The organism is Hymenobacter endophyticus, assembly GCF_032464715.1.
GTDB classification, from domain to species: domain Bacteria; phylum Bacteroidota; class Bacteroidia; order Cytophagales; family Hymenobacteraceae; genus Hymenobacter; species Hymenobacter endophyticus.
The window spans coordinates 171,439-229,109 of sequence record NZ_JAWDJT010000006.1; the positions used below are offsets into that span (position 1 = coordinate 171,439).

51 protein-coding genes (2 of these 51 only partly in view) are annotated in these 57,671 nt (G+C 57.8%); 18 read left to right on the forward strand and 33 right to left on the reverse strand.

The genetic code is table 11. The features are described from left to right. Positions 1-576: the 3' portion of a T9SS type A sorting domain-containing protein gene (locus ROI90_RS11200; protein ID WP_315998431.1), read on the forward strand. The gene continues 1,458 nt to the left of window position 1, outside the view; 576 of the gene's 2,034 nt are visible here — the last part of the coding sequence; the start codon falls outside the window, past its left edge; its stop codon occupies positions 574-576. Positions 577-764: 188 nt separating this feature from the next. Here ROI90_RS11200 and sdaAA read toward each other — a convergent pair whose 3' ends face one another. The 3 genes from sdaAA to ROI90_RS11215 all read right to left on the reverse strand — a co-directional run bounded on the left by sdaAA (position 765) and on the right by ROI90_RS11215 (position 3,166). Beyond that, complete coding sequence (sdaAA, locus tag ROI90_RS11205) at positions 765-1,670, reverse strand: L-serine ammonia-lyase, iron-sulfur-dependent, subunit alpha (protein ID WP_315998432.1); 906 nt, start codon at positions 1,668-1,670, stop codon at positions 765-767. A gap of 173 nt (positions 1,671-1,843) precedes the next feature. Next, the gene (msrB, locus tag ROI90_RS11210; protein WP_315998433.1) at positions 1,844-2,302 is read right to left on the reverse strand and encodes a peptide-methionine (R)-S-oxide reductase MsrB; all 459 of its coding nucleotides are present in this window, start codon (positions 2,300-2,302) and stop codon (positions 1,844-1,846) included. Between the two features lie 75 nt (positions 2,303-2,377). Continuing rightward, positions 2,378-3,166, reverse strand: coding sequence for a M949_RS01915 family surface polysaccharide biosynthesis protein (locus ROI90_RS11215; RefSeq protein WP_315998434.1), 789 nt, complete (start codon positions 3,164-3,166; stop codon positions 2,378-2,380). A gap of 39 nt (positions 3,167-3,205) precedes the next feature. On the opposite strand from ROI90_RS11215, the gene ROI90_RS11220 reads away from it, so the two are divergent. Further along, on the forward strand, positions 3,206-4,735 hold the full coding sequence (locus tag ROI90_RS11220) for an NAD(P)H-hydrate dehydratase (RefSeq protein ID WP_315998435.1): 1,530 nt from the start codon (positions 3,206-3,208) through the stop codon (positions 4,733-4,735). A gap of 43 nt (positions 4,736-4,778) precedes the next feature. Here the strand turns inward: ROI90_RS11220 and ROI90_RS11225 are convergent, their stop codons facing one another. The 4 genes from ROI90_RS11225 to pafA all read right to left on the reverse strand — a co-directional run bounded on the left by ROI90_RS11225 (position 4,779) and on the right by pafA (position 10,585). After that, entirely contained in the window at positions 4,779-7,064 is a 2,286-nt protein-coding gene (locus ROI90_RS11225) for a GH92 family glycosyl hydrolase (protein ID WP_315998436.1), read from the reverse strand. 76 nt (positions 7,065-7,140) lie between these two features. Next, entirely contained in the window at positions 7,141-8,028 is an 888-nt protein-coding gene (locus tag ROI90_RS11230; protein ID WP_315998437.1) for a UbiA family prenyltransferase, read from the reverse strand. 136 nt (positions 8,029-8,164) lie between these two features. Then, positions 8,165-8,746, reverse strand: coding sequence for an inorganic diphosphatase (locus tag ROI90_RS11235; RefSeq protein WP_315998438.1), 582 nt, complete (start codon positions 8,744-8,746; stop codon positions 8,165-8,167). 126 nt (positions 8,747-8,872) lie between these two features. Next, positions 8,873-10,585 carry an alkaline phosphatase PafA gene (gene pafA / locus ROI90_RS11240; protein ID WP_315998439.1) on the reverse strand — a complete coding sequence of 571 codons (1,713 nt, stop codon included), beginning with the start codon at positions 10,583-10,585 and terminating at the stop codon, positions 8,873-8,875. Between the two features lie 122 nt (positions 10,586-10,707). On the opposite strand from pafA, the gene ROI90_RS11245 reads away from it, so the two are divergent. Beyond that, complete coding sequence (locus tag ROI90_RS11245; protein WP_315998440.1) at positions 10,708-11,433, forward strand: HAD family hydrolase; 726 nt, start codon at positions 10,708-10,710, stop codon at positions 11,431-11,433. Between the two features lie 71 nt (positions 11,434-11,504). Here ROI90_RS11245 and atpG read toward each other — a convergent pair whose 3' ends face one another. The 9 genes from atpG to ROI90_RS11290 all read right to left on the reverse strand — a co-directional run bounded on the left by atpG (position 11,505) and on the right by ROI90_RS11290 (position 17,791). Further along, entirely contained in the window at positions 11,505-12,395 is an 891-nt protein-coding gene (atpG, locus tag ROI90_RS11250; protein WP_315998441.1) for an ATP synthase F1 subunit gamma, read from the reverse strand. A gap of 105 nt (positions 12,396-12,500) precedes the next feature. Continuing rightward, positions 12,501-14,084 (reverse strand): F0F1 ATP synthase subunit alpha, encoded by a 1,584-nt coding sequence (gene atpA / locus ROI90_RS11255; RefSeq protein WP_315998442.1) that lies wholly within the window; start codon positions 14,082-14,084, stop codon positions 12,501-12,503. 6 nt (positions 14,085-14,090) lie between these two features. Beyond that, entirely contained in the window at positions 14,091-14,651 is a 561-nt protein-coding gene (gene atpH / locus ROI90_RS11260; RefSeq protein WP_315998443.1) for an ATP synthase F1 subunit delta, read from the reverse strand. A 102-nt stretch (positions 14,652-14,753) separates the two neighbouring features. Continuing rightward, positions 14,754-15,248 carry a F0F1 ATP synthase subunit B gene (locus tag ROI90_RS11265; RefSeq protein WP_125432153.1) on the reverse strand — a complete coding sequence of 165 codons (495 nt, stop codon included), beginning with the start codon at positions 15,246-15,248 and terminating at the stop codon, positions 14,754-14,756. Between the two features lie 171 nt (positions 15,249-15,419). Further along, the gene (gene atpE, locus ROI90_RS11270; protein ID WP_125432155.1) at positions 15,420-15,677 is read right to left on the reverse strand and encodes an ATP synthase F0 subunit C; all 258 of its coding nucleotides are present in this window, start codon (positions 15,675-15,677) and stop codon (positions 15,420-15,422) included. Positions 15,678-15,732: 55 nt separating this feature from the next. Then, positions 15,733-16,797, reverse strand: a complete 1,065-nt coding sequence (gene atpB / locus ROI90_RS11275; protein WP_315998444.1) for a F0F1 ATP synthase subunit A — start codon at positions 16,795-16,797, stop codon at positions 15,733-15,735. 33 nt (positions 16,798-16,830) lie between these two features. Next, complete coding sequence (locus tag ROI90_RS11280; protein WP_315998445.1) at positions 16,831-17,238, reverse strand: hypothetical protein; 408 nt, start codon at positions 17,236-17,238, stop codon at positions 16,831-16,833. Then, positions 17,235-17,546, reverse strand: coding sequence for a hypothetical protein (locus ROI90_RS11285; protein WP_315998446.1), 312 nt, complete (start codon positions 17,544-17,546; stop codon positions 17,235-17,237). Before ROI90_RS11285 ends, ROI90_RS11280 begins: the two co-directional genes overlap by 4 nt. Further along, the gene (locus tag ROI90_RS11290) at positions 17,543-17,791 is read right to left on the reverse strand and encodes an AtpZ/AtpI family protein (RefSeq protein WP_315998447.1); all 249 of its coding nucleotides are present in this window, start codon (positions 17,789-17,791) and stop codon (positions 17,543-17,545) included. Before ROI90_RS11290 ends, ROI90_RS11285 begins: the two co-directional genes overlap by 4 nt. Before the next feature lie 210 nt (positions 17,792-18,001). On the opposite strand from ROI90_RS11290, the gene porW reads away from it, so the two are divergent. The 3 genes from porW (at position 18,002) to uvrC (ending at position 25,716) form a co-directional block, all read left to right on the forward strand. Further along, a complete protein-coding gene (porW, locus tag ROI90_RS11295) occupies positions 18,002-21,196 on the forward strand; it encodes a type IX secretion system periplasmic lipoprotein PorW/SprE (protein ID WP_315998448.1) in 3,195 nt (1,064 codons plus the stop codon). 74 nt (positions 21,197-21,270) lie between these two features. Next, positions 21,271-23,610, forward strand: a complete 2,340-nt coding sequence (locus ROI90_RS11300; protein ID WP_315998449.1) for a transglycosylase domain-containing protein — start codon at positions 21,271-21,273, stop codon at positions 23,608-23,610. A 297-nt stretch (positions 23,611-23,907) separates the two neighbouring features. Continuing rightward, positions 23,908-25,716, forward strand: a complete 1,809-nt coding sequence (gene uvrC, locus ROI90_RS11305) for an excinuclease ABC subunit UvrC (protein ID WP_315998450.1) — start codon at positions 23,908-23,910, stop codon at positions 25,714-25,716. Positions 25,717-25,797: 81 nt separating this feature from the next. Here uvrC and porN read toward each other — a convergent pair whose 3' ends face one another. The 10 genes from porN to lipB form a co-directional block, all read right to left on the reverse strand. Further along, positions 25,798-26,673, reverse strand: a complete 876-nt coding sequence (gene porN, locus ROI90_RS11310; protein WP_315998451.1) for a type IX secretion system ring subunit PorN/GldN — start codon at positions 26,671-26,673, stop codon at positions 25,798-25,800. Between the two features lie 48 nt (positions 26,674-26,721). Then, the gene (gene porM / locus ROI90_RS11315; protein WP_315998452.1) at positions 26,722-28,311 is read right to left on the reverse strand and encodes a type IX secretion system motor protein PorM/GldM; all 1,590 of its coding nucleotides are present in this window, start codon (positions 28,309-28,311) and stop codon (positions 26,722-26,724) included. 62 nt (positions 28,312-28,373) lie between these two features. Continuing rightward, the gene (porL, locus tag ROI90_RS11320; RefSeq protein ID WP_315998453.1) at positions 28,374-29,141 is read right to left on the reverse strand and encodes a type IX secretion system motor protein PorL/GldL; all 768 of its coding nucleotides are present in this window, start codon (positions 29,139-29,141) and stop codon (positions 28,374-28,376) included. Between the two features lie 139 nt (positions 29,142-29,280). After that, on the reverse strand, positions 29,281-30,300 hold the full coding sequence (gene porK, locus ROI90_RS11325) for a T9SS ring complex lipoprotein PorK/GldK (RefSeq protein ID WP_315998454.1): 1,020 nt from the start codon (positions 30,298-30,300) through the stop codon (positions 29,281-29,283). A gap of 236 nt (positions 30,301-30,536) precedes the next feature. Then, the gene (locus ROI90_RS11330) at positions 30,537-31,526 is read right to left on the reverse strand and encodes a PorP/SprF family type IX secretion system membrane protein (protein ID WP_315998455.1); all 990 of its coding nucleotides are present in this window, start codon (positions 31,524-31,526) and stop codon (positions 30,537-30,539) included. Positions 31,527-31,673: 147 nt separating this feature from the next. Continuing rightward, the gene (locus ROI90_RS11335; protein WP_315998456.1) at positions 31,674-32,489 is read right to left on the reverse strand and encodes a uroporphyrinogen-III synthase; all 816 of its coding nucleotides are present in this window, start codon (positions 32,487-32,489) and stop codon (positions 31,674-31,676) included. A gap of 72 nt (positions 32,490-32,561) precedes the next feature. Further along, complete coding sequence (locus ROI90_RS11340; protein ID WP_315998457.1) at positions 32,562-33,749, reverse strand: DUF4271 domain-containing protein; 1,188 nt, start codon at positions 33,747-33,749, stop codon at positions 32,562-32,564. Between the two features lie 18 nt (positions 33,750-33,767). Continuing rightward, complete coding sequence (locus tag ROI90_RS11345) at positions 33,768-34,838, reverse strand: MraY family glycosyltransferase (protein ID WP_315998458.1); 1,071 nt, start codon at positions 34,836-34,838, stop codon at positions 33,768-33,770. A 69-nt stretch (positions 34,839-34,907) separates the two neighbouring features. Beyond that, positions 34,908-35,327 carry a hypothetical protein gene (locus ROI90_RS11350; RefSeq protein WP_315998459.1) on the reverse strand — a complete coding sequence of 140 codons (420 nt, stop codon included), beginning with the start codon at positions 35,325-35,327 and terminating at the stop codon, positions 34,908-34,910. Between the two features lie 13 nt (positions 35,328-35,340). After that, positions 35,341-36,135: a lipoyl(octanoyl) transferase LipB gene (gene lipB / locus ROI90_RS11355; RefSeq protein ID WP_315998460.1), complete on the reverse strand. Its 795-nt coding sequence runs from the start codon at positions 36,133-36,135 to the stop codon at positions 35,341-35,343. 107 nt (positions 36,136-36,242) lie between these two features. Between lipB and ROI90_RS11360 the strand changes: the two genes are divergently transcribed. Further along, the gene (locus ROI90_RS11360) at positions 36,243-36,599 is read left to right on the forward strand and encodes a YraN family protein (RefSeq protein ID WP_315998461.1); all 357 of its coding nucleotides are present in this window, start codon (positions 36,243-36,245) and stop codon (positions 36,597-36,599) included. Positions 36,600-36,687: 88 nt separating this feature from the next. Here ROI90_RS11360 and ROI90_RS11365 read toward each other — a convergent pair whose 3' ends face one another. The 4 genes from ROI90_RS11365 to ROI90_RS11380 all read right to left on the reverse strand — a co-directional run bounded on the left by ROI90_RS11365 (position 36,688) and on the right by ROI90_RS11380 (position 40,641). Beyond that, entirely contained in the window at positions 36,688-37,641 is a 954-nt protein-coding gene (locus ROI90_RS11365) for a toxin-antitoxin system YwqK family antitoxin (protein WP_315998462.1), read from the reverse strand. 254 nt (positions 37,642-37,895) lie between these two features. Continuing rightward, on the reverse strand, positions 37,896-39,728 hold the full coding sequence (htpG, locus tag ROI90_RS11370; RefSeq protein ID WP_315998463.1) for a molecular chaperone HtpG: 1,833 nt from the start codon (positions 39,726-39,728) through the stop codon (positions 37,896-37,898). Between the two features lie 175 nt (positions 39,729-39,903). Further along, positions 39,904-40,371: a hypothetical protein gene (locus ROI90_RS11375; RefSeq protein ID WP_315998464.1), complete on the reverse strand. Its 468-nt coding sequence runs from the start codon at positions 40,369-40,371 to the stop codon at positions 39,904-39,906. A gap of 126 nt (positions 40,372-40,497) precedes the next feature. Further along, entirely contained in the window at positions 40,498-40,641 is a 144-nt protein-coding gene (locus ROI90_RS11380) for a hypothetical protein (protein ID WP_315998465.1), read from the reverse strand. Between the two features lie 260 nt (positions 40,642-40,901). Here ROI90_RS11380 and ROI90_RS11385 point away from each other — a divergent pair, with 260 nt between their 5' ends. From ROI90_RS11385 to ROI90_RS11430, 10 genes are all read left to right on the forward strand, one after another. After that, the gene (locus ROI90_RS11385; protein WP_315998466.1) at positions 40,902-41,246 is read left to right on the forward strand and encodes a hypothetical protein; all 345 of its coding nucleotides are present in this window, start codon (positions 40,902-40,904) and stop codon (positions 41,244-41,246) included. 164 nt (positions 41,247-41,410) lie between these two features. Further along, entirely contained in the window at positions 41,411-43,813 is a 2,403-nt protein-coding gene (locus tag ROI90_RS11390; protein WP_315998467.1) for a TonB-dependent receptor, read from the forward strand. Positions 43,814-43,841: 28 nt separating this feature from the next. Next, on the forward strand, positions 43,842-45,062 hold the full coding sequence (locus tag ROI90_RS11395; protein ID WP_315998468.1) for a hypothetical protein: 1,221 nt from the start codon (positions 43,842-43,844) through the stop codon (positions 45,060-45,062). 36 nt (positions 45,063-45,098) lie between these two features. After that, positions 45,099-45,656, forward strand: a complete 558-nt coding sequence (locus ROI90_RS11400) for a hypothetical protein (protein ID WP_315998469.1) — start codon at positions 45,099-45,101, stop codon at positions 45,654-45,656. Positions 45,657-46,019: 363 nt separating this feature from the next. Next, positions 46,020-48,482 (forward strand): TonB-dependent receptor, encoded by a 2,463-nt coding sequence (locus ROI90_RS11405; RefSeq protein WP_315998470.1) that lies wholly within the window; start codon positions 46,020-46,022, stop codon positions 48,480-48,482. A gap of 108 nt (positions 48,483-48,590) precedes the next feature. Beyond that, positions 48,591-49,523, forward strand: a complete 933-nt coding sequence (locus tag ROI90_RS11410) for a cation diffusion facilitator family transporter (RefSeq protein ID WP_315998471.1) — start codon at positions 48,591-48,593, stop codon at positions 49,521-49,523. A 185-nt stretch (positions 49,524-49,708) separates the two neighbouring features. Then, complete coding sequence (locus ROI90_RS11415) at positions 49,709-50,974, forward strand: MFS transporter (protein ID WP_315998472.1); 1,266 nt, start codon at positions 49,709-49,711, stop codon at positions 50,972-50,974. 76 nt (positions 50,975-51,050) lie between these two features. Further along, entirely contained in the window at positions 51,051-51,428 is a 378-nt protein-coding gene (locus ROI90_RS11420; protein ID WP_315998473.1) for a hypothetical protein, read from the forward strand. Between the two features lie 93 nt (positions 51,429-51,521). After that, the gene (locus ROI90_RS11425; RefSeq protein WP_315998474.1) at positions 51,522-51,971 is read left to right on the forward strand and encodes a DUF6526 family protein; all 450 of its coding nucleotides are present in this window, start codon (positions 51,522-51,524) and stop codon (positions 51,969-51,971) included. 116 nt (positions 51,972-52,087) lie between these two features. Then, positions 52,088-52,390, forward strand: a complete 303-nt coding sequence (locus ROI90_RS11430; protein ID WP_315998475.1) for a DUF4286 family protein — start codon at positions 52,088-52,090, stop codon at positions 52,388-52,390. A gap of 124 nt (positions 52,391-52,514) precedes the next feature. Here ROI90_RS11430 and ROI90_RS11435 read toward each other — a convergent pair whose 3' ends face one another. From ROI90_RS11435 to ROI90_RS11445, 3 genes are all read right to left on the reverse strand, one after another. Continuing rightward, positions 52,515-53,015: a GNAT family N-acetyltransferase gene (locus ROI90_RS11435; protein WP_315998476.1), complete on the reverse strand. Its 501-nt coding sequence runs from the start codon at positions 53,013-53,015 to the stop codon at positions 52,515-52,517. A gap of 138 nt (positions 53,016-53,153) precedes the next feature. Further along, positions 53,154-53,384 carry a hypothetical protein gene (locus ROI90_RS11440; RefSeq protein WP_315998477.1) on the reverse strand — a complete coding sequence of 77 codons (231 nt, stop codon included), beginning with the start codon at positions 53,382-53,384 and terminating at the stop codon, positions 53,154-53,156. Positions 53,385-53,515: 131 nt separating this feature from the next. Continuing rightward, entirely contained in the window at positions 53,516-55,693 is a 2,178-nt protein-coding gene (locus ROI90_RS11445) for a prolyl oligopeptidase family serine peptidase (protein ID WP_315998478.1), read from the reverse strand. A 196-nt stretch (positions 55,694-55,889) separates the two neighbouring features. Here ROI90_RS11445 and ROI90_RS11450 point away from each other — a divergent pair, with 196 nt between their 5' ends. Then, positions 55,890-57,671 carry the 5' portion of a TonB-dependent receptor gene (locus ROI90_RS11450; protein WP_315998479.1) on the forward strand. Its footprint extends 681 nt past the window's final position, so only the first 1,782 of its 2,463 coding nucleotides appear in the window; the start codon lies at positions 55,890-55,892; the stop codon falls past the right edge of the window.

Here is a 57,671-nt window from a genome sequence, read left to right on the forward strand (position 1 = left end):
CTGGGCGACCGAAATAATCCTTTGCCCGTTACGCTCACCAGCTTTGAAGCGCAACGCCAGGGTTCCGATGCGCTGCTGCGCTGGGCTACCGCCCAGGAACTTAATAATGCCGGCTTTGAGGTGCAGGTATCTACTAACGGCCAGGTGTTTCGCACGCTGGCAACCGTACCCGCTGCTTCGGCCAACTCTCAGCAAGCCCGCACCTACCAGTACACCGACCGGGAATCCGGCAAGAGTGGCCTGCGCTACTACCGCCTACGCCAGCTCGACCTCAATGGCCAAGCCACTACATATGGGCCGCGCACGGTAGCTTTTGGCGTGGCCGCACGCACTGTATACCCCAATCCGTTCAGCTACAGCCTCCGGGCTCCGATACAGTCGGCTGTGGCGGGAACCGTAACCACCAGCCTGCTTGATGGCCTTGGTCGGGAAGTGTACCGCGCTAGTACCCAAGTGCAAGTTGGAGCCGCCGAAATTGCACTGGATGCCCTGGACCGACTGCCTGCCGGAGCCTATTTCCTCCACCTTACCCTGCCCGATGGCTCCCAGCAGCGTGAGAAACTGCTAAAGCGTTAATCAATATTTTCATTCAGGCTCCAACAAGAAAAGCCCCACCAAATTCTGATTCGGTGGGGCTTTTCTTGTTGAAGAAGCTATGCGCGGAACTGCTTCCCGGCTTTATGTTTGGGAAAATGCCGGAACGCTAGGCTGAGTGCAGCCAAAGCGGGAGGTTTCTTCCGGTTGGCTCAACCACGGTGGCTACCTCATTGCGTTTCCTCATCAGGCAGAATCTGGACGTCCTGCACCAGCACCATTTTTTCGATTTCACGGCCCCGGGTGGTGTTGGCCAGGCCGCCGAGGGCGGTTTCCTTGTAGCGGGTTTCCATGCTCTGGCCCACTTCGCCGAGGGCGGCCACGCACTGGTCCACGGGAATTACGGGGTCGACGCCGGCAATGGCAATCTGGGCGGAGCTGAAGGCAATGGCCGAGGCGGAGGCGTTGCGCACCACGCAGGGCACTTCCACCAGACCCGCCACCGGGTCGCAAACGAGGCCCAGCATGCATTGGATGGTAATGGCTACGGCCGCGAAGGTTTCGTCTACTGAACCGCCCAAGCAGTACACAATGGCGCCGGCCCCCATGGCCGCTGCCGAGCCGGTTTCGGCCTGGCAGCCGCCCACAGCACCTGCCAGGGAGGCGTTCTGCTCGATAATGAGGGCTACGCCCGCTGCCACCAGCAACCCTTCCAGAATGGCGCGGTCTTCCAGCTTGTGCAAATCCTGGAGCGTAACCAGCACGCCCGGCAGAATGCCCGAGGCCCCGGCCGTGGGTGCGGCCACCACCCGGCCCATGCAGGAGTTCACCTCCTTGGCTCCCAACGCCCGCGTAATCAGGTTTTTGAACTCGGGCGAAAGCACCGTAACGGGCGAGGCGGCAATTTTCTTGGCCCCGTTGTTCACCATACCCGAGCGGGACGTCATATTCTGCGTCAGGCCGGTGTGCACGGCGTCGCGCATCACATCGTAGGCCCGCTGCAGGCCCGTCCAGATTTCTTCCTCCGTGCGGCCTTTCTGCTCGATTTCGTAGGCGAGTACGGGCTGATAAAGCGGTTCGCCAGTAGTGGCGCAATGGGCCTGCCAACTGGCAAAATCAGTGAAAAGCAACGACATGGGTGGGGTGGAAAATGGGTGGGAAAGCAGCTATAACACGGGCCGTTTCCAGCAAGTTGCGGAAGCGGGCTACGAAAGTCGGCAGAAATTTGGCAGTTCCGCTAGTGCCAGCAAAAACAAGGACCCCAGTACAATGCACAGGGGTCCTTGCTTCATGGCAAAACAAGTTACTGCTAGACTTCCTGCTTTTCGCTTACCAGCTTAACAGCGGCCGAGTTGATGCACAGGCGCAAGCCGGAGGGTGGCGGGCCGTCGGGGAAAACGTGGCCCTGGTGGGCGTCGCACACGTTGCAGAGCACTTCCACGCGGGTCATGCCGTAGCTGGTGTCCTTCTTGTAACGGATGGCGTTTTCCTGCACCGGTTGGGTGAAACTGGGCCAGCCGGTGCCGCTTTCGAACTTGGTGCGCGAGTCGTAGAGCGGAGTGCCGCAGCACACGCAGGCGTAGAGGCCGGCCTCGTGGGCCTCGCAATACTCACCGGTAAAGGCCCGCTCGGTGCCGTGTTCCCGTGTAACGTGGTACTGTTCAGGAGTAAGTTGGGCGCGCCACTCGGCGTCGGTTTTTTCTACGCGTTTATCGGGGGCCGGGCCGCCGTGGTTGGCCAGCCGGATTACATCATTCCAGGTTTGCATGGTTGCGGAGGATATGGTCAGAAACTCAACTGGTATGCAAACGCGGGGGCTGGGCCGGAAGTTTTCAGCTGCTGGTTAAAGCTCCTCGCTGGTGGACTTTGAAGAGAAACGTTGCCACTGCCGCCGGGCAAACGGCAGAAAAGCGGGCGGGGCATTTCGGAACTCCTTTTCGGTTTCGTAGCGGCCCGCCAGCAGCTCGTAGTGTTCCTCCAGCCGCGCCGCGCTAATAGTATCGAGGCAGCAGGGGTTGGCGGGCACGCGCTGGGCAGCGGGCACCGAATCGTACTGCACTACGGTGTACCCGCGCAGGGCATATTTGGCGGCTCCTTCGCGCATAATCAGCTTAAAGGTGGCCGGGCTTACATCACTGGTGCAGGTGAGGGAGTAGAGCAGAGTCGTTTCCGTCTGCCCGTCGTGGTCCAGGTCGGTTACCGTTGTGGCCCCGGGTACCGGGCCAATCCACAAATCAAAAGGACAGTGGCTGACTCCATCCTGCAGATGCCATAGCTCCTGCCATGTACCGGCCCGCTGCACGTATTGGCGGGCGTACATTTCTATGTGGCGGGCGTCGTCGGCCTCATCGGGGCTGGCGGGCTCGTCCTGCTCCGGGGTTCGGGTTATCACCAACAGGTTCAGTCCGTTGGCATCCGTCCATTGCTTTAGCTCCAGCACCTTGCCGGGTTGGCGGGGCACTCCAGCCGGCAGCTGGTTGGCAGGCAACGACTGCACCGTTACAGCATCCGTAGTTTCCGGGGCAGCAGTTGCCGTTGGAGTATCCGGCGCAGAAGAGCCAGCGGCCTTATCAGCCTGGGGTTCAGAGCAGCCCAGCACCCCCAGGGCCAGTAGAAAAAGAGAATAGCGCATGGTGTATCCGATAAATCCGGTTTCAAGTATAGGTATTGTATGAAAATCCTCTCCGCCGCCCAGACCCGCATCCTCGACGAAGGCACCATCAAGGCCCAAGGCATTACCTCCCTGGAGCTGATGGAGCGCGCGGCCACGGCCCTGCTCAACTGGCTGCTCGATGCGCTGCACCCCGCGGCCGATACGCCGTTCCATATCCTCTGCGGCCCCGGCAACAACGGCGGCGACGGGCTGGCCCTGGCCCGGCTACTCCACCAGTCCGGCTACCAGCCCCAGGTGTGGCTGCTGCCCACCGAAAAATCCTCTGCTGACTATGCTGCCAACCTGCAGCGCCTGCCTACGGCCGTACCCCGCCACGAGCTACACGCCCGGCGGCTACCCACTTTCCCGGCGGGAGCAGTGATGCTGGACGCCCTGTTTGGCACCGGACTCAGCCGGCCGCTGACAGGACTGGCGGCGCAGGTGGTTGCGCACTTGAATGAGTCTCAGGCTCTGTGCATTGCCGTAGATATGCCCTCTGGGCTACTGGCCGACGCGCCGCAACCAGCCGACAGCGCCGTGGTGCAAGCGCACTACACGCTCAGCTTCGAGCTACCTAAATTGGCGTTCTTCCTGCCCCAAAATGCGGAGTTTGTGGGCGAGTGGGAATTGTTGTCAATCGGATTGGAAGCCACAGTTATCCACAAATTGGCTGTGGATAATTGCTTTATTGAGGAAAACTTTCTGGTAGGCCGTTACCCCAAGCGCCCGAAGTTCAGTCACAAAGGCACGTTTGGTCACGCGTTGCTGCTGGCGGGAAGTCGGGGCAAGATTGGCGCGGCGGTGTTAGCTTCCCAAGCTTGTCTGCGCGGGGGGACCGGGCTGCTGACCACGTGCATCCCGCAAGTGGGCTACGATATTCTGCAAGCCACCGCGCCCGAGGCCATGTGCCTGCCTGACCCGGCCCTTGGCCATCTTTCCGAACTCCCCGACTTGCAGCCTTACGCCGCCGTAGGTATAGGCCCGGGCCTGGGCCAGGAGGAGGCCAGCCGGGAGGTACTGCGGCAACTGCTCGAAGCGGCTAAGGTTCCTCTGGTTATCGACGCTGATGCCCTGAATCTGTTGGGGGCGAACCAAGAGTTGCTGGACTTGCTACCACCTGATACGCTGCTCACCCCCCACCCCAAGGAATTTGAGCGCCTAACCGGAGAGCCCGCCCGCGACGATTACCACCGCCTGGAGCAGCTCCGCCAGTTTGCGCGGCAGCGCCGGTGCTTCTGTGTGCTAAAAGGCGCGTACACAGCCCTGGCTACTCCCGATGGTCAGATCTATTTCAATAGCACCGGCAACCCCGGTATGGCCACCGGCGGCAGCGGCGACGTGCTAACGGGTTTGCTGCTGGCCTTGCGCGCCGATAAGCGCCTGTCTGCCTGCAACGCCGCCCTTATCGGCCTCTATGCCCACGGCCGCGCCGGCGACTTAGCAGTTCAGCAAACCGGTGAAGCCGGCCTTGTGGCGGGTGACATTGTGCGCTTCATCGGCCCCGCCCTCCAGGAACTAGCCGATTCACTGACCCACATCGTAGAGTAAGGCCGGCTTGCTCCTGTAGAAGCAAGTCCTTCTAACTCTGTACTTATTTCGCTTTCGATACCGAGAATGGCGCGGCCTGCAGGGTATTACCCCGGCTGCGGTTGGGGTCCGCCGTCATATCAAAATTGAGCGTGGCGCCCTGCATTAGCGCCTCGTGGCTGAGCCAGTTCTGGTTGTAGGGCTGGCCGTTCAGGGTGAGGGTATTGATGTAGCGGTTGGCGGCGCTATTGTTGGGCGCGTTCAGCACTACCTGCTTGCCGTTTTCCAGCGTCAGCGTCACTTTAGGGAAGAGGGGGGCGCCCAGCACGTACTGGTTGGTGGCGGGACACACCGGGTAGAAGCCCAGGGCCGAAAACACGTACCAGGCCGAGGTCTGGCCGTTGTCCTCGTCGCCGCAGTAGCCGTCGGGGGTGGGCTGGTAGAGGCGGTTGAGGGTTTCGCGCACCCAGTACTGCGTTTTCCAGGGCTGCCCGGCGTAGTTGTACAGGTAGGTCATGTGCTGGATGGGCTGGTTGCCGTGGGCGTAGTTGCCCATGCCCGCAATCTGCATTTCCCGGATTTCGTGGATAACCGAGCCGTAGTAAGAGGCATCGAACACCGGAGCCAAGGTAAACACGGTGTCCAGCGCCGCCACGAAGGGACGGGGGCCGCCCATCAGGTTCATCAGGCCCTGCACATCATGGAACACCGACCAGGTGTAGTGCCAGCTGTTGCCCTCGGTGAAGGTGTCGCCCCACTTAAAGGGGTTGAAGGGCGACTGGAACGTGCCGTTTTGGTTTTTACCCCGCATCAGCCCGGTTTGCTTGTCGAACAGGTTGCGGTAGTTCTGGCTACGCTTTTCGTAGAGCTGCACTTCCTTCTTGGGCCGCCCCAGGGCTTTACCCAGTTGGGCAATGGCGAAGTCATCGTAGGCATATTCCAGCGTACGAGCCGCGCTTTCGTTGATTTTGACGTCGTAAGGCACGTAGCCGAGCTTGGTGTAGTAGCCCGCGCCGGCCCGGCCCACGGCTTCCATTGGGCCCTGGTTATTAGCGCCCTTCAAAGCCGCTTCGTACAGGGTATTGATGTCGTAGCCCCGCACGCCTTTCAGGTAGGCATCGGCCACGATGGAGGCCGAGTTGTTGCCCACCATGATGTTGCGGTAGCCGGGGCTGGCCCACTCCGGCAGCCAGCCGCCTTCCTTGTAGGTATTTACCAGGCCCTCCTGAATCTGGCTGTTTACGCCGGGGTACAGCAGGTTCAGGAAGGGGAACAAGGCCCGAAACGTGTCCCAAAAGCCCGTATCGGTGTACATATAACCGGGCAGCACCTGCCCGTTGTAGGGCGAGTAGTGCACTGGCTTACCCGCGGCATCCAGCTCGTAAAACTTGCGCGGAAACAGCAGGCTGCGGTACAGGCAGGAATAGAACGTGCGCTGCTGGGTTTCCGAGCCCCCTTCTACCTTGATGCGGCCTAGCTGCTCCTGCCAGACCGCGTGGCCTTTCTGCTTCACGGCCTCAAAGTCAGCGGCCCCTATTTCCTGTTCCAGGTTGCGCAGGGCCTGCTCGGGGCTGATAAACGACGACGCTACCCGTACCTGCACCTGCTCGCCCTTGCGGGTTTTGAAGCCCACTACCGCGCCAGTGTGGCCTGCGGTGGCTTCCAGCAGCTTGCCATCCAGCATCTTGTCCTGGTAGATGGTGGTGCTGCTGAACGCGTGGTCGAACTCCAGCACGAAGTAGTTCTTGAAATTGGCTGGCACGCCGCCGCTGTTGCGGGTGGTGTACCCGATGATGCGGCGCTGCTCGGGCAGAATCTGCACGTGGGAGCCTTTATCGAGGGCATCCAGCACCACGTAGGCACTATCGGTTTGGGGAAAAGTGAAGCGGAAGCGGGCGGCCCGCTCGGTGGGGGCCAGCTCGGCGGTTACGTCGTGGTCGGCCAGGTACACCTTATAGTAGTGGGGCTGGGCCACCTCGGCCTTGTGCGAAAACCAGCTGGCCCGCTCCTCTTCCTCAAACCGCAGCTTGCCGGTGATGGGCATCAGAGCAAACTGCCCGTAGTCGTTCATCCAGGGCGAGGGCTGGTGGGTTTGCTTGAAGCCTTTGAGCTTGTCGGCCGAGTACTGATAGGCCCAGCCGCTGCCCATTTTGCCGGTTTGGGGCAGCCAGAAGTTCATGCCCCAGGGCAGCGCTATGGCCGGGTAGGTGTTGCCATTGGAGAGGCTGGGCTTGGAATCAGTGCCCATCAGCGGATTCACCAGGTCCACGGGGTCAAGCGTTTGGCCCTGGGCCATTCCCGTCAGCAAGCAACTCACCAGAGCCAGTCCGGCCCGTACTCGTTTCAGCATAGCACCACAGTATCAAGTGCCTGCACTGCACAGGCAGGGCAAGAATAGCCGATTTTCTGCAGGAACCCGCACACTGTCAGGAGAAACTCACCGCCTGCCCCCGCGTTATCCACCACACCACCGCAAACTGCAGAACCATCACCCCGTCGGTGAGGAGGGCAAAGTAGTAATCGGGCCGGTTTTCCTCGGCAAACCAGATAACGGCCGCCGCCGCCAGCAACGGCAGCAGCAGCGGTAGGTGCTGACCAGCCGGCGTACCGGACGGCACCAGCCCGGCCGCCAGCAGCAAAGCCGCCAGAGCAATAAATTTGGTGGCTTTAACGCCGACCAGCCCCGGAAATGTGCGGGTACCGGTGGCCTGGTCCTTGGTATAGTCGCGGATATCAAACACGAAGGCCAGGGCCAGAATGAATAGGAAGCGCCGCAGAAACAGCAGCCACACCACCGGCTCCATCAATGCCCGGCCCAAGTACAGCGCCGGTATCCACACCGTTACGCCGGCCCAGACGTAGGCAATCAGAAATACCTTCAGCAACGGTAAATCCCGCAAAGCCCACCAGCGGCCCCGCCGCTTGAGTAAGGGCATGGAGTAGAGTACTGAAATCAGGCCCAGATGCAGCAGAAACGGCGTGAGGCGCAGCAGCCGCGCATCCAGCAGAAACAGCCCCCCCGCCACCAGCCCGGCTACCAGCGCCACCACCAGCAACGTGCGCCGGTGCCGCTGCATCCACTGCTTGCGCTTGGACAGGCCGGGGTGTTGGCCTTGCTTGTAGGGCAGCACGCTGTCGAGGTTGTAGAGGAAGAGCGTGGCCGCGAAAATCAGTCCGCCCAGCCGCGCCGGAATGTGTACCTGCCAGAACAGAAACGTGGCCCACATCAGCCCCAGCGCCGCTCCCGATAGCCACACGCTGCTGTACAGCACGGCATCCAGGCAGCGGCGGAGTAGGAAAAGAAAAGCAGGCACAGGCAGGGCAAAAGTAGCGGGGCAAGATACCACCGAAACCGACGCGCCGATTGTCATCCGCTTGCCAACGCAACAGCCCCCGGCGTCAGGAATGACGACCGGGGGCTGCATGGTGTGTAGAAGGAAGTAGGGTGGATTAGCTCAGGGCCTCCTTTACGTCCTCTTCATCTTTGGGGTTGCCCTTGGGGAAAGTTTTTTCGTAGAGCTGAATACTGTCTTCGATGATGCGGTAAGCATCTTCCCGGCCCATGAAACGCTCTACAGTTACCTGCTTGTGCTCCAGGGCTTTGTAGTCCTCGAAGAAGCGCTGCATTTCCAGCAGGGTGTGCGGGGGCAGGTCGGCAATGTCGTTGTAGTGGTTCACCGACACGTCGTTGGCGGCCACGGCAATGATTTTGTCGTCTTCCTCGTCCTGGTCAATCATCTGCATCACCCCAATTACCTTGGCATCTACCAGGCACATGGGCACAATGTCCACGGAGCACAGCACCAGAATATCCAGCGGGTCCTTGTCGTCGCAGTAGGTTTTCGGGATGAACCCGTAGGCAGCCGGGTAGTGCACGGCCGAGAACAGCACGCGGTCCAGCTTCAGCAGGCCGCTGTCTTTGTCCAGCTCGTATTTGCCCTTCGAGCCTTTGGGAATTTCAATGATACCGTTAACAACTTTGGGAGCGTCTTCGCCACGCTCTACGTCGTGCCAGGGGTTAAAATGGGCCATGTGAGAGAAATAGGAGGGCCAACCAATTTGGCCCCGTCAGGAGGTATGTAAGGTTCGAGTTTGGAGCGTGTTTAACGTAGCTGAATTGCGTAGGATACTGCCCTGTACTCAGCCGCGCCATTAAGTTTACCAGCCCAGCACTTCCGGTAACGGTTGGCCGGTGCAGCCGTCGGGCTCCTGAATGTGGAGCCAGCGGGCCAATGTGGGTGCAATATCGGTAATCTTTGCCGGAGCTGATGATTGTCCGTGCTTTACGTGCCAACCCCAGAACACTACTGGTACGTGGGTGTCATAATTGCCCGAGGAGCCGTGGGTAGTACCCTTGTTGATGGGAAACTGGTACGACTCCAGCCAGCCCGGCTCCAGCACTACCAGCACATCACCGCTGCGCTTGGGGAAGTAGCCGTTTTCCAGGTACATCAGCATCCCACTTTCCCAGTGGGACTTCTGCACATCCTCGGCGGCCAGAGCCCGCGTTACGCCCGCAAAGCTGAGCACAATACCGGCCACCTCCCGCTGCATCTGGTAGAGGTCCAGCTTCTTTTCCGCAATGAGGGGGCGGTTCAGGTACACCTGCTGGTTTTCGTAGCTGAGCACCCATTTGCCGGGGCCGTGCAAGTTCACCAGCTTCCGCTGCACCGAGTCGCGCATGAGGCCGGGCCCCACTGAGCCAGCCGGAATTTTCTTGTCAATCAGGAAATTGGGCGAGTGGGCCGCGCCGTGGTCAGCACTCAGGAATACCAGCGCCTGCTTTTTACCCACAGCCTTATCCAAGTAGGCAAACAGCCGCTCCAGCTCCTTATCCAAACGCAAATACGTATCCTCGGCCTCAATGGAGTTGGGCCCGAACTGGTGGCCGACATAGTCGGTGCTGCTGAAGCTGAGGGCCAGAAAATCGGTTTGGCCCCGCTGGCCCAGCTGTTCAGCCCGCATGGCTTCCAAAGCAAAATCTAAGGTAAGCGAGTTGCCGAAGGGCGTGGAGCGAATCAGGTCGAGGTTGCGGGCAGTGGCCACGGGTGCTTTTTCGCCGGCGGCCTCCATGTTGCCTTTCACGGCCCGGCTGGGCGCGGCGCTCAGGGTGGGCAAATCGTGGGGAAATACGGGGCGAGCCTCTCCCTTAAACGTACCCTCCCAAGCCACGTCATCGGGGGAGCTTTCGGTGTACTGTGCTATGGGCAACAGTGTGTTCCAGGTCTGATCCAAGTACTTGGCGGCCCGGTTTTCGGCGTTGAACTTCGTAGCCCACTCGGGCAGCTGCTGGGCGTAAAAGGTGCTGGTGATAAAGGCCCCGTTGGCCCCGTCGTACCAATACGCGGCATTGGCCGCGTGCCCGGCCGGCAAAATAGAGCCCCGGTCTTTGATGCACACCCCAATTACCTTGCTCTGGAAGTTGGTAGCCAGCCGCAGTTCGTCAGTGATGGTGGTGGTGAGCATGTGGCGCGGCGACTGTTGACCGGCGGCGGCTGTGCCACCTACGGCCTGCACGGTATTGTCCTCGGTTACGTAGGTGCCCCGGCCCTGCTCCCGCTCCAGCCAGTTGTTGCCGATAATGCCGTGCACCGAGGGCGTGGTGCCGGTATAAATGCTGGCGTGGCCCGGCCCGGTGTAGGTGGGCACGTAATTGTAGTGGGCATTTTCGTAGCTGAATCCCTCGCCCAGCAGGCGGCGGAAGCCCCCACTGCCGTATTTGTTCCAGTAGCGGTAGAGGTAATCGTAGCGCATCTGGTCTACCACAATACCCACCACCAGTTTGGGGCGTTCCAGGGGTTTGCCAGCTTTTTGCGCGAAGGCCGGAACCGCCAGGGTAGCGGCCAGCAACAGGCTCAAGGGTGTTTTCAAAGCGAAAAGAAGAATGAAGCAGCGCCTTCAGACCCTGCTGGGTTCGGAGCTGCAAAGATAGCCCTGCCTCGCCGGAGTTGCGTACTACGCTGGGAGCTTCTGCCACGTTACCCCCCGCTTATATGCCTACTATCCAGCCCTACGCCCTCATTTTTGACATGGATGGCGTCCTCATCGACAACACCCCCGAGCAAGCCAAAGCGTTCCAACTGCTGTTCCGTGACCTGGGCCTGACCACTAACGCCCGCAAACTGTTGCGCCGCCTCAATGGTATGCCGGCCACCAACATTCTCAAGGCTGTTTTCACCAACCCCGTTCCCGAAAAACAGCTTAAAGAGTACGCCGCCCAACGGGAGTTTCTGTACCGGGTGCTGTACTGGAACAAGCGGCGGGAAGTGGCCGGCCTCACCCGGTTTCTACAAGCAGCCCGCGCCGCTGGCTTCAAAATTGGCCTGGGCACCGGCTCCGCTACCGATACCATTGAGTACATCATCGACCATCTGGACCTGCGCCGGTATTTCGACGTGATAGTGGGCAAGGATGACGTAGATAAAGGCAAGCCCCACGGCGAAACCTATACCGTTACCGCCCGCCAGTTAGGCGTACTACCCGAGCGGTGCGTGGTACTGGAAGATGCCATTCTGGGTGAGCAAGCGGCTTACCGCGCCGGCATGCACTGCATCGGGGTTACCACCAACCTCAAAGCCACCGATTTTCAGGCCCCACTCCTCACCATCCCCGATTTCGCCCAACTCACACCGCAACGGATTCTGGAGCTGCTGGACCAGAACCCGAAACTACCTAAGCCTAGCCTGGAGCTAGCCAAACGGCAATACGCGCAACTGTAGTGCGTACAATGGCATAACGGCCCGCCTCCTTTCGGAAGCGGGCCGTTTTACGTTCTGGCTCAGGCGAAACCTTACCGGCTGGCAGCCAGGGCCTCAGCACCACCCACAATTTCGAGAATCTCGGTGGTAATGGCGGCTTGGCGGGTCCGGTTGTAGGTCAGCTTGAGTGACTTGAGCAGCTCACCGGCATTTTCGGTGGCCTTCTCCATAGCCGTCATGCGGGCACCGTGCTCCGAGGCGTTGCTTTCCAGCACCGCCTTGTACAGCTGCACTTTCAACGACTGCGGAATCAGAGTACGCACGATTTCCTCCTTCGAAGGCTCGAAAATGTAGTCCACGTTCGACGTAGCCTGAGCACCGGCAGGCAACTCGGCCGGTACCAGCGGCAGCAACTGCTCAGTCCGGACGATTTGCGTAGCCACGTTGCGGAACTCGTTGTACACCATCACTACCTCGTCGTACTGACCAGCCCGGAAGCCGTCCATTGCCTGCTCAGCCGCTTCGCGCACCGTATCAAACGACAGTTTGCCGAACACGTGCGTGTAGTTGCCTACCAGCTCCCCACGCCGCCCGAAGAAGTCGTGGGCCTTTTTGCCGATGGCCATGTAGGCTACGTTGCCGGCGGCGGCCTGGGCCGCGTAGCGTTCCTGCACCACGGCATTCACACCCTTGAACACGTTGCTGTTGAACGCACCAGCTAGGCCCCGGTCGGAGGTAACGGCAATAATCAGCACCCGGCGCACCTCGCGCTGCTCCGCGTACTCGCTTACTACATCTTCGCCGGCCAAAGCCGTCAGGTTGCCCAGAATGCTGTTGAGCCGCTGTGCATAGGGGCGCATGCGCAGGATGTTATCCTGAGCCCGCCGCAGCTTGGCCGCCGCCACCATTTTCATGGCTTTGGTAATCTGCTGCGTGCTCTGCACCGACGTAATGCGGCTCCGGACTTCTTTTAAGCTAGCCATTCTTGTGAAAATAAGTTGTCAGTTGCTAGTTGTCGGTTGTCAGTTTGGACGGGGCCGAATAGCCCTTTCCTGACAACTGACAACCAACAACTGACAACCAATGAATTACTTAGAAGCGTACACCGCCGACAGGTCTTTGGCAACCTGACGGATGGCACCAGTGGTGGTGTCATCCAGCTTGCCCGCCTTCAGGCCTTGCAGCACCTCGGGGTGGCGGGTGTTCATCACCTGCGTGAACTCCCGCTCGAACTCGCGCACCTTGTTTACCGGCACCTGGTCCAGCAAACCGTTGGTAGCGGCGTAAATGATGGCCACCTGGTCCTCTACCTTCTGGGGCGAGAACTGGGGCTGCTTCAGGATTTCCAGGTTACGACGGCCCCGCTCGATGGTGAGCTTGGTCGAAGCATCCAGGTCGGAGCCGAACTTGGCGAAGGCCTCCAGCTCACGGAACTGGGCCTGGTCCAGCTTCAGCGTACCAGCTACCTTCTTCATCGACTTGATCTGGGCGTTACCACCTACGCGCGATACCGAGATACCTACGTTAATGGCGGGGCGCACACCGGAGTTGAAGAGGTTGGTTTCCAGGAAGATCTGGCCGTCGGTAATCGAAATTACGTTGGTCGGGATGTAAGCCGAAACGTCACCAGCCTGGGTTTCAATGATGGGCAGAGCCGTCAGCGAACCACCACCTTTTACCAAGTGCTTGATGCTGGCGGGCAGGTCGTTCATGTCCTGAGCAATGGCGTCCGAAGCGTTGATCTTCGCGGCGCGCTCCAACAGGCGGCTGTGCAGGTAGAATACGTCACCGGGATACGCCTCACGTCCGGGAGGACGACGCAGCAACAGCGACACTTCACGATAAGCTACGGCCTGCTTGGAGAGGTCATCGTACACTACCAGGGCCGGACGGCCCGTATCACGGAAGAACTCGCCGATGGCAGCACCAGTGAAGGGCGCGAAGAACTGCATGGGAGCCGGATCGGAAGCCGAAGCCGACACTACCACGGTGTAGTCCATAGCACCACCTTTGGTCAGGGCATTTACTACCTGCGCAACGGTCGAGGCTTTCTGACCTACGGCTACGTAGATGCAGAAAACTGGCTCACCACGCTCGAAGAACTCGCGCTGGTTCAGGATGGCATCCAGGGCTACCGTCGACTTACCCGTCTGACGGTCACCAATGATGAGTTCCCGCTGGCCCCGGCCGATTGGAATCATGGCGTCAATAGCCTTGATACCCGTCTGCATGGGCTCAGCTACCGGCTGACGGTAGATTACACCAGGAGCCTTACGCTCCAAAGGCATATCGTAGGTGTCGCCCTGGATAGGGCCACGGCCGTCGATGGGCTGGCCCAGCGTGTTTACCACGCGGCCAATGATGCCTTCACCTACTTTAATAGATGCAATTTTATTGGTACGGCGCACGGTAGCACCTTCCCGGATTTCGGAGTAGTCGCCGAGCATTACGGCACCTACGTTGTCTTCTTCCAGGTTCAGCACCAGGGCCTGCAGGCCGTTTTCAAATTCGAGCAATTCCCCCGACTGGGCTTTGCCCAGACCGTAGATACGGGCTACACCGTCACCAACCTGCAGAACCGTACCTACCTCTTCGAGTTCGGCTTCGGTTTTGAAGTTGGAGAGTTGTTCCCGCAGAATGGCGGATACTTCATCCGGACGTACTTCTGCCATGGTGGGTTATACTAAAGAGTGGTAGGGGTTCTTTGAGAATTCGGTGCGCAGCTTGCGCAACCGGTAGCTTACCGAGTCATCAATCAGCTTGTCGCCGATGCGCAGCACGAAGCCGCCAATCAGCGCCGGATCAACTTTCTCGGTCAGGGTAACATCCTGCTGGCCGGTTTGCTGGCGTACCAGCTGAACGACTTGCAGGCGGGTAGGCGCATCCAGCGGAGCCGCCGTGGTTACCTCGGCTAGCTGCATGCCACGCAGTTGGTTGTACTGGCGCTGAAACTCGGTGCCAATAAACTCCAGTGCGCTTTCACGGTTCTTCTGCGTGATGATGGTGAAGAACTTGCTCGTGAGGTCCGATACCTTGCCGGTGAACACTGCGTTCAGAATAGCCAGTTTCTTATCGTGCTTCACAATAGGGTTGCGCAGCAACAAGCGCAGCTCACGGTTCTCGTCCAGCACTTTCGTGAACAAGTCCATGTCCTGCTTTACCTGCTCCAGCGTCCCGCGCTCCTCCGCCAAATCCAGCAACGACTTCGCGTAACGGGAGGCAACTCGTAGTTCAGACATTGATGTAGTTGTCAGTTGTTAGTTGTCAGTTGTCAGTTTTTAGCTGTTGGTGCCAGCGAATTACTGACAACTGACAACTGAAAACTGACAACCCCCAACGGACTAGTTCAATTTCACTTCTTGCAGATACGAGTCCACGAGTTGCTGCTGGGCGGGCTGGTCGGCCAACTCACGGCGCAGAATGCGCTCAGCAATATCAATGGAGAGCTTGGCGGCGGTGTTTTTCACCTCAGCCAGGGCCGAGTTTTTCTCGTTCTGGATGGCTTCGCGGGCCTGCATGATCATGCGGCTGCCTTCTTCCGTAGCCTTGTTTTTGGCCTGCTCAATGAGCTGGTTCGAAACGTCGGTGGCTTCCTTCAGAATACGGTCACGCTCCATGCGGGCTTCGGCCAGCAGTTTTTCGTTCCCGGCTTTCAGTTCCTGCATCTCCAGCTTGGCCTGGTCGGCCATGCGCAGAGCGCCTTCAATGGAGCTTTCCCGCTCTTTCAGCGAGGCCAGGATGGGCTTCCAGGCAAATGCACGCAACAGCAACAGAACGATGCCGAAGATGAAGATTTGCCAGAAAATAAGGCCTAATTCGGGCGTTACAATTGACATCTGGAAAACTAGTAGGTAGTGTGAGTGATAGGTGACCCTAACCGCTGCAACTGAGGCGGAAGTTCCGCCTGAACTGGTCAAGCAGTACGGTACCAGAAAAGCCAAGACAGCCCGCTACGCCGTGCGCTGAAGCGACGCGCGCAGCGGGCTGCTCTTGTACTATCTCAAACCCTACAGGTTGAACGAAATCAGCAGGCAGACTACTACCGCGAACAGAGCCAGACCTTCAATCAGGGCGGCTACGATCAGCATGGCAGTTTGGATTTTGCCCGAAGCCTCAGGCTGACGACCGATGGCCTCCATAGCCTGACCACCAATACGACCGATACCCAGACCGGCGCCCAGAGCAACCAGACCGGCACCGATAGCGGCACCAAATACAGCCAGACCAACGGAGTTAGCGAGTTGCAGCAACAGAGAAAGAAGCATAAAAAAATGGTTTGTGGGGAGTGAAAAACAAAAAAATCAAGGGGGTGGTGAAAGCTTAGTGCGCGTGAGCCGGCTCGGCACCATCACCGCCGCCCATCTGGTAGTCGGCGTCGTGGTGCTCTTCTACTGCGCCGCCAATGTACATGGCCGTCAACAGCGTGAAGATGTAGGCTTGCAGAATGGCTACCATCAGTTCCAGCACGTTAATAAACAGGCCGAAAGCAACAGAAACCGGGCTTACGTAAATGCTCTGGAAAATGAAGATGAGCGAGATAAAGCTCAGCGTTACAATGTGGCCGGCCGTGATGTTGGCGAACAAACGCACCATCAGGGAGAAGGGCTTTACCACGATGCCGATGAGTTCAACGGGAATCATGATGGGCAGCAGGGCCTTTGGTACGCCGGGCGTAGCGAAGATGTGGTGCCAGTAGTTCTTGTTGGAGCTGAACAGGGTGATGAGCAGCGTTAGCACGGCCAGGGTCAGCGTGACGGCAATGTTGCCGGTGAGGTTGGCGCCGCCGGGCATCAGGCCCAACAGGTTGTTGAACCAGATGAAGAAGAACACGGTGAGCAGGTAGGGCATATACCGCTCGTACTTCGGGCCGATGGACTTTTTGGCTACCTCGTCGCGGATGAACACGATGATGGGCTCGAAAAACGACTGAATGCCTTTGGGTGCACCGCTGCCGCGCTTGGCGTAGCCCCGGGCCACGGCCGTAAACACGATGAGCAGCAGAGCCGCGCTCAGCATCAGGGAGGCTACGTTCTTGGTGATGGAGAAGTCGTATATTTTGCTGCCATCTTCCGACACCAAATGCTCGTGCTCCAGCTTCATGCCCTCATACGCCTTGCCTTCGGCCAGCTGCGAGGACGAGAATACGCTCAGGCCGTGGGCCGGGCGGTAGGCAATTACGGGCAGGGGCAAAGTAAAATGCGTGCCGTGCTCCTCATTGCCCAGCGTGGCAAAGTGCCACTCGTGGGAATCACCGATGTGGTGCAGAATCATCTCCCCGGGGCTGAAGGCCTCCTTATCGGTGGCTTCTTCCGTGGTAGCTGTTGGTTCGTTAGCGTAGACAGAGAACGATAGGAAGCAGAAGAGTGCTAAAAGTAAGCGCTTCATTCAGAGGGGATTGGGGTGGGGTTCACAAAACCTTCATCTTGGATTTTCACCCGGTTTTGAAAACGGGCGCAAGTTACTCAGAACGCTCCACACTTCAAACCCGGCAAACAGAAAATACAGGAGAAAGAAGCTCCCGAGGAAGGCCCAGCGGCCGCTGCCCTCGTGCCGCCCGCCGGTAAAAAGGTACACCAGCACCAGCGTAAGGGACAAAAGCAACCGTGCAACCATGCTCCCCATATAGGCGACCATAAAGTTTTGCGCGTCGCTCTGCACGAGCTTGGCAATGACCCAGTAGGTGAGCAGCGTCAGCAGAAAGAAGAAGCCGAAGGTGTACAGCGTGAACGGATGCACGAAGCGCGGCCCGAACTGGCTGTACAGAGCGTACAGGATAAAGCCCAGCAGCAGGGAGAAGAGCAGATAGGGACGCAGGAAGGACTTCAAGGCAGAGTTGGATGAGTATGGCTGATGTAGCGGAGTAAGTGTGAGGCTTTCAACAGGTCGAAACCTAGAAGAAGCTCTCCATTATGGCTGTCTTTCACTATCTGACTGTCTTCACTGAGTTGACCAATGGTGAGTTCAGAAGGCTCCTCCTCTACGACATAAAGCTGGTCTGCAGGAATATCCCAGTAGAAATCCTGCGTAAGCGGTATATGCCCTTGCGGGCCATACTGTTGCTTCAGAGATTCTAAGGCGCGAGACAGAATCTGTTCCAGTTCCGCAATAGAAACTGTTGTCGGATAGCCATTCATGAGTCCTTCGACACGGAACGGATGACGTTATATAAGGCCGCAAACAGGCCCAGCAGCATCAGGCTCAGCGTAAACCACGGCGTTTTGTTCTGGAAATGCCCATCAAGCCAGTAGCCGGCCCAGGTGCTGAGGCCAATGGTAGCCAGCATTTGGGCCCCGATGCCGGAGTAACGGGCTACAGAGCGCATCCGGTCGGCGTTGTTTTCTGGATCGGGGCGGGGTGGTTGCGGGGTAGGCGAAGTCATGAGCAGACAAACCAAAGGCGGTAGGAACGACAAAATTACGTGGTAGCGGGTTAGCAACCGGCCCCAGCCCGTACTTGGATTACGGGTAGCTGGGAAACCTGTACTTTTACCTACGCTGCTTCGTTGGGGAAGTGCGCACCGCCGAACGATTTGGGCGCAGTGCTGCGTTTTCCGGTCAACATCTTTTCTGTCCTGAGCTTCTCTGCCGCTTTGACAACGATACCTTCTCTGCTTTTACGCGTACTTTCTGCCTCCTCGGCCACTGTGGTGCTGGCAGCTGGCATTGCCGGGTGTGCCTCGGAGCGCCCCTCACTAATCGGGCACGCGTACGATAACGTGGTAGCGCGCGACAACGCGTACTTTCTGGCGCGGGAGAAGCTGCGGGCCACCGAAATCACGCTGAACGCCGCCCGCCTCAACGACTACAACCGCGTCCTGCCCATCTTCCCTACCCTGGATGATGCCACCGTGGCCCGCGCCACGGCCGACATGGACGACATCATTAAGAAAGCCTCTCTGCCAGTGCAGCACCGCCCCGGCTCCGACTGGACGGATGACAGCTACCTGCTCATTGGCAAAGCGCGCTACTACAAGCGAGAGTTGGAGGACGCGGCTAAGACCTTTAAGTACGTAAATACCACCAGCAAGGACTCCAATACCCGCCACGAAGCGCTGATTTGGCTAATGCGCACGTTTGTGGCCCTGAAGGAGCTGGAAAATGCTGCCGCCGTGTCCGATTTGCTGGACAAGGAACAGGGCTCGGAGGCCAACGCCCGGGAGCTGTTTCTGACCCGGGCCGACTACTTCCTGCAAATAGGGGAACCGGCCCGCGCCATCGAGAACTTGGAAAAGGCTATTCCTTACATCGAGCCGAAGAACGAACAGTCACGTACCCGCTACATTCTGGCGCAGCTGTACCAAAACCAGGGTAATGACAAGCAGGCCTACGCCCAGCTCAACCAGATTCTGAAGAAGAACCCACCCTATGAGCTGGACTTCTACAGCAAGCTGATGCTGGGTCAGGTTTCGGACCTGAACCAGAACGACCGGACGCGGCTGGACAAGTACTTTGCCAAGCTGCTGAAGGACACGAAGAACAAAGAGTACCGCGACAAAATCTACTACGAGATGGCGCGGCTGGAATACCGGCAGCAACGCTACCCCGAGGCCCTGGCCCTGTTGCAGAAGTCGGCCCGCGTGCCCGCTACCAACCGGGCGCAGAAGTCGTACACTTATTTGCTGGACGGCCGCATCTATTACGAAAATCTGCAGAAATACCGCCTCGCCGCTGCCTATTACGACAGCACCGTGCAAAACCTGCCCCGGGAAGCGCCCGACTACGCTGCTACGGCTGAGCGGGCCGCTATTCTAAAGGATTTTGCGCAGCAGCTCACCGTCATCGAAACCCAGGACAGCCTGCAAACCCTGGCCCGCCTGGATACGGCTACCCTTCGCACCCGCCTGATAACCTACGCCCAGGCTGAGTTGGACCGGCAACGCAAAGCCGCCGAGCTGCTGGCAGCCCGGCAGGCCGTGGAAGCCCAGCGTGGCCAGGCTCAAACTGCCACCGGCCTTAGCAGCAGCCGCGACCTGCAGCCCAACGTGAGTGCAGAGGATTTTCTGGCCGGCAACACGGGGGCCAAATGGTACTTTGATAACCCCACGGCTCTGAGCACGGCTCGCAACGACTTTATTCGGCGCTGGGGCGACCGTCCGCTGCAGGACAACTGGCGGACGGTAAACCAGGCCAGCAACTCGGCAGTAACTACCCGTGGGGGCAATGTACCAGTTAGCATTGCCGGCAACAGCAATACCGTTGTGAATGGCACCGAACAGCCCGGCGCCTCCCTCGACCCAGCGGTGCAGTTACGTACTCTAGTAAGCTCTTACCGCCAAAACCTGCCGCTGACGAGTACTCAGCTGCTGCAATCAGACGCGCAGACGGAAGAGGCGCTATACGCGCTGGGCGGTATCTATAACCAACAGTTGAAAGAGCCGGCTCGCGCCGCCGAAACCTACGAGAAGCTACTTACCCGCTACCCCAAAGGCCCGCACACACCCGAAACCCTGTATATCCTGTACCTGCTGTACAAGGAGCAGAACGACACGGGCAAGGCCGAAGGTTATGCTGCCCGGCTCCGGGAGTCCTACCCCAACTCGTCCTACGCCCGTCTGGTAGCCGACCCTGAATACTTGCGCCGCACGTCGGTAGTTAACGCGCAGGTAGCCATCCTGGTCGATTCGGCCTTTACTTTTTACAAGAAGCAGGAGTTCAAAAAAACAGCGGCTGTGCTGGCCCGCACCCGCAAACAGTACCCGGAAAATGACCTGAATGATAAGGTTGATTTCCTGAACACGTTGCTAACCATCCGCACGCAGCCGCCCGTGGCAGCTAAAGCGGCGGTGGAAAAGTTCTATAAAGCTTACCCGGAAAGCCCCTTGGCCAACCAGGCTGTGGCCATGATAACCACGTACAAAAAGTACGACGAAGGCCAGATTACCGGCGCGCTGTTTTCTACCGACAAGCCCCCGATATCCGTATTCCGGCCCGGTGAAGTTGAAAACCGGATGCGTATCTACTACCAGGAAAATGAGTCGCCGGTGGTAGCTATGGCACAACCAAAAGCTTCACCTCCAGCATCCGCTCCGGTTAGTAGTACTCCTACTCCCGCATCCGTGGTGGGTACACCTTCAACCTCAACAGCTGCAGTGCCGGCCGATAGTGCTCCCGTAACTACTACAGCTCCTACCCAGCCGGCAACTGCTGAGCCAGTGGCTCCCCCAGCCCCCCCTACCCCCGAGGAAACTGCTAAAGCAGCCCGCATGGCGGCCGCGCAAGCCCGGGCCCGAGGAAAAAAGGTAGCGCCCGTGAAGGCCACAGTGCCCCCTGCTTCCTCTCCGGCTGTATCCGCTCCAGGAACTGCTGCTCAGCCTAGTACATCACCCCCCGTTTCCGCCACGCCCAGCTCAACTCCGGGCTCCACAACTGTTACGCAGCCAGCTTCGGCAACCGTAGCTCCGCCTGCTGTCCCTGCATCGCCCTTCAAAGCAAACCCAACGGCTTCGCATGCAGTAATTCTGGTATTCACCAAGGATGCCCCGGCTCTGAAGGATTTGCCGACCCAGCTCGGCACCTATAACGCGCGCTACTTTAAATCGAGCAGCCTGTTAGTGCGGCAGCAGACTCTGGGTGCTACGCAGGAACTGCTGATAATGGAGGCCCTACCCGGAGCCAAACTAGCTCAGAATTATGCGCTGAAGCTGCGCGGGCCCCAGTCGCCGATAAGCAAGCTACGCGGCGCGGGTTACCAAACGGTGATAATCAGTATTGATAATCTGCCAGTGCTGCTCCAAATGCAGAATCTGGAGGAGTATCAGCGCTTCTACCAGCAGACCTACCGTTAACTTTGTCGAAAAATCGGGCAGAGGCGTCAAGCACACTCTCTCCCGTATTCTTCGGTTTCACCTTTCAGCTCCCAATGGCTTACCCCGCCAAAAGCAAAGCTTCTTCCCGCAAACCAACTTCTTCCGGCCGTTTCACGGGCTGGGCCCGCAGCCTCTGGGTTCTTTTTGGGCTTGGTGTGGGCGGGATGATACTGTACGTATTGGCCGTAAGCGTCAATTTTCTGAATCTGTTCGGGCGCATGCCCAACCTGAAAACCCTGGAAAACCCGCGCAGTGAGCTGGCCTCCGAAATCTATTCGGCCGACAACGTGCTCATGGGCAAATATTTCCGGGAAAACCGCACGCCTACGGAGTATGAGGACCTGCCCCAGCACTTGGTAGATGCGCTGATTGCCACCGAGGATGCCCGCTTTGAGGAGCACTCCGGCATCGACCCCCGGGCCACGGGCCGAGTAGCGGCGGGCCTGCTCACGGGCGGCAGCGGCGGCGGGGGCTCTACGCTCACCCAGCAGCTGGCCAAAGTGCTGTTCCGCACCCGCGAGGATTTGAACGACGGTATTCTGAACGATGTGCCGGGCGTGCGTATGCTCGTCACCAAAACCAAGGAGTGGATTCTGGCCACCCGCCTGGAACGCAGCTACACCAAGCGCGAAATCCTGCGCATGTATTTGAACACCAACGACTACGGCTCCAACGCCTTTGGCATCAATACGGCGGCCAAAACCTTCTTCAGCAAAAAGCCCCGGGACCTCACGCGCCCGGAGTCGGCTACACTGGTGGGCGTGCTGAACGCGCCTTCCCGCTTCAGCCCCAAGTTCAACCCCCAGCGCTCCAAAGCCCGCCGCAACTGGGTGCTGCGCCAAATGACCAAGTACGGCTACATGGATGCCCAGCAGCTCCGCGCCGATACTCTCCAGCCCATTGTGCTGCGCTATAATGTAGAAAACCAGAACGAAGGTATTGCCCCCTATTTCCGGGTGGAAGTGAGTAAGATGCTTAAGCAGTGGGCTAAGGAAACCGACCACGACCTGTATGCCGACGGCCTGAAAATATACACCACCATCGACTCGCGCATGCAGAAGTACGCCGAGTCGGCGGTGGCGGAGCATATGAAACTGCAGCAGAAGTGGTTTGATCAGCAGTGGAAAGGGCAGCAACCCTGGCGCGACGAAAACGGCCGCATCATTCCTAACTTCTTGAGCACCTCCATTCAGCGCACCGAGCGGTACCGCTCCCTCAACACCCGTTTTGGTGGCAATAAGGACTCCATCAAGTACTATCTCAACAAGAAGTACAAGATGAAGGTATTCACCTGGAACGGGGGTGAGAAAGAGGTGACTATGTCGCCGATGGACTCCCTGGCCTACTACAAGCGCCTGCTGCACTCCGGCTTTATGGCCATGAACCCCCTGAATGGGCAGGTGAAGGCCTGGGTGGGCGGCATCAATTTTAAATACATCAAGTACGACCACGTAAAGCAGGGCAAGCGGCAGCCAGGCTCTACCTTCAAGCCCTTCGTATACGTAGCTGCCATCGACCAGGGATACTCGCCCTGCTACCAGCGCCCCGACGTGGCCACCACCTTCCCCGCCGAGCGGGGGCGCCCAGCCTACACGCCCCGCAACTTTGAGGGCAGCTACTCGGGCCGCACGTTCACGCTCCGTCAGGCCCTGGCCCGCTCCATGAACTCCATTACGGCCTGGCTGGTCAAGAAACTAGGCCCCGAAACGGTGGTAAGCTACGCCAAGCGTCTGGGCATTACCTCGCCTATTGAAGCGGTACCGGCCGTAGGTTTCGGCTCCTCCGACGTGAGCATTTATGAGTTGGCCGGCGCATACAGCACCTTTGTTAACAAAGGCATCTGGACAGCTCCGATGATGGTCACGCGCATTGAGGACAAGAATGGCAACGTGCTGCGCGAATTTGTACCCCAGACCCGTGAGGCGCTAAGCGAGGAAACTGCTTACCTGATGACCTACATGTTGCGCGGCGCTACTGAGGAACAGGGCGGTACCAGCATCATTCTGAAAGGCGGCTTCAAGTTTCCGTACGAGATGGGCGCCAAAACCGGCACCACCAGCAACTACTCCGACGGCTGGTTTATGGGCCTCACCCCCGATCTGGTGTGCGGCACTTGGGTGGGCGGCGAAGACCGGAGCATCCACTTCCGCACGGGCGCTTACGGGCAGGGCTCCCGCCTGGCGCTGCCGCTCTACGGCATCTTCATGAAGAAAGTGTACGCCGATAAGAGCATCGACATCAACAAAGGCGCTTTCCCCAAGCCCGCGCAGCCGCTCAGCATTGAAATCGACTGCTCCCGCTACTACAACGGTTCCGGCCAGCGCGACACGATTCCCTACGAGCAGAAGCTTAACCAGGTGGAGCTGGAAGACTTGAACGAGGAGGATATTTAATCCCGGATGTTGCAGATAAACGGATGAGGCAGATGAGGGCGGCGCAGCATATTATTCCTCATATGTCTGGAATGCGGCCCCATTGCTGACACTGATTTTTCGCTGAATCCACTGATTTTTACGCAAGGTGGCCGGGACGTCCCGGCCACCTTTTTTGTTATAGTTACAGTACTGCATAGGCCAGCCGAACCTTCGCCCCAAGCCCCTGCGTACTTTCACGAAACCCGTCAGCTCCAGCCCTGCCCACCAGCACGAATCTGCGGCATCAGCGGCTTCATCTGCAACATCTGTGATTTTATGGCCGCCCGTCCCGAACTACAAGACCAAATCCGCCAGCTACCCCACCGCCCGGGCGTGTACAAGTACTTCGGGGAGGAGGAAACCATTATTTACGTGGGCAAGGCCATTGACCTGCGCAAGCGCGTGAGCAGCTACTTCACCAAGCAGGACCACAACAAGAAAACCCAGCAACTGGTCAAGAACATCCGCCGCATCGAGTTTACCATCGTGGACTCCGAATCGGATGCATTTCTGCTGGAAAACAACCTGATTAAGCAGCACCAGCCCAAATACAACATCCTGCTCAAGGACGGCAAGACCTACCCCTACCTGCTGCTTACCAATGAGCGTTTTCCCCGCCTGATTCCTACCCGCAACAAGATTCCGGGCCAGGGCCACTATTACGGCCCCTACGCCAACGTAACGGGCATGAACCTGCTGCTGGAGCTGATCCGGGCACTATATCCGCTGCGCACCTGCACCTACAACCTCTCGCCCCAGAACATCGAGGCCGGCAAGTTCAAGGTGTGCCTGGAGTATCACCTGGGCAACTGCAAAGGCCCCTGCGAAGGCCACCAAGACGAGGAAACCTACAACCAATATATCCAGCAGATCCGGCAGATTCTCAACGGAGACCTGCGCCTACCTAAGCAGTATTTCCGGGAGCGGATGACGCAGGCAGCCCAGGAGCAGCAGTACGAGCTGGCCCACCAGTTCAAGCTTAAGCTGGACAAGCTGGACGAGTTCCAGGCCAAGAGCACCATCGTCAATGCCAACCTCACCAACATTGACGTGTTCAGCATTGCCTCTAATGAGAAGTCGGGCTTTATCAGCTACCTCAAGGTGATGAACGGCAGTATTGTCCTCACGCAGTCGGTGGAGGTGCAGAAGAAGCTGGATGAGCCCGACGACGAAATCCTGGCCCCCCTCATCATGCAGATGCGGCAGGAGTTTGCGAGTGAATCCCGGGAAATCCTGACCAATGTGCCCGTGCCTAACCTGCCCCTGCCCGGCGTCAGCATTACCCAGCCTCAGATTGGGGACAAGCGTAAGCTTATTGAGTTGGGTCTGAAAAATGTGCTGTACCTGCGTAAGGAAAAGGAAAGCATGAACGACCGGAGCAAGGACCTGAACGAGGTGCGCATCATGGAAACCATGAAGAAGGATTTGCGCCTCACGGAACTGCCCAAGCACATTGAGTGCTTCGATAACTCCAACTTCCAAGGCGACAATCCGGTGTCGGCCATGGTATGTTTCCGCAATGCGAAGCCCAGCAAAAAGGATTACCGCCACTACCACATCAAAACCGTGGTTGGCCCCAACGACTTCGACTCGATGTACGAAGTAGTCACGCGCCGCTACCGCCGCCTCGTGGACGAAGGTGCCAGCCTCCCTCAGCTTGTTATCGTGGATGGTGGCAAAGGCCAGCTCAGCATGGCCGTGAAGGCTTTGAAAGACCTCAACCTCTGGGGACAGATTCCGGTCATTGGCATTGCTAAGCGCCTGGAGGAAATCTACGTACCCAACGACCCGCTACCGCTCTACATCGACAAGAAAAGCGAAACGCTCCGCCTTATCCAGCGCATGCGCGACGAGGTGCACCGCTTCGGTATTACCTTCCACCGCTCCCGCCGCGACGCTGCAACGCTCAAAACTGAGTTAACCGAAGTGAAGGGCCTAGGTCCTGTTACGGCCGACAAGCTCTTGACCAAGTTCAAGTCGGTCAAAAAAATAAAGGAGTTAACGGAGGCGGAGCTTATTACCGAAGTCGGCAAGGCCAAAGCGCGCATTTTACTGGACTATTTCAGTCAACAAGAAGCTATATAACGGTATTACGCACGCATAACGCAAAAGAGCCCCCTTCTTACTGTGGGGGCTCTTTTTCATGTAAAAGCTGAATCTGTGGATTTAGAAAGACCACAGATTGTACTCGTACTCAATCAAGTCTGCGGCTGCTTGCTGCGAGGCTAGAATACCTTGCTGCTGGCCACCGTAAATTTCATCAAGGCGAGAATCATTAGGGTTCGACACCTTCACGATGTAGGAGTTGAACAGCCACAGTTCGAAGGCATCTGCCAGGTTCTTGTGCTGAGCATCGTTTTGAGGGTTAAACCAAATGGCTTTATCTGGATTAGCCCGGAACACCCGCACTAAGTCGCTGTATTTGAAGAAGCCTATTGGTTTTTCGATGCCCGATGTATTGGAAGATAAGGTAGAAGGCAACAACAACCCGATAGACTTGATGTCGTGATACATTCTCGACCGTTTCTTGTCGAAGATCATATCCTCCTTAATTTCCATTTGATACAGGTCCTTAGGACGAACCTCATAGCTCATCGGAGCAGCCGGCGCAGCTTTGGCAGTAGACTTAGCACCTTTCTTCTTGGGCGCACCCCAATCATCACCGGTGTCTTCCGTGAAGCCTGCAGCACGCTCTTCATCACTCAAACCTGCACTGGCTTCAGCAATGGACATATTGCTAAGCATTTCCTTGGAGGAAATTGTGGAGGTCAGCGAGTCATTACGATACGCTTGCAGTTCGCCACGGCGTACGGCCTCAATGATTACGCGGCTAATTTCCTTGCCTTCTGCAAACATGGGCTTATTCTGCTTCTCGCGCAGATCAACCGCCCGCCAAATCGTCTTCCGGAACATGATATCCGAATTCGGAATTGGACGGTACGAGCCATTGCTGCTCGCGGTGGTAGCTTGTTCCTGAGCCGAGGCTGCCACCGACAGCGTCAGGCCGGCCGTCAGAGCGGCGAAGGAGAGGAATTTGTTCATACCTGAGTAATCAAAAAAGCGCAACAGATAGTTCAGAGCCTCTAACGCTTACAGCAGCGGAATATTGAACTGCTTGGAAACATTTACGTCCTCCACGTTGCCTTGGAAGTTCTGGCGCTGTACACCTTTCACTTCAACATACAAACGGTCACCTTCACGAGCCGAGTTTACAACATCGGTCAGGTCAGCATTAGGACCGTTGATGGTGCGCGTAGGAATAGCAGGACGCTTACCGCGTACCAGCGTAATCTGGTAGCTCGATACCCGGAAACGGGCATCCTCTGGCAGGAAGCTGGCAAAGCTGGCATCTGGTACAGCTTTCAGATTCATGTTCCGAACTGCTGTGATGGGAGTACCTTGCTTCTCGTTAGCCGGACGGCCACCAACCCAGCACTGAATGTCGGGCTTGGGAATCTGACGAACCTGGAATACCTGTGAGCCGATGGCGTTACCGTTGCTGCTCACGTTCAACGTTACCTCGCGGGAGTTAGGCACTAGCGTTACTTCACCCTTGGCCGAGCCTTTGATGGTAGAAGCACCGGAAGCGGAGAAGCTAGGGTCATACTGGGCACCCAGTGCGGGCACCTGCACGCTCAGCTTGTTGCCGCACTTGAAGTACAGCGCCTGCACCGAAGCCGACTGAATCTGCATTACCGGTTTGGTAATGGTGTACGGCGTCTTAACAGTGAACAATGTGTCACGACCGTTCTGCTTAAAGCGGATGGTACCAGTCCAAGACGCTTTAGCGTTACCAGCCTGGTCGAAACCACCTGGTTTTGCCGTAAACTCAATTTTGCCTTTACCGGTAGCTGGATCCACTCGGAGCGGTGAACCGTTGAGCGTCATAGTGGGGTTCAGGCCTGAAGCCGAAGCAGTCAGGAACAGTTCTGCTTTGTATTTAGTACCAGCAGCTACCGTGTTCGACTCAGCGCTAGCGAAAGCGCCAATTTTGTCAAATACGATATTCGAGGCACCAACCTGCTGAGCCAGCCGGTTCAACGCATCTGACTCATACTTCAGTACTTCCGTTTCTTTCTGGGAAAGAACTGCCAGAGCAGCAGCAACCGGGGTTTGCTCAAAGTTCAATTGAGCAAAGTCTTTGGTTTTCTGTTCAGCCGTTACAGCTGGGTCCTCCTTAGCATCCAGTGCCAGTTTTGGAACGGTTACACCGGGCACCAAGGTCTGCAGATCAGTTGCGTACTGGTTGAGGTCGTTCTGCAACTTGTAGCCCAAACCTTTCTTGTTGCCGGCGCTACCCAGCATCAGGTTGGCAACTGCTTCGGTAGCTTCCAGATTCTCGAATTTCTCCGGGGTATTCTTGGAAGCCTTCATCAGCTGGTCGCGCATGTCGCGCAAAGAGCTAACCATTTGGGCTGTCCGCTCCCGCACTTTCTGACTAGCAGCCAGTACTGCACGGTCCCGAGCTTGGTTGCGGTTATCGGCTACCGCCTTCTCAATGCCTTTTACAGCATCCTGATTGCTTTTATCCGTTTTCTGGTTCACTCCAAACAGAGCGTCATCCAGGAATTTAAACTTCAGCAATATTGCTGAATTCACGTTTAGAGCCAGAAGAGCAGTCAGTACCAAGTACATCATGCCAATCATCTTCTGCCGTGGAGTTTCCTTACCTCCCGCCATCGTATCTGCCTATTCTAGTACTAGTGGAACTTATATCTGAAACGTTATGCAGTGCGGCTACCTTAGTTGGTAGCGCGCATAGCGTTCAGCATGTTACCGTACACACGGTTCAGCGAGCTGAGGTTGGTGGTCAGGCCTGTTACTTCCTGCTTGAACTGCTCAGTTTCTTTACCGGCTTCCGTCAGGTTTTCCATGGCTTGCGCCAGTGTTCCATAAAACTTGTTCATGGATTTCAGGTGCGTGTTAGCGTCCTGTAGCTCCATTTCGTACACAGCATTCAGTGCGCCCAGGTTCTTGGTTACATTTTGCACCTGCACATGGTACTCACGGGCATCGTTGGTAGCATCAGCCATAGCCGTCATGGCAGTAGCAGTATTGGAGTAAGCCTCGTTGATGCGCTCCAGGGACTGGGCGGCAGTGCGCACTTTGGTAGTGTACTCATCCGTGGCGCTGGTAGCATCGCCGAGCGTAGAGAGTTGCTGCGTAGTGGTGCTCAAACGATTCAAACCTTGGCCCAGCGAGGCAATGGCTTCGGGCGTTACGTTTGCATCTTTCAGCATGTCGTCCAGCTTACGGGTCAAGCCAGTACCCGTGCCTTGCTCAACAAACTTATTGCTATTGGTGGAAGGGTCATAACCTTCGCTCAACTCTGGATATACCAGAGACCAGTCAACATCCTTGGGATTAGGCTGGAATGCGCTCAGGAAGAAAATTACGGCTTCCGTACCAAGACCGATGATGAGCATCAAGTCAGCACCTGGTAAGTGAAGTATTTTGAACAACGCTCCGATAATTACGACTGCCGCGCCGATGCCGTAAATTTTCGGCATTACCGAATCAAAGAAGAAGTTACCGCCTTTAGCTGCCATGTGAATGGGTATTGAAAGAGAAGTTTGTTGAGGTAATGTTTTTTTAAGAACGCGGAAGAGTTGTGCGGGTAGTATCTAAGTAGGCAGCCAAGGTTGGCTACTAGTTCATGCTTTCGTTTGTACCCATGCCAATCTGAATCATGGCAGTGCGGAAACCGATATAAGAGCGGGCAGAATCTTGATATTCAAAATTGCGAGTACCCGTTTCGAGGAAGTATGCAATGTCCTTCCAAGAACCACCACGCACCACTTTGCGGGGCTCGTTATCATCGGGGTTGGTAGGGTTCATATCCCACACCACTGGCACCGAAGCTTCCATATAGGCATCGTCGCACCACTCAGCTACGTTGCCCGACATATCATACAGGCCGAAGTCGTTGGGGAAGAAAGCGCCAACTGGTGAAGTGTAAGCATAACCATCCGAAGCGTAGTCACCGCGGCCGGGCTTGAAGTTAGCCAGCATGCAACCTTTGGAATTGCGCAAGTAAGGACCACCCCAAGGGTAGGTGGCCAAGTCGCGGCCGCCGCGAGCAGCGTACTCCCATTCAGCCTCGGAGGGCAAACGGAAGTTGGGCGTAGGAGCTAAGCCAGCTTCAGCGTTGGCGGCATTCTTGTTTTTGGTGCGCCAGTTGCAGAAATATTTAGCAGCAAACCAGTCTACTCCTACTACTGGGTAATCGTCGAAGGCTGGGTGAGTATAGTAATACTCCATGAGAGGGTCCCCCATGTGGTAGGTGAAGTCGCGCACCCATACCGTCGTATCAGGGTAGAGTTCCGTCATTACATACTCCTCGCCCAACACGTCAATTGAATCCTGCCGAATGGCATTCATGAACTGACGGTATTCGTTATTGGTGATTTCCGTTTCATCCATGTAGAAGCCGGCAATAGTCACCTGCTTGTTCATGTTAACCATAGAAGCCGAGATATCCTGGTCGGTCTGGCCCATGTGGAACGTTCCACCGGGGCAAGGCACCATGCCGAACGGTACCTCCTGGGGGTTAAATTCCGGACGGTCCTCTGCCCCAACCAGATCACCTTGCGGTCCTTGGCCAAAACCACAGCCCCCCAAAATAAGCGTCGAAAAAGCGACGAGAGGCAATAAGAGAAACTTGTTCATGTGAGAAAGAAAAAGACGGTCGAGGCGGCGATATCCAAAGATTACAATTTTTCGAGCTGGCAAAGCTAACGAATGATACGTTCGTACGCAAGCCTATCGCTCAATGCATTCCATTTGTCTGCGAACTAACCTTACGGCCAGTTAAACAATGGTTAGCAGGGAGTTAAACTATGTTTTGCAATGGGGTGAGGACAGCAAGAGTACAACAAAGGTTCCTAATACCGAAAGTCGTCTTTCTAGAAGCTGTAACGTGGTGTGCGGACTGCTGGGCGGACTGTTAGTCCAGGCTTCGGCAGACGATAAGAGAGCATAATTTCGAATGAGCTTAGCGCCCTCGCATCCTGGTTAAATGCAATCAGGTCGTAAGCCAATCCCACTCGCATGGCATTGTCTTTAGCAAAACTCAGGCCACCTAAAGCAGTAAATGACTCATCATAGCGGTAACCAATACCTCCCCAGAAACGGTCATTGAACGTTGCCCGAACGCCAGCCTCATAGGAGTTATTCTTAAAGGAAAACTTATTGTCGTCTCCGAACTTACCGGGAAGCACCATCTTCATCAGTACCGTAGGGGTAACTACAACGGAGGAAGAGGCTTCAATATTACACCCGGCCGTGAGGTATGCGTGGTTTTCGTTGATGTACTCGGCAGTTTTTCCACCTGCTACGGCGCTATTAAACTTGTAGTCCGAACGCAACAGATTGTTCACGCTCAGACCAGCATATAGCTTTTCTGATTCGTACCAAGCTCCTACTCCCAAATCAATTTTGCGGTCCGCCCCCTCTTGTGGTACTTTAATATCTCCTTGGTCAACCGGACGATAGGTTCCTTGGTAGATATTGTTGAATACTCCTTGTACCCCGATACCTAGTCTACCTTCCCCTATTTTTATATGCTTGGAATAGGACAGTTGCGCATTGGTAGTAGTAAGCTGCGCAATCTTGTCTCTGTAGACACCAATTCCCAGTCCTCCTCCAATTGCCGCTACAGGCAAAGAGGCTGTTAGAGAATAGGTTTGAGGAGACCCGCCCGCGTCGAAGGTGGCATCGTAGCCAAAATACTGGGAGCGGCCCAGCGCTGTGATTTCGCCTTGCCCTTTAATACCCGCATACGCCGGGTTCAGATACATCCCATTGAAGCCGTAGTGACTGAATTGGGGCTGTTGCTGCGCCAGCGCGTAAGTTGAGAGAGAAGAGAAGAAAAGGATAGATAGTATTCTCTTCATATTGGGGCCTGTTTACGGCTGATTACGCAGGTAAAAGAAAAAGGTGGCGTGCTACAAAAGCGCCTCGAATAGCCACTTGTAACTAATATACTGAAAAGACAGGAGGAAACAGAAATCTGTTTCCTCCTGCCAGCTAATACACGATAATTATTTTCCTTTTTTTTCTTTCGCCAGTTCAGTTCCGTGATGTAAGCGGATGTACGCTTCGATGGCTCCGGTCATGGACGGGGCGTTAGGCTGTGGGGCCTCGATATCGAGTTCCAGCCCGGCATCCAACACCGCTTTAGCAGTAGTGGGGCCAAAGGCAGCAATGCGAGTTCCGTTCTGCTCAAAACCAGGAAAGTTGACGAACAGGGAGCTAATGCCGGAAGGACTAAAGAAGGCAATGCAGTCGTACTTTACGTCCGACAAATCCGACAGGTCGCTGGCCACCGTGCGGTAGATAACCGCCTCTGTGAACTTGAAGCTATTGGCCCGCATAAACTCCGGAATATCATCCTTGCGGATGTCGGAGCACGGATACAGGAACTTCTCGCCCTTGTGCTTCTTGATTACCTCAAACAGATCCGCGGCAGTACGCTGCCCTACAAATAGCTTGCGCTTGCGGAGCACGATATACTTTTGCAGGTAATTGGCAGTCTGCTCCGAGATGCAGAAATATTTCATCTCGGCGGGCATCTCAATCTTAGCTTCCTGACAGATGCGGAAGAAATGGTCAACAGCATTGCGGCTGGTGAAGATAACAGCCGTGTGCTCCGGAATATTGACTTTCTCCTTGCGGAAGTCCTTGTAGGATACGGGCTGAACCTCGATAAATTCCCGGAAGTCTACCTTGATACCATACTTGTCCGCAATGGAAAAGTAGGGCGACACATCGTTGGTGGGTTTAGGCTGGGTGACCAGGATGCTGGAGATACGCTTGGCGTGACGGCCCGTCCCCGGTTGGTCTTTGCTCTCGGCCATAGTAAGAAGTGGGTAAGTCTAAGGCAATAAGGGGGCGTTGCAGGTGCCGCCGGCGAAGCCGGCAGGGATGTACTAGTAGGTAAAAACGATCAGCTTGAGCAGAATGATCAAGGGAATCACTTCCGTGGCGCAAAGGTACGAAAACAAATGCAGATTCAGTAAGGAGGTTTTACGATGCAGCGTGCGCCCTACCCGGAGTACTGTCCCAATCAACAGCAAGGAAACCACGCCGTTGGATACCCACAGTACTGTTTCAGGCAGCCGCTGATTCAGGCCCAGATAGAGCAGCATTACGACCGGTAAAAAGAGGCCCATGAAGAGGATGGTGCGGATGAATTCACGGTATTGAATAGTGACTAGTTCTGTCACGTCAAAAATGTACCCCATCAACTCCAGGAACAGGTACTTACCCAGCACGAAGCCCGCTACCAGCACGGTATAGAGCAATACCCGCACTACTATAGCCGACTCCGCCACATCAAACAGGGCTCGCAGGATAACAATACTTTGAATATTAGTATGTATGGCTACCAGCAGAAGCGCGAAGGAGAGCGAAAACAGCAGAACAAGCACCAGATTAAGCCAAGTGAGGGTTGGCTTTACGAGAAAATCCTGGTCGGTAGCGGCTTTACCCCACAGGCCATCCAACTGGTAAATCCGGGCAAAGCTGGGCTGGTAGGTGGCGCGCAGGCCACCATAACACAAACCAATCAGTAGCAGGAAAGCGACAAACACATTCTGGCCCTGGTGCCCACGCGGACGTGGTTGTGCAGCCAGGGGAGCCGTACTAGGTTGGCCCGCCTTAGCAGGTGTTACTAGCGGAACTGTATTGGTAAAAGAGGCCAGGTTTGGCACGGCATCAGGCTGCCATACACAGAGCAAGTGAGAACCAGGCTGGCTGCCAGGCGGCAGAAGAGCCGCCAAGTCTATGGTATAGGAAGCTGGCGTACGGGCGCTAAACACCAAACGGTTGTCCAGAAACAGGCTCAATCTTTCGCGGGCGGTGAAGCTGATGCGCAAGGGCTTACCCGGCCGAATTGAAAGCCACTGGTAATACGCGTGAACCGGCGCGTGGTAATCGGGCAGATATAGCACGAGGCGGTTGCGGGACTCGTTAAATATTAGCCAGTCGGCGGTGAGGCCGGCCCGTGGAGCGGGTGCCAGTGGCCGGTACTCTGCTGCGTAGGCAGCCTGAGCCAGGGGCAACCCCAACAGTAGTAACCACAGACCCCATATCCAGAAACGCCAGGTGTTCAGCACCGTTGTAAGGAAATACGCTTACGAGGCCACCCGCTGCCGCTCAGCCCGACTGTGGTACACACCCAAGAAAACACTCAGAAGCAGCGAGAAGGCGATGAGCGTAGCAATCAACCAGGTATTGCCGAGGTAGGAAAAGTTAATAACGAAGAGAATGACGACGATATTGAGCAGCCCCAGGAGGATAACCGTGCCAATCTGTTGGAAACCCATGGCCAGAATGCGGTGATGCACATGGTTTTTGTCGGGGGAGAATGGTGAACGGCCCGCCATCATCCGGACGATGAATACCCGCAACGTGTCGAACAAGGGCACAAATAGAATACCTACAGCTACTGAAGGGGCTGAGGAGGCGAATGGCTGGCCTGGCACTTTCAGCCCCATCTCAATGAATTGGATGGTGAGAATGGACACGATAAAGCCGCAAACCAAGGAGCCGGTGTCGCCCATGAAGATGGTGGCTTTATGGAAGTTATAGCGCAGAAAGCCGAGCAGGCCACCAATTACGCACACCGCTACAAACACGTAGTTCTGAAAATCGGGGCCGCCGTAGCGGTAGAAGTAATAGCCAAAGGTGCTGCAGATAATGAGCACAATGCTACCGGCCAACCCATCTAGCCCATCAATGAGGTTGATGGCATTGGTGATGCCCACGATGGCGAAGAAAGTGAAGGCGTAGCTGATGCCAATGGGCAACTCCTGAATACCCAGAATGCCTTGGAAGCTAGTAATACGCACATCGGCCATGATCATCACCACCCCGGTAGCCAAAAGCTGGCCCACAAACTTCTTGGCAACGGAAATACTAACCAAGTCATCCTTCAAGCCCACGAAGAACAGCACGATACAGCCGGCCAGTAGCTCCTGCACGCCATTTTGCAGCGGAGCGAAAATGGTAAGCGCCGACATGAACCCGGCAAAAACGGCCACTCCGCCCAGGCGCGGCGTCAGCGACTCGTGCACGGTACGCGCGTTAGGCGTATCGAGCATGTTTTTCAGGTGGGCTACGTAAATAATGGACGGGACGGCAAACAGTGCTACCAGAAACGCCCATAAGGAGGACAGGCCCAACTGAATTTCGAGTGTACTCATTGCGGAGTCGGCTGTTGTGAAAACGCGCCTCAGCTTAAATCTAAGCAAGCGAGGCACAAAGATAACTACTTAGTTGTGCAGGATACCAGGTTGACCAAGCAGGAGAACAATGGGTGTCAGATTTTCGGCTACAATGGAATCCGGCACGAAGATGAATTTCTTGTCGAACACCTGTTTATCCACGTAGTAGCTCACCCAATACTGATTATTGAGGTGAAACAGAGCCGGATCAATGGGCTCAATGGGTACGGCCGCGCAGGGTTGAACTTCCGGCAGCACGTGGCGCAGGGTGGATGTGCGGATGGCTTCCCCCTCGGCATTGGTACCGTAGCCGTTGGAGCTGACGATGACGTTTTCCAGGGGGAAGTCGTTGTCATTGATCAGGTAGACCAACCAGCCGGGCTGGCCTTCGGTCGTGGCTACTGTGTCGTCGGGCACAATGGCCACCATAACGCCCGTTACCGGGTCAAAGTCAATGTCTTTTTTCATGCAACTTGGTACGCTATACAAACTCAGCGCCAAATAATTGGGCAAGGTGGGGCAATAGTCGTTCCTGCACCTCCGTTACGGGCACCGGCCGGCCCAGCTCAGCCTGCAGGGAGGTAACAGCTTTATCGGTGATACCGCAGGGCACAATGTGACCGAAGTACGAGAGGTCGGTGTTTACATTGAGGGCGAAGCCGTGCATGGTAACCCAGCGGCTGCACTTCACGCCTATTGCGCAGATTTTGCGCGGATTGGGGGCGCCCTCTTCAAAATCAATCCAGACGCCGGTAAGCCCGGCTATCCGGCCAGCTGGCACACCGTAGTCGGCCAGAGTCAGAATAACGGCCTCTTCCAGCAGACGCAGATAGCGGTGAATGTCGGTGAAGAAGTTGTCGAGGTCGAAGATGGGGTAGCCCACCAGCTGGCCGGGGCCGTGGTAGGTGATGTCGCCCCCCCGGTTGATGCGGTGGAAAGTGGCATCGTGGGCAAGCAGGCTGGCCTCATCCAGCAGCAGATGTTCGGGCTTGCCGCTTTTGCCCAGCGTGTACACGTGCGGATGCTCGCACAGCAGCAGGTAGTTGCTGGTTAGCTCGGGCGTTTGGCCAGCAGCCTGGGCGTCACGGTTACGGGTTTTTACCGTCAGTGTATCCGCCAGCAGTTGCTCCTGCAACTCCCAGGTAGGCTGATAGGCTACCGCTCCCAGCCGCTGCACCGTTACGCGCCGGTTCTGACCGGGAGAAGGAACCCCAGCGGCCCGCTCGGGGCCCTGGCTAGCAGCTACTGGCGTTACGCAGGCAGAATACGTGTTCATATCAACAGAAAAAGAGAAGGCCACCACACGGAAACGCGCAAAGGTACTAGATTTAGCACCAGCAGAGTGCTGCGGTGAGTGTCTGCCTTGTATCCTTATTTTCTCCGATGGTAACTGCGCATCAACTCGGACAGGACGGCGAAGAAGCGGCCTTGCAGCACTTGTTGGTTCTTGGTTATGAATTGGTGCAGCGCAATTACCGCCACCGCCGGGCGGAGGTAGACCTGATTGTGCGGCGGGGCAGTCGGCTGTTGGTATTCGTGGAAGTGAAGGCGCGCTCCTCCGCACACTATGGTTACCCCGAGGAATTTGTCACGGAGCGCAAACGTCAGCTGTTCCGGTTGGCAGCTGAGCAAGTACAGGAAGAGCTACACTGGTCCGGCGACATACGATTCGATATCATTGCTCTCTCCCCCACCGCCACCGGCCTGCGCCTGGAGCATTTTGAGGACGCGTTTTGGTAAGCGGTGATTTAGTGAGTTTGATATTCTTTGTGCAAAGTCGGCGCAAGCAAAAAGAACGTCAAACTCACTAAATCACTATTTCACTAAATCACCTCCTGCCGGGGCGGGCGGTGTCGGGTTTGTCGCGGTTGTCGAGTTTGTCTTTTTCGTAAATGAGCACCCCGTTGCGGTTGTATTCCTTTACCAGTACTGGCTCGGTTACTTCCGGCTCATACCCCGATTCGCCGTATTGGTACTGGTAGCGCAGGCGGTTCCGGGTGTTGCGAAAACCCCAGTATCGGTCCCAGTTGCCCACGCGCTTGCCGTTTTCAAACTGGCCCGACCATTCCAGCTGCCCGTTTTCGTTGTAGCGCACGTAGTCGCCTTCCAGCTTGCCGTTGAGATAGGGCACTACTTCTTTTACCTGCTTCTGGCTTGCATCATAGTACGTGATGTTAGCGTCACGCGGGAAGCCCATTTCGTAGTGCGTTTTGGTGAGCAGGGTATTGTCGCGGGTGAGCCGCTCCCAGCGCAGGTGGCGGGTACCGAAGGCGAAATAGCCAGTTTCAATGACCTTGCCGCCCTGCAGCATTTTGTAGGGCCCGTGCAGCACCTTATCCGTTGAGGCATTCAGCTCAGTACTGGCTTTGAATATTTTGCGCTTGCGGGGATTGAAGTAGTAGCGGGCCGGGGCAAATGGGTTGGGCTGCTGGAAGGTGCGCAGGTAATAAAAGATTTCCACCTTCTGATTTTTCCCCTTGGGGCCCGATTTCGCATAGCCCTTCTTGATTCGTTCCCCCAGGAAGATATTCTTCTTCTTTTTAGGCTTGCGTTGCGCAGCCTTTTCCTTGTCCTTGGCGGCGCGCTCTTGTTCCTTGGTCATGCTTACGCGCTTGGCCACCAAGGAAGGGGCACTGGCGGTATCGGCCGCCGTAGTCAGCGTATCGGCAGCGGCCAGGGTTATGGGCGCATCGGGGCGGCTGTTGAAGGAAACGGTTTTGTGCGAGCAGGCCGCAACCAGCCACAACCCCGGCACAAGAAGAAACAAACGCAACGGACGCATCAAAGTATCAGGCAGGATTTGCAGCAACGAACGTAAATATAAAGGGATTTGGTGCCCACGATAGAGTGACTGAGCCGGCTGAAGACGAGAGTTAGCTACTGAGATACTCGCTCAGGAGGTTTCGGCTTCCTAAAACCTGAGCGAGTGGCTTAGCATGAAGCAACGCTCACCTTGCAATTTCCACAAAAGCAAAGCGCCGACCCTGTCACTGGTCGGCGCTTTGTACCATTTTAAACTTTTAAGACTTTCTACTACTACTCAGCAGCCAGCAAGTCAGCGCTACGTTTCACGAAGGCAGTTAGAGCCTCCCCTTTCAGCATACCCTGGGCCAGCAACGCGAGGTCGAAGGCCTGGCGGGCCAGCTTGCTGCCGGCTTCGCCCTCGGCATTCAGCACGCGCTGGGCTACGGGGTGGTTGGCATTTACGCTCACCGTGTAGCTGTCGGGCAGGCTGCCGAACATCTGCATACCACCGCCGCCACCGGCCCGCTGCATATCCTTCATGCGGCGCATAAACTCGGGCAGGGTGATAACCACCGGCGCATCCTGGGGCGAAAGAGCTTCCACCTGCACGTACATCTGCTCGTTGCTGATGGCCTGCTTGAATACCTCAGTTAGCTTGGTTTTGTCATCCTCGCTGAGCACGCTCTCGGTAGTATCGTCCTTCTCAATGAGCTTGCCCACCGTATCGGCGTCCACGCGCTTGAAAGTGGTTTTTTCGAGCTTCTGTTCTAACTGGCCGATGAAGTGCGAGTCGAGCGGGCCGTTGAGTTCCAGCACATCGTAGCCCCGGTCCTGGGCGGCCTGCACGAAGCCATGCTGGGCCTCCGCGTCGGTGGTGTACAGCACCACGGTCTGCTCGTTCTTGTCCTTCTGGTTGGCCTGCACGAACTCCTGGTACTCGGGCAGCGTGAACAGCTTGCCGGATACGTTCTGTACCAGCGCAAAATCCTTGGCTTTGTCGTAGAACTTCTCGTCGGAGAGCATGCCGTACTTCACGAACAGGCCGATATCCGACCACTTCTGCTCGTAGCCGGCGCGGTCCTTGCGGAATAGCTCGCTGAGCTTGTCGGCTACCTTCTTGGTGATGTACTGGTTAATTTTGCGCACCGCCGCGTCGGCCTGCAGGAAGCTGCGCGACACGTTTAATGGAATGTCCGGCGAGTCGATAACGCCGTGTAGTAGCATCAGGAACTCGGGCACCACGTCCTTCACCTCATCGGTGATGAACACTTGGCGCGAGTACAACTGGATTTTGTTGCGCTGGAACTGCAGCTCGTCCTTCACCTTAGGGAAGTACAGGATACCCGTCAGGTTGAAGGGGTAATCCACATTCAGGTGAATCCAGAACAGCGGGGGCTCCGAGAAAGGGTACAGCTCCTGGTAGAACTTGGTGTAGTCCTCATCGGTCAGCTCCGAGGGCTGCTTGGTCCAGATGGGCTGGGTTTGATTGATTACCTCACCCTCGAACTCAATGGGAATAGGCAGGAACTTGCAGTACTTGGTGAGGATGCCCTTTAGGCGCTGGGGCTCCAGAAACTCGTCGGAATCCTCGGCCACGTGCAGCACCACGTCGGTGCCCCGGTCGGCCTTGTCGGTGGTTTCCAGGCTGAACTCCGTGCTACCGTCGCATATCCAATGGGCAGCTTCGGTGCCTTCTTTGTAGCTCTGGGAGAAGATTTCCACCTCCTTGGCGACCATAAAGGCCGAGTAGAAGCCCAAGCCAAACTGACCGATAATCTGGTCTTTGGTGGCGGCGTCCTTCTCCTTATACTGCTCCACAAACTCAGTGGCGCCGGAGAAGGCAATCTGGTTGATGTACTTCTTGATTTCCTCGGCCGTCATGCCCAGGCCGCGGTCCGAGATGGTGATGGTGCGGGCTTCCTTATCCACGCTCACCGTTACTTTCAGCTCGCCCAGCTCGCCTTTAAACTCGCCCAGCTGGCCCAGGCTTTTCAGCTTCTGGGAAGCGTCCACGGCATTGCTGACCAATTCTCGCAGGAAAATCTCGTGGTCAGAGTACAGGAACTTCTTGATGATGGGGAAGATATTCTCAGTGTGAATTGAGATGCTACCTTTCTCTTGCATAACGAATTAGGAAGGAGTGAATGAAAACAACATCAGACGATTTGCCAGCTTGTAAGCCGGCGAACCGCGCAGTTTCGGCCGTTTCAAACCCCGTTCCAACCTACACTCGGCTGTCAGTTTGACAGCGCCGCCAACCTGCTCTCCATCCAGGCACCCACCTTACTCCACACCCGGTTCAGCGCACCAAAGCACTAATTTGCGGCTTAGTAGTGCGTTGCCACTCCTGTTCCATTTGCGCGGCAGCCTGCTCATCCGATTCAGTAAGCCAATCCAGCGCCGATACCACGTCGGAGAAGAACTGTACCTCTGCCCGCACCAAGCGCCGCCCATCAGCCAGCACGCTTTCCACTACCAGTTGGTTGTGCAGATTGGTAGGCAGCACCAGCGCAATTGTTCGTACGGGCAGTTCAGCAAAGTCTGGCAGCCACAGTTCACTGAGCCAAGCCTGCTCCTCAAACCCCACCACGGGGGCATGCGACACATCGACCAGCCAGTGTGTAACCCGGAGCTGCTGGGACTGTAGCAACAGCCGGTTGAAAGCGGCCCGAAAACCGGCCGCCGAGAGAGGTTCTTGCCAATCCCACCGAAGCAAATGCAGGTTTGGCACCCATTGGGTAGCCAGAGAATTGAGCGTACGCACCATAGCAGCCGGGCCCGGCCAAGTGGCGGAGCAGGCTACAAAACTACCGGCCAGCATAGGCTCGCTGCCGCCGTATTCGTTCACCCCGGTCCGATTCTCGCCCAACCCGGCCGTTTACCAGACTGATGCTCAGGCGGCTGTTTTACCAATGACACTCAACTGACTATCAATGGAGTAAGCCACTGCCACAGGCGGTACTACCGCCAGCTGGCGGATGCGGTAGCCAAAGCGCCCAGGCCGGTAGCCGAAGGCCAGCTTGGCGCTGCCACTCATACGAATAATTGCTCGGGGTTAGCCTGCTGGCCTTTGGTAGCAGCGGGCCTCAGTGCTTGCGCTAGTTGGCGCAATAATCGGTTTGTCAGCTTTTTCATGGTATTCTTCCTCAACTATTTGCACCACAAAGGTGGGAAGTGGCTATTGCCTGGGTATTGCCGCAGAGTTACGCTTGCGTGATGCTCAATTTTTTTCCGGGGCAGAAAATTGGCCTTTCGGTTTTCCGGTTACCTTTGCTCGTGTTCGACACATTGTTGCAAATGCGTACTCTTCGTTCCCGGCTGGCTCTTGTGCTGCTCCTGTGCTTTGTGCGGGTGCTGCTGCCGGACACGTGGGTACTGGCGCTGCACCAGCACGAGCACACCACCGAGGAACCCACGCAGGCTACTGGCTGGCCCAAGGGGAAAGCCCTAGTTTCGGCCAAGCACCAGCACTGCGACGCGGACCAGTTTTTCAAGTCGGCGTTTGAGCCGGCTGCCGCGCTTCCTCTGGTAGTGCCGGTAGCAGCAGCTTTTGCCGAACTCGCCTCCCGCAGCCTACCAGCTGCCTGGCATTGCCTACCCCCGCTCACCGCCGACCCGCGAGGCCCGCCCAGCCTGGGCTAAACTCACATAAACCCGTGTGCTGATTCGGGCTGCTCCTGTTGGGACAGTACCCGCCTGTGAAGTTGGACTAGATGCGTACCCGCTGCCGGAGCCCTGCCCGCTCCGGACAGCCGATGAGCACACCGGTTGGTTTACCTGACCACGGGCAGTTCCCTCTCCTACGTATGTTTTCTTGTGCTCCGGGCCTATCCTGGGGCCGTTGCGCTGGCCTTGGGCTGGTGGTGGCGCTGCTTAGCGTGCTGCCCCGGCTGTTGTGGGCCCAGGCTTCGGCTCCGGCTTGCGCCCTGCTGCTGAGCGGCCGCGTGCAGGACCATGAGTCGCGCAGCGCGCTGGCTGGTGCCACGGTAGTGGTGCTGGAAACCCGCCAAGCCACTCAAACCGAACCCGACGGCCACTACCACCTCGACAACCTCTGCCCCGGTATCTACCATGTGCAGGTGAGCTTTGTGGGCTTTGCCCCCGAAGTGACAGAGGTGCGCCTGACGGCCGCCGCCTACCGGGACTTCCGCCTGCACCCCGATGCTGTAGCCCTAAAAGGAGCCGTGGTAAGCGGGCAGCGGGCGGCGGCACCCACTACCCAAGCTACGGCTACTCTTACCGAAAAAGACCTCCAACAAACCCGGGGGGAAACTCTGGGGGAAGCGCTGCAGAAGGTGAATGGCGTAACGGCCCTGCAAACCGGCCCCGGCATCTTCAAGCCCATGATTCATGGGCTGCACTCCAACCGCGTGACCATTCTCAACAACGGGGTGCGGCAGGAAGGGCAGCAGTGGGGGCAGGAGCACGGCCCGGAAATTGACCCATTTCTGGCCTCTCAGCTTACCGTGGTGAAAGGCGCGGCCAGTGTGCGCTACGGCTCCGATGCCATCGGGGGCGTAGTGCTGGTGCAGCCCCGCCCCCTCCGCGACTCGGTGGGCACGGGTGGGGAGCTGAACCTGGTGGGCATGAGCAACAACGGTTTGGGGGCGGCCTCGGGTATGGTAGAGGGCAACCTGCGCCGCCTGCCCGCGCTCAGCTGGCGGGCCCAGGGCACCGTGCGGAAGGCTGGCACCATGCGCGCCCCGGGCTACTACCTGAAAAACTCGGGCTTGGAAGAGGGTAACTTCTCGGGCAGTTTGGGCTGGCGCAAGCCTACTTACGGGGTGGAGCTTTTTTACAGCCAGTTCAACACCCGCATCGGGATTCTGCCGGCGGCGCACGTGGGCAACCAGCAGGATTTTCTGCTGGCAGTGGCCCGAAACCGCCCCCTGGAAACCAGCGGCTTTACGTACGATATTGAGCGGGCATACCAGCAGGTACAGCACCAGGTGCTCAAGGTGACAGGCTTCGTGAAAACCGGCAGCGCGGGCCGCCTGAGCACCACCGTGGCCCAGCAGCTGGACGGGCGCGACGAATACGACAAGTACCGCCCCCGCAACGACAACCGCGCCTTCCTCGACCGACCCGAGCTGAGCTATACCAACCGCACCACCACCGCCGAGCTGCTCTGGGAGCACCGTGCCTGGCACGGCTTCTCGGGGAGCGTGGGACTGGCGGGCACTTACCAGTTCAACCGCTACGCCGATGGCAGTCGGCAGTTCATTCCCTTCTACACCAACTATACCGGCGGGCTGTTCTGGCTGGAGCAGTGGCAGCAGGGCAAGTGGCTGCTGGAAGGCGGCCTGCGCCTGGACCGCCGCGACCTGCAAGTGAAGCGCGCCACCCGCATGGGCGGCGTGTTTGGGGTGGAGAAGTCCCGCTTTCAATACACTACCCCGGCCGCCTCGCTGGGGGCCGTGTACGATGCCTCCACGCACCTAGCGCTGCGGCTGGCTTCGGGCCTGACGCGGCGCGCTCCGGCCGCCAATGAGCGGTTCAGTGACGGGGTGCACAACGCGCAGTATGAGCTGGGTTACGACCTAGTGCCCGGCAACGGCCCGGCCGTGCCTGAAACGGCCCTGAACCTGGGCCTCACCGCCACCCTGCACGACAACCCACGCCTGAACGGGGAGCTGACCGTGTACCAGACGCGCATCCTCAACTTCCTGTATCAGTCGCCCATTTTGCCACCGGTGGTGAACATCCGGGGCGTGCTGTCCAGCTGGCAGCTCCGGCAAACCAACGCCACGCTGCGGGGCTTCGATTTGAGTGGCTCTTACGTGCTGGGGCCGCAATGGCAGCTGGGCGGGAAGGTGGCCGTGGTACGGGGCCGGGACACCAGCCAGGATGAGTGGCTGATCTTCATGCCCGCCGACCGGGCTGAGCTGAGCCTGCGCTACGATTTGAAAAACCGCGCCGATAGCCGCCTGCGTGACACCTATATACAAGCTCTGGGCACGAGCGTGGCCCGCCAGACCCGAATACCACGCAACTACGCCGAGCGGGACTACCGGGAGCCCCCGGCCGGCTACGGGCTACTGGGTCTGGAAGCGGGCACCACGTTGCGCTGGGGCCGCCTGCCCCTGGAGTTGAGCGTGGCAGGCTCCAACCTGCTCAACCAGCGCTACCGCGACTACCTGAACCGGTACCGCTACTTCGCCGATGAGATGGGCCGCAACGTGACGCTGCGGCTGCGCCTCGCCATGTAATCTTTTCGCCTTTCCTCTTTCTGACTCTATGAAACTGACTTTTAACCGTCCTGCTCTTTTCCTTTCCTTGTTCACTATGGCCGGGGGTAGTCTCTTGTCTTCCTGCGACAAAAACGAGCGGGAAGAAGAAACTGCCGCCCCCGAAACTGAAAGCAGCTTTGCCCGCCTGCTCATCACCGACAAAACCTCCAACACGGTAACTCTGCTCAACCCCGCCAAAAGCGAGCAGACCGCTTTTCAGGCCGGCTACGGCGGGGCGTCGGTGTATCCTTCGGCCACTGGGCGCTGGGCAGCCGTGGTGAGTTCCGGCAACAACTTGGTAGAGTTTTTTGACACGGGCATTGACCGCCACGACGACCATGTGCACGTGAAGGGCACGCCCAAATGGGGCCTCACCAGATCGGTGGGCCTTACCCCTTCGCACGTGTATGCTTCACACAACAAAATCAGCATTTTCAACGACGGCACGGCCTCGATTAGCTACGTGGAAGAAGGCCAGCTGCACACCGTGCCGGCCCCAACCAGCTTTGTAACGGGGGCCGCCCACCACGGCGCCATGATCTTGTTTGACAATGGTACCTACGCCGTTACGCACAAGAATAACACGGTATTAGGCTCCTTGCCGGAGCAGGTGAAGCTGGTGAACACTCAAGGCACGGTGGTGAGTGCGCCCACGGTGACCACCCAAGGCATTCACGGCGACGCCGGCGACGGGCAGCAGGCCCTGTTTGGCTCGGCCAGTGGGGTATTAGTGGTAAAGCAAACTGGGGAGCAGCAGCTGATTCCGTACCCGGCCGGGGCCGGCAGCAACTGGCTTTCCACCATTTACTACGCCAAAAAAGCGCGCACCTTCCTGGGTTCCCGCAACAACTACGGCGTGTTCCGCATCGACCCATCCGCCCGCACCATGACGCAGGTAGGCACTACGGCCACCTTCGTGCGCGTGGCTCTGGATGAGGAAGGCAGCAGCGTATTCATCCTGGATGAGCAGGGTACGCTGAGCGTGTACGATGCCGCCACTGGTACGCGCACCGCCAGCCGCTCCCTGACCGGGCTGCTCGATGCCAAAGCTGCTACGCCCTACCTCGCGGCCAGCCGCCGCTACGTGTACGTGACCAACGCCCCCCAGGGCAAGGTGCACATGCTGCGCAAAACCGACCTCTCCGAGCATTCCACCTTTACCGTAACCGGCCAGCCCCTGCGCCTGGCCCTGGTAGGTGCCGATGTGGACGAGGAAGACAGCCACTAATCCTATTTACTTCCACTCTTCATTTCCCCCAACCCCATGAACAACCTGCTTTTCCGCTCCGCTTTCCTGGCCGCTCTGGCCGCTGCTCCCCTACTCAGCAGCTGCTCCGACGACAACGACACGCCCACGCCCGACGATGACAACGAGCAAATTACTACGGTACGCTACGAACTGACGCCGACCACTGGCGGCAGCACACTCACGGCCCAGTACCGCGACGTGGATGGGGACGGGGGTGCGGCTCCGGTAATTAGCGGCCTTACGCTGGCGGCTAACACCACCTACACCGGCAAAATTGTGCTGCTCGATGAAACCAAGACCCCAGCCGAGGACATATCGGCGGAGGTCAAGGAGGAGGCTGATGAGCACCTCTTTGTCTACACTCCTTCAAACGTGAACCTCACTGTAACGCGTACCGATAAGGACAAAAACAACCTGGAAGTAGGCCTGGAAACCCGCCTGCAAACGGCGGCAGCCTCGGCTACGGCAGGTACGTTGCGCGTTACGCTCCGGCACCAGCCCGGCACTAAGAACGGCAGCGCCACCCCCGGCGACACGGACGTCGAAGTTGATTTCCCGGTTACGGTGAAATAAGTGAGGCGGTAAAGTGGTGAAAGGTGAAGTGGTGAGACTGTCATCCTCAGCTTGCGTAGGGCCTTCCTTCTGTTAGCCCGAGTTGTTAAGAGGGTAGTCGCGCAGACATGATAGAGTCCTTCGCAGGCTCAGGATGGCGGGCCCTGTTCATCATGCCTCACAATTTCACCCTTCACAACTTCACCATGTAATAACAGGAGGGGCTGGCTGCAAACGGCCTCTCCATCATTTTTTCTCCCGTTTTGGTTGTGGAGAAATTTCAGGAAGGCACCGGCCCTTGGTCGGTGTTTTCTTTCGTTTTCGGCCCAGTGCAGCTTTCAGGCTGCATTTCTCGTTCCTTGCCAGCGTGTAATTTGCGTTTCTATGTCCCGACCCTTACTTACTACCGGCCTGTTGCTGCTAGCCGGCCAGGCCTTGGCCCAAACTCTGCCCGAGCAACCAACCCTTAACCCCGCCGCTGCTTCCCGCTCTACCCGCCCGGCTGCCACTCCCGTTACCGGCCACATTACCGATGCGGCCACCGGTGAAGCCTTGCCCGGCGCCACCGTGGTATTTCCCGACCTTAAACAAGCCACCGCCACCGATGCGGAAGGCAACTTTCGGTTTGCCAACCTGCCCCGGGGCCGTTTCCTGATGCAGGTGCGCTTCGTGGGCTATACCACCGTGGTGCGCACCGTGAATACCGGCGCCGGTACCGGGCTGGATGCGGCCCTCACGCCCGCCGAAACTGAAATTGGGCAGGTAGTGGTAACGGGGGTATCGGCCAGCACGGAAATGCGCCGCTCCCCGGTGCCTACCTCCGTGGTCGACCAGACCCGCTTACGCCAGACGGCTGCCACCAACGCCATAGATGCCCTGGCCCACACGCCCGGCCTCAACCAGATTACCACCGGCGCGGCCATCAGTAAGCCCATTATCCGGGGGTTGGGGGCCAACCGCGTAATTACCCTCAACAACGGCAGTAAGCAGGAAGGGCAGCAGTGGGGCGACGAGCACGGCATCGAAATCGACGAGTACAGCATTGACAGGGCCGAAATTATCAAAGGCCCCGGCTCCCTGCTGTATGGCTCTGATGGGCTGGCTGGCGTTATCAATTTTCTGGCTCCCGACCCGGTGGACGACGGTCGAGTGCTGGGCTCGGTAACGGCCAACTACCAAACCAACAATTACCAGCAGGGCTATTCCGTGTGGAATGCAGGCAACCTGAATGGGTTCAACTGGCAGGTGCGGGGCTCGGGCAAAGTGGCCGCCGACTACCGCAACCCCTACGACGGGCGGGTGTACAACTCAGGATTCCGGGAGCTGAACGGTAGCGGCTACGTGGGCCTCAACAAAAGCTGGGGCTACTCCCACCTCACCGTCAGTTCCTTCAACCAGATTCTGGGCCTGATTGAGGGCGAACGGGACAGCACCTCGGGCCGGTTTACGCGGGTGAACGGCCTAGGTGAAACGCAGATAGTTAATGGCAGCGGCTTTTCGGGCTACGGCCTCGATGTGCCCCGCCAACAAATTAACCACCTGCGCATCGGCACCGATAACAACTTTGTGCTGGGCCAGCACCGGGTTACGCTGAACGTGAACTGGCAGCAGAACCTGCGCCGGGAGTTCGGCAACCCCGAAGATTACTACGAGAAGTCCCTGTTCTTTCAACTGCGCACCGTGGACTACGCCCTGCGCTGGTATTTGCCGGAAATGCAGGGCTGGAATACCACAGTGGGCGTGAGCGGCATGGGGCAGGAAAACCAAAATAAGGGGGTGGAATTTCTGATTCCGGCTTACCGCCTCTGGGACGGGGGCCTGTTCGGCGTGACGCGCAAAAGCTTCGGGAAGCTGGATGTGAGCGGGGGCCTGCGCTACGATGTGCGCCGTATTACGGCCGACGCCCTCTACCTCAACGATGAGGAGCAGCCCGTACCCACCGGCCAGGGGGAGGAGAAATTTCCGGGCTTCCGGAGCACCTTCCGCAACGTGAGCGGCAGCGTGGGCGGGGCATACAACCTCAGCGAGAAATGGCTGCTCAAGGCCAATGCCGCGCGTGGGTTTCGGGCGCCTAACATTGCCGAGCTGGGCTCCAACGGTATCCACGAGGGCACGGTGCGCTACGAAATCGGGGAAGCAGACCTGAAGGCCGAAACCAGCTTCCAGCTGGACGGGGGGCTGAGCTTTATTTCAGACCACGTGAGTCTTTCGGCCGACGTATTCCGCAACCGCATCAGTAACTACATCTTTCCCCGGGCCCTCACCACGCCCACCGGTCAGGACTCGGTATCGGCGGAGGGTGACCGGGTGTTTCGCTACGGGCAGGGCGACGCCCGCCTGGTGGGGGGCGAGGTCAGCCTGGATATTCACCCCCACCCCCTGGACTGGCTGCATTTCGAAAACACCTTTTCCATGGTGCGGGCCGTGCAGCTGGATCAGCCGGCCGGGCAGCGCAACCTGCCCTTCATCCCCGCCGACCGGCTGCAGTCGGAGCTGCGGGTGAATTTCCGGAAGGTAAGCTCTTCGCGGCTGCGCAACCTGTATGCCCGGGCCACTATGGAGCACAACTTCCGGCAAAACCGCATCTTCTCCGCCTTCGATACGGAAACGCCTACGTCCGGCTATACGCTGGTGCACGCCGGCCTGGGTACGGATGTGGTATCGGGCAAGGACCGGACGTTGATTTCGGTGTACCTAGCGGCCAACAACCTGTTTGATGTCGCGTATCAGAATCACCTCAGCCGGTTGAAATACACGGCTATCAACTACACCAGCGGCCGGCAGGGCGTGTTCAACATGGGCCGCACGGTGAGCGTGAAGCTGGTGGTTCCGTTGTCGTTTAAGTAAATTCCTTTTTCAGGCAGCAGTTGACAGGAGCAGGCGCAGGGTTTTGAATTCAACGGCCGCCGCTTGGCTCTGCGCATTATCTACTGCCAACTACCGCGCCCAACCCTCATGGCCCACGACCACACCGGACACGACCACCATCACCACGGCCCACTCGCCGATGGCAACTTTAGCCGGGCCTTTGGCTGGGGCATTGCCCTGAACCTGCTGTTTGTGGCTGGGGAAACGGCTGGGGGCCTGTGGGCCAACTCGGCGGCTCTGCTTTCTGATGCCGGCCACAACCTGAGTGACGTGCTAAGTTTGGCCCTGGCCTGGGGGGCGACTTTGCTGGCTAAGCGGCAGGCCACCGAGCGGTTCACCTACGGCTACAAAAGCGCCACCATTCAGGCCGCTTTGCTGAACGCGGCGTTGCTCTATCTGGCGCTGGGCTTTATTCTCTGGGAAACCGTTGACCACCTACGCCACCCGGCCCCCATCAACGGCCCGGTAGTAATGGCCCTGGCGGGTTTGGGCATTCTCATCAACGGCTTCACGGCCTGGCTGTTCCGCAGCGGGCAGAAGGGCGACGTGAACGTGCGCGGGGCCTACCTGCACATGCTCACCGATATGCTGGTGTCGGTGGGCGTGGTAGTGGGCGGGGCGTTGGTGTACTTTACCGGCTGGCTTTGGCTCGACCCCGTTATTAGCTTTGCCATTCTGGCCATTATCGGGTACAGCTCCTGGGGCCTGCTGCGCGAAACCGTACAATTAGGCCTGCAAGGTGCTCCGGCCGGTATTGAGGTGGCGGCGGTGCGGCAGTTTCTGCTGGCCCGCCCCGGCGTCACGGGCATCCACGATCTGCACATCTGGCCTCTCAGCACCCAGGACACGGCCCTCACCGCCCACTTGGTGCGCCCCGGCGGCGAAAACGGCAACCTGTTCCTGCGCGACCTGCAGCACGACCTTCTGCACGAGTTCAACATCCGTCATTGCACCGTGCAGCTGGAAGACGAGTTTCCGGCTATGGGTGCCCACGGCTGCTGCGAGGAAACAGTAGCGTAAGCAGTAAAGAACGCTCCGGCAACTGCAGGCTGTTGGGCCGGTTGTCGTTAGCTGAGGTTGTTGCGGCGACGAGCGGATAAATCAACCCACAGCCGGCCCGACAGCTTACAACTGCCGGACTGGGCCGTTCTTTACTGCATACCGGTAAATATTCGTAATCTGCGGGCCCCAAATTCCCTTCCCGCATGAATACTGTTACACCGGCTTCTCCCCCAAAAACCACCGGCCTGCTCAGCGCCATTGTGGTGGTAGCCGCTTTGGGCTACTTCGTGGATATCTACGACCTGATTCTGTTCAGCATTGTGCGCGTGCAGAGCCTCAACGAACTGGGCATTACGGACCCTGGCCAGGTGACCAGTCAGGGCCTCTACCTCATCAACATGCAGATGGGCGGTATGCTGCTCGGCGGCATCCTATGGGGCGTACTGGGCGACAAGAAAGGCCGCCTCTCGGTGCTATTTGGCTCCATTTTGATCTACTCCCTGGCCAATATTGCCAACGGCTTCGTGCAAACCATTGAGCAATACGCCTGGCTGCGGCTGATTGCCGGCATTGGACTGGCCGGGGAGTTGGGCGCGGGTATCACCCTGGTTTCCGAAACCCTGCCCAAGGAAAAGCGCGGCTACGGCACCATGATTGTGGCCACTGTGGGCGTGTCCGGGGCCATGCTGGCGTATTGGGTTGGTGACCGGTTCGGCTGGCGCAATGCCTACTTTGTGGGTGGCGGGCTGGGCCTGGCGCTGCTGGCGTTGCGGGTGGGCGTGTACGAGTCGGGCATGTTTGAGCAAACCAAAAAGAGCGAAGTGGAGCGGGGCAACTTCTTCGCCCTGTTCACCAACGGCCCGCGCCTGGCCCGCTACCTGAAGTGCCTGCTCATTGGCGTGCCGCTATGGTTTGTGGTCGGCATCCTGATTACCCTTTCCCCCGAGTTTGGCAAGGATCTGGGCCTGACTGGTCCCGTTACGGCGGGCTTGGGCGTGTTCTGGTGCTACTTCGGGCTGGTGTTCGGTGACTTTGCCAGCGGCACGCTCAGCCAGCTGCTGCGCAGCCGCAACCGGGCGCTGCAGCTGTTTCTGGCGTTTTGCGGCCTGATGGTGGGCGTTTATCTGTTTGCCATCCGGGGAGCCTCCCCCACCGTATTCTATGCCGTGTGCTTTGTATTGGGCATTTCGGTGGGGTTCTGGGCCTTGTTCGTAACGGTGGCCGCCGAGCAATTCGGTACCAACCTGCGGGCCACGGTAGCTACCACGGCCCCCAACTTTGCCCGGGGCTCGGTGGTGCTGCTAGTACCCATTTTCCAGTACACTGCCGCCGCGCTGGGCCAGCCCGGCACCCCCAACCGCGTACTGGCCGGAGCCGTGGTAGGCGGCGTTTCCCTGCTTATTGCGTTCTGGGCGGTGAGCACGCTGCCGGAAAGCTTTGGCAAAGACCTGGACTACGTGGAAGAATAAGCCTGCTTGCTAGCTAACCGTGCCCGGGCGCCTACGTACTAGGGAGCGAAGCTCATTTTATGCTTCGTTCCCTCTTATGAAAAAGATACTAGTTGTAGCCGTCCTTGCTGCCCTCGCCCTGAGTGGCCGCCACGCGCAAGCGCAGGTGGTTGATACCACCCAGGCCCGCATTCAGATGCAACAGCAGCGGGCCACTGAAGCCAAAGCGGCTTTGGAAGCCCGCAAGCAGGAAACTGCTTCCTCCCGCAGCAGCGTAGATCAAACGAAAGCCCAACTGCGCGACCAAGAAAATGCCATGCGCGAGCAAAAGCGGCAGATGAAAGAGCAGAAAATAGAGCTCAAGCGCCAGCGCGACGTAGCCAAAGAAGCCAGCCGCCAGGAGTCGGCGGCCAAGCAGGCCGCCCGCGACGAGAAGCGCAAGGCCCGCGAAGCCCAGAAAGCCGCTAAGATGTAGTCCTGTTCTTGCTCAACCTCGTGAAAACTCCGGCCTTTGGCTGGAGTTTTTTCGTATCACGCCTTTCTACCCTCATCTCACTTCCCGCTCCCAATGGCCAATCAACCTACCAAAAACACGCCCATGTTCTACCCCTGGCACCATTTCGTGCTGGTGCCAGCGGCTCTTATTCTGGCGGGCTACGGCATCCGGCGCTACCTGGACGTGGCGGGCAACGACGATGAAATTTCGCGCCTGTGGTTCACGGTTATGGCCCTGGCCGTGGTAGGGCTGGGCGCGCTGGTGATGATGCGCCAGCACTACGCTCTGCAACTCCAGGACCGCCTGATTCGGCTGGAAGTGCGGCAGCGCTACTTTGAGGTTACGGGCCAGAGCTTCCGCCCCCTGGAAGCTCAACTTCAGCTCAGCCAGATTCTGGCTCTGCGCTTTGCCGGCGACGAGGAGCTGCCCGGCTTAGTGCAGGTTGCCATTCGCGAAAAGCTTTCTTCCAAGGATATTCAGGCCCGCATTCAGCAGTTTCAGTTTGACAGCATGCGGGTATGAGGCCCACCCGGAAGCTGGCGGAGGCGCACGTTGGATTTTTTGGCCGACTTTTGTGTTCCTCTACTCTGCACCCCATAGAGCCTTTTTTTACCCTGAACCGCTTCGGCTTTTCTCCCATGATTCTATACAACGTTACCACCAGCCTCGACCCGGAAATTGAAGACCAGTGGGTGAGCTTCATGCGCGACACACATATTCCGGAAGTTATGGCCACCGGCTTCTTCATTAAAAGCCAGCTGTGCCGCCTGCTCAATGAGGAGGACAACGGCATCACCTACGCTGCCCAATACTATTGCGTGAGTTTAGGTCAGCTGGAAGAATACCAGGAAGTAGCTGCCCCTTCTCTGCGGGCGGAAGTGGAAAAGCACTTCGCCGGCCGCTACGCCTCCTTCCGCACCATGCTGGAGGTGGTGGAATAGAGCCTACCTAAGCACTACAGCAAGAAGGCCGCCCATGATGGGCGGCCTTCTTTATTTTCATCAGTTCCACTTTGTCAGCACGCGAGATTCCTCGGCTTCGCTCGGAATAACGAACTGTACAGGTCTAAGCCTGCACGGCGGCTTCGGCGGCCGGGTGGCAGACGTAGGCGTGCAGCTGCTCGTGGCTGAGGTTGCCGTTGTCCCACTCGGGGTCGAGGTGGGCCCCCAGCTTTTTGTAGAAGCCGATGGCGGGCTCATTCCACTTCAACACCTGCCACTTCATACGGTTGGCACCCGTGCGCCGGGCCTCGGCTACCACCGCATCAAAGAGCTTGCGCCCCAGGCCGGTACCACGTTGATTTTCGGTTATTACCAGGTCTTCCAGAAACAGCATGCGGCCCTTCCAGGTGGAGTAGGCCGTATAATACAGCGCAATGCCGATGATAACACCGGCCGCGTCTTCGGCTACGAAGAACTGAAAAATCGGCTCTGGCCCAAACCCGTCGCGCTGCATGTCGGCCAGCGTGTTGGTGACCTCCTGGGGTGCTTTTTCGTACTCGGCCAGCTCCTGAATCAGGGCCAGTACCTGCGGCAGATCGGCCTCGCGGCCCCGACGAATGTTCATGGTAGTGAGTGGTGAGTGGTGAGTGGTGAGTGGTGAAGATACGGTGGCCTCCTCGCGCAGAACTCGTTTTGCAGGAAAGAAAAATGAGCAACGACCTGGGGTCATTGCTCATTCTGTTTTAGGGAGTGCGTGCGGCAATTACATTACCGGCTGCATCTTTTTGATGTCCTCGGTAGCGTTTACAGCGTTGATTTCGCGGGTAGCAGGATTAGCCGGGGCCGTTTTGCCGCCCGTGGTGTCAGGAGCGGCCGGAATTTCGGGCAGGGGCTTGGCCGTAATATCTTCATCCGAACGAACGTCGGGGTTTTTGCAGGAAGTGGCCGACAGCGAGGAAACGGCCAGCAGACCGAAAAGGAGTACTTTTTTCATATCAGAAAGCAAATAGCCAGAGGCAATTACGGGAGTTGCGGCCGCGAAGATACGGCAAATGAGTTGTTGGTTGGTAGTTGTCGGTTGTTAGTTCGTTCCATCAGCTAACAACCGACAACTACCAACCAGCACTACTTACCATACGGGTTCACGCCCATGTTGTAGAAGGCAAAGGACCAGATATCGGCCCACTCCTCGATTTGCAGCTTGGTGCTCTTGCCCGCGCCGTGGCCCGCATTCACATCCACCCGAATGAGCTGGGGTTTGGGGCCGTTGTTGGCTTCCTGCAGAGCGGCGGCAAACTTGAAGGAGTGCGCTGGCACCACCCGGTCGTCGTGGTCGGCGGTGGTAATCATGGTGGAGGGGTACGCGGCCGGCTTCAGATTATGCAAAGGCGAGAAGCGGTACAGATTCTGGAATTGCTCATAGTTATCCGAAGTGCCGTACTCAGGGGCCCAGTTCCAGCCGATGGTGAACTTCTGGTAGCGCAGCATGTCCATTACGCCCACGGCTGGGAAGGCCACGCCGCAGAGGTCGGGGCGCTGGGTCATGGTGGCACCTACCAGCAGGCCGCCATTGGAGCCGCCTGCCATGGCCAGTTTTTCGGTGCTGGTGTAGCCCTGCACCTTCAGGTACTCAGCGGCGGCAATAAAGTCGTCGAACACGTTCTGCTTGTTAGGCGTCATGCCAGCCTGGTGCCACTTTTCGCCGTACTCGCCCCCACCCCGCAGGTTAGGAATAGCCAGCACGCCGCCGTTTTCCAGCCACAGCATGCGCGCCACCGAGAAGCCCGGCGTGAGGGAGATGTTGAAGCCGCCATAGGCGTAGAGGTAGGTCGGGTTCTGCCCATCCAGCTTCACGCCTTTTTTGTGGGTGATGAACATGGGCACCTTTGTCCCGTCCTTGCTCTTGTAGAATACCTGGGTGGTTACGTAGTCCGCCGGCTTCACATCCACGCTCGGAGCCCGGAATACAGTGCTGGTGTTCGAGGCGAGGTCGTACTTGTAGATGGTAGTTGGGTAGGTGAACGAGGTAAAGGCGTAGTACACCTCTTTAGAGTCCCGTTTGCCCCCAAAACCCGAGGCCGTACCAATGGCCGGCAGCGCCACATCGTGCTTGAACTGGCCCTTCTCGGTGTACACTTTAATCAGGCTGCTGGCGTCCTTTAGGTAAGAAGCCACCAAGTAGCCGCCTACGTGGTCCACGCCCTCCAGCTTTTGCTCGGTTTCGGGCAGCACCTCTTTCCAGTTGGCTTCCTGGGGCTTTTTCGGGTCGATGAGGACGACGCGGTAGTTGGGCGCTTTGTAGTTGGTTTGCACCAGCAAATTGCCACCCACGTTGCCTATTACTGAGTTATTGTCCTCGTAGCTGTTGATGATGGGCGTGAAGCTGGTGGCTTGCTTGGGGTCGGTTAGGTCGCGCACCAGCAGGCGGTTGCCGTCGGCCTTGCCGTCGGTGAGGTAAAGCACCAGAAACCGCTCATCCTCGGTGGTGCCCACGGTGCGGAAGCCCAGCGCCATTTTGGAGTCCTCGTACACCAGCTTGTCGGCGCTTTGCGGCTTGCCGAGCTGGTGGTAGTACACCTTGTGGTACTCATTTTTGCCGGAAAGCTGGTTTTGGCCGGCCTTGGGCGCATCATAGCGGCTGTAAAAGAAGCCATCCTTGTACCAGGCCGCGCCCGATACCTTCACCCACTGCAGCTCATCGGCCAGGGGCTGGCGGGTTTTCAGGTCCAGTACTTTCAGCTTTTGCCAGTCGGAGCCGCCGCCGCTGGTGGCGTAGGCCATGTGGCGGTGGTCGTTGGAGAAGTAGGTGCCCATCAGGGCCGTGGTGCCATCCTGGGAGAACTTGTTGGGGTCGAGCAGCAAATCCGGCTGGCCTTCCTGCCCGTTTTGCTGGGTGTAAAGTACCGCCTGGTTCTGCAAGCCATCATTCTTACTGAAATACAGCTGGTTGCCTTCCTGCTGGGGAATCCCAAACCGCTCGTAATTCCACATTTTAGTGAGCCGCTCCCGGATTTTGTCGCGGAACGGAATCTGCTGCAGGTAGCCAAAGGTGACCTTGTTTTCGGCCTCCACCCAGGCTTTGGTATCGGGCGAGTCCAGGTCTTCGAGCCAGCGGTAAGGGTCGGCCACGGAGGTGCCGAAATAGTCGTCTTTGTGGTCTACTTTTTTGGTTTGGGGATATTGCACGGAAGCAGAGGTGGAAGTGGAAATGGCAGCTGCTGCAGTGGCCGGCGCCTGCGACTGGGTGGAGCGGCAGGAGGCCAAGGCCGCCAGCGCTACTACGGGAAGGATGATTTTTTGCATGGTTGGGAATAGCGGGAAGAGCGCCGAAGATAAATCACAGACGCCGCAGATTGGCCGAATGCCGCAGATTCTTTCAAATTCCAAACGATGCAGATGACTCCCCTGTAGCGACATTAATTTTATTAAGAATTTTTCTAAACAGATTTTCTACTGTTCCTTTGCAGCACTTTAGACCTATTCTAAACAAACACACACCATGTTGAATCTTCGCTCCCTGGGCTTGACTTCTACCATTCTGGCTTGTGCCCTCACGGTGCAGGCCCAGCAAACTACCGCCATCCGGGGCCGCGTAACCACCTCCGACGGCAGCCCCGCCGAAGCCGTAACCGTGGGCCTGAAGGGGCGCAGCCAGGGGGCCATTACCAACAACAAGGGCGAGTATGTGATTGAGCGGGTCCGGGACGGACAGTACACGGTGGTTATTTCGGCGGTAGGACTGAAAAGCGAGGAGAAAACGGTAACAGTAAGCGGCGGTCAGGCTACCGTGGCCGACTTCATGCTGACGGAAAATGCCGAGCAACTCAAGGAAGTAGTTATCAGCGGTAACCGCACCAACAAGTTCAACCGCTCCGCCAGCGTGGACGTGAACAAGATGCCGCTCAGCAACCTGGAAAACCCGCAGGTGTACGCCACTGTGGGCAAGGAGCTACTGACCGAGCAGGTAATATTTACGGTGGATGATGCGACCCGCAACGCACCCGGCCTGCAGAAAATGTGGGATGCCACGGGCCGCGGCGGCGACGGAGGCGCCTTCTACGCCGCGCGGGGCTTCGTGACGCAAAGCCAGCTGCGCAATGGCGTGGCCGGCAACGTAACCGGCGACATCGACGCGGTGAACCTGGAGAAGCTGGAAGTCATCAAAGGCCCTTCGGCCACGCTGTTCGGCTCGGCTTTGACGTCGTACGGCGGTCTGCTGAACCGCGTCACTAAAAAGCCGCTGGAGACTTTCGGGGGTGAGGTGAACGTGGCGGCCGGCTCCTACGGCTTCCACCGCGTATCGGCCGACGTGAACCTGGTGGACAGCAACACGCCCGCCGACCAGCCCAAAACCCTGGGCATCCGCCTGAACACGGCGTACACCTACGAGGACAACTTTCAGAACAAGGGCTATACCGGCTTCAACAAGAACTTTGCCGTTGCACCCAGCCTGCAATGGCGGCCCTCCGACCGACTGACGGTGAACCTGGACGCTGAAATTTACAAGGGCCGGGGCACGGGCAAGCAGTTCATCTTCCTGTACTTCCCGCCGAGTGTGCTGGGCTTCGATCGGCCCGACAAGTCGCCGTTCGACTACCAGCAGTCGTACATGGGCCCGGGTCTGATTCAGGACTCGCGCAGCACCAACCTGTTCGGGCAGGTGCAGTACAAGATTTCACCCGCCTTCACGGCCACCACCTACCTGACCAGCAGCAACAGCTACTCGGACGGTAACTCGGCCTACTTCTACCTGACGCCATCCACCCCGGCATTCCGCCGCCGCCGCCCCGACCTGCCCGAAGCGGCCAATTACCTGGTGCGCGCCGACCAATCGACGGACAACAGCCAGCGCCAACTCTGGGAAGCGCAGCAGCTAGTCAACGGTGACTTCCAGGTAGGCAATATGCGCAACCGCGTGGTGCTGGGCCTGGATTTCCTGCGCGTCAGCTCCGACGTAAACTTCCTGGGCGGCAACTTCGACACGGTGGCGCTGGCCTCGCCCCGGCCCGTACTGGACCAGTTTAACGGCACCAACATGAATGCCGTGTACGCCGCCGGTGGTGGGGGCCGCTACCTGGTTACCACCAAATCCAACACCTACAGCGCCTTCATCTCGGACGTGCTGAACCTGACGGAGCAGCTGAGCGTGCTGGCTGCCCTGCGCGTTGACCATGTAGATAACAAAGGTGGGCTGTTTTACTCGCCGGTGCAGGCTTATAAGCAAACAACCTGGTCGCCGAAGTTTGGCGTGGTGTTTCAGCCGGTGAAGGACCGGGTGAGC

What these genes read in the sequence shown, in the direction of transcription:
- sdaAA (WP_315998432.1), bottom strand. Translation starts at nt 1,670, where the DNA reads ATGTCGTTGCTTTTCACTGATTTTGCCAGTTGGCAGGCCCATTGCGCC.
- msrB (WP_315998433.1), bottom strand. Translation starts at nt 2,302, where the DNA reads ATGCAAACCTGGAATGATGTAATCCGGCTGGCCAACCACGGCGGCCCG.
- ROI90_RS11215 (WP_315998434.1), bottom strand. Translation starts at nt 3,166, where the DNA reads ATGCGCTATTCTCTTTTTCTACTGGCCCTGGGGGTGCTGGGCTGCTCT.
- ROI90_RS11220 (WP_315998435.1), top strand. Translation starts at nt 3,206, where the DNA reads ATGAAAATCCTCTCCGCCGCCCAGACCCGCATCCTCGACGAAGGCACC.
- ROI90_RS11225 (WP_315998436.1), bottom strand. Translation starts at nt 7,064, where the DNA reads ATGCTGAAACGAGTACGGGCCGGACTGGCTCTGGTGAGTTGCTTGCTG.
- ROI90_RS11235 (WP_315998438.1), bottom strand. Translation starts at nt 8,746, where the DNA reads ATGGCCCATTTTAACCCCTGGCACGACGTAGAGCGTGGCGAAGACGCT.
- ROI90_RS11245 (WP_315998440.1), top strand. Translation starts at nt 10,708, where the DNA reads ATGCCTACTATCCAGCCCTACGCCCTCATTTTTGACATGGATGGCGTC.
- atpG (WP_315998441.1), bottom strand. Translation starts at nt 12,395, where the DNA reads ATGGCTAGCTTAAAAGAAGTCCGGAGCCGCATTACGTCGGTGCAGAGC.
- atpA (WP_315998442.1), bottom strand. Translation starts at nt 14,084, where the DNA reads ATGGCAGAAGTACGTCCGGATGAAGTATCCGCCATTCTGCGGGAACAA.
- atpH (WP_315998443.1), bottom strand. Translation starts at nt 14,651, where the DNA reads ATGTCTGAACTACGAGTTGCCTCCCGTTACGCGAAGTCGTTGCTGGAT.
- ROI90_RS11265 (WP_125432153.1), bottom strand. Translation starts at nt 15,248, where the DNA reads ATGTCAATTGTAACGCCCGAATTAGGCCTTATTTTCTGGCAAATCTTC.
- atpE (WP_125432155.1), bottom strand. Translation starts at nt 15,677, where the DNA reads ATGCTTCTTTCTCTGTTGCTGCAACTCGCTAACTCCGTTGGTCTGGCT.
- atpB (WP_315998444.1), bottom strand. Translation starts at nt 16,797, where the DNA reads ATGAAGCGCTTACTTTTAGCACTCTTCTGCTTCCTATCGTTCTCTGTC.
- ROI90_RS11285 (WP_315998446.1), bottom strand. Translation starts at nt 17,546, where the DNA reads ATGAATGGCTATCCGACAACAGTTTCTATTGCGGAACTGGAACAGATT.
- ROI90_RS11290 (WP_315998447.1), bottom strand. Translation starts at nt 17,791, where the DNA reads ATGACTTCGCCTACCCCGCAACCACCCCGCCCCGATCCAGAAAACAAC.
- ROI90_RS11300 (WP_315998449.1), top strand. Translation starts at nt 21,271, where the DNA reads ATGGCTTACCCCGCCAAAAGCAAAGCTTCTTCCCGCAAACCAACTTCT.
- uvrC (WP_315998450.1), top strand. Translation starts at nt 23,908, where the DNA reads ATGGCCGCCCGTCCCGAACTACAAGACCAAATCCGCCAGCTACCCCAC.
- porN (WP_315998451.1), bottom strand. Translation starts at nt 26,673, where the DNA reads ATGAACAAATTCCTCTCCTTCGCCGCTCTGACGGCCGGCCTGACGCTG.
- porM (WP_315998452.1), bottom strand. Translation starts at nt 28,311, where the DNA reads ATGGCGGGAGGTAAGGAAACTCCACGGCAGAAGATGATTGGCATGATG.
- porL (WP_315998453.1), bottom strand. Translation starts at nt 29,141, where the DNA reads ATGCCGAAAATTTACGGCATCGGCGCGGCAGTCGTAATTATCGGAGCG.
- porK (WP_315998454.1), bottom strand. Translation starts at nt 30,300, where the DNA reads ATGAACAAGTTTCTCTTATTGCCTCTCGTCGCTTTTTCGACGCTTATT.
- ROI90_RS11330 (WP_315998455.1), bottom strand. Translation starts at nt 31,526, where the DNA reads ATGAAGAGAATACTATCTATCCTTTTCTTCTCTTCTCTCTCAACTTAC.
- ROI90_RS11335 (WP_315998456.1), bottom strand. Translation starts at nt 32,489, where the DNA reads ATGGCCGAGAGCAAAGACCAACCGGGGACGGGCCGTCACGCCAAGCGT.
- ROI90_RS11345 (WP_315998458.1), bottom strand. Translation starts at nt 34,838, where the DNA reads ATGAGTACACTCGAAATTCAGTTGGGCCTGTCCTCCTTATGGGCGTTT.
- ROI90_RS11350 (WP_315998459.1), bottom strand. Translation starts at nt 35,327, where the DNA reads ATGAAAAAAGACATTGACTTTGACCCGGTAACGGGCGTTATGGTGGCC.
- lipB (WP_315998460.1), bottom strand. Translation starts at nt 36,135, where the DNA reads ATGAACACGTATTCTGCCTGCGTAACGCCAGTAGCTGCTAGCCAGGGC.
- ROI90_RS11360 (WP_315998461.1), top strand. Translation starts at nt 36,243, where the DNA reads ATGGTAACTGCGCATCAACTCGGACAGGACGGCGAAGAAGCGGCCTTG.
- ROI90_RS11365 (WP_315998462.1), bottom strand. Translation starts at nt 37,641, where the DNA reads ATGCGTCCGTTGCGTTTGTTTCTTCTTGTGCCGGGGTTGTGGCTGGTT.
- htpG (WP_315998463.1), bottom strand. Translation starts at nt 39,728, where the DNA reads ATGCAAGAGAAAGGTAGCATCTCAATTCACACTGAGAATATCTTCCCC.
- ROI90_RS11375 (WP_315998464.1), bottom strand. Translation starts at nt 40,371, where the DNA reads ATGGTGCGTACGCTCAATTCTCTGGCTACCCAATGGGTGCCAAACCTG.
- ROI90_RS11380 (WP_315998465.1), bottom strand. Translation starts at nt 40,641, where the DNA reads ATGAGTGGCAGCGCCAAGCTGGCCTTCGGCTACCGGCCTGGGCGCTTT.
- ROI90_RS11385 (WP_315998466.1), top strand. Translation starts at nt 40,902, where the DNA reads ATGCGTACTCTTCGTTCCCGGCTGGCTCTTGTGCTGCTCCTGTGCTTT.
- ROI90_RS11390 (WP_315998467.1), top strand. Translation starts at nt 41,411, where the DNA reads ATGTTTTCTTGTGCTCCGGGCCTATCCTGGGGCCGTTGCGCTGGCCTT.
- ROI90_RS11395 (WP_315998468.1), top strand. Translation starts at nt 43,842, where the DNA reads ATGAAACTGACTTTTAACCGTCCTGCTCTTTTCCTTTCCTTGTTCACT.
- ROI90_RS11400 (WP_315998469.1), top strand. Translation starts at nt 45,099, where the DNA reads ATGAACAACCTGCTTTTCCGCTCCGCTTTCCTGGCCGCTCTGGCCGCT.
- ROI90_RS11405 (WP_315998470.1), top strand. Translation starts at nt 46,020, where the DNA reads ATGTCCCGACCCTTACTTACTACCGGCCTGTTGCTGCTAGCCGGCCAG.
- ROI90_RS11410 (WP_315998471.1), top strand. Translation starts at nt 48,591, where the DNA reads ATGGCCCACGACCACACCGGACACGACCACCATCACCACGGCCCACTC.
- ROI90_RS11415 (WP_315998472.1), top strand. Translation starts at nt 49,709, where the DNA reads ATGAATACTGTTACACCGGCTTCTCCCCCAAAAACCACCGGCCTGCTC.
- ROI90_RS11420 (WP_315998473.1), top strand. Translation starts at nt 51,051, where the DNA reads ATGAAAAAGATACTAGTTGTAGCCGTCCTTGCTGCCCTCGCCCTGAGT.
- ROI90_RS11425 (WP_315998474.1), top strand. Translation starts at nt 51,522, where the DNA reads ATGGCCAATCAACCTACCAAAAACACGCCCATGTTCTACCCCTGGCAC.
- ROI90_RS11430 (WP_315998475.1), top strand. Translation starts at nt 52,088, where the DNA reads ATGATTCTATACAACGTTACCACCAGCCTCGACCCGGAAATTGAAGAC.
- ROI90_RS11435 (WP_315998476.1), bottom strand. Translation starts at nt 53,015, where the DNA reads ATGAACATTCGTCGGGGCCGCGAGGCCGATCTGCCGCAGGTACTGGCC.
- ROI90_RS11440 (WP_315998477.1), bottom strand. Translation starts at nt 53,384, where the DNA reads ATGAAAAAAGTACTCCTTTTCGGTCTGCTGGCCGTTTCCTCGCTGTCG.
- ROI90_RS11445 (WP_315998478.1), bottom strand. Translation starts at nt 55,693, where the DNA reads ATGCAAAAAATCATCCTTCCCGTAGTAGCGCTGGCGGCCTTGGCCTCC.